The organism is Streptomyces sp. NPDC030840 (assembly GCF_055572015.1).
Genome location: NZ_JBVIEE010000003.1, coordinates 1 through 57,671 on the forward strand (window position 1 = coordinate 1; position 57,671 = coordinate 57,671).

Consider the following 57,671-nt stretch of genomic DNA (forward strand, 5'->3'; position numbering starts at 1 on the left):
TGTGTTAAGCACGCCGCCAGCGTTCGTCCTGAGCCAGGATCAAACTCTCCGTGAATGTTTACCGGTAATCCGGTGACACATCACGAGAGCGGAACAGTCGGAGGAATAATCCGACCGTTCACAGCGTCCTCGCTGTGTTTTTCAAAGGAACCTCGCCCTCCCAGTTGGGAGAGACGGGGTATCAACATATCTGGCGTTGATTTTTGGCACGCTGTTGAGTTCTCAAGGAACGGACGCTTCCTTCGTACTCACCCGAGAGACTCTCTCGCGGCTTTCCTCCGGGCGCTTCCCTTCGGTGTTTCCGACTCTATCAGATCCTTTCGGGCCCGATTCCCCGTCGGAGGGGGTTGTCTTCGCGGCTGTTGGGCCGTTCCGACGTCTCAAACCTTAGCGGATCTTCTCGGCGATTCCCAATCGGGCTGCCGAGCTCCTAATCGAATTGAATTCGGGCACGCCGAAATCGACCCGGTAGGGAGATCGTGCTGATGGTTTGAGGTGCCGCTGTTGCGACGGATTTGCTGCCGCAGAACCGTTACGGCTCCGTGGCAACCCGAAGAACCTTACGGATCTGCGGGGGGACTGTCAAGTGTCCCCGCGGAGGCTCTGCTTCAAACCTCACCGGCCCGGTGCGAGGAGACTCAGTCCAGGTCGCTCAGGCGTCCGCCCGCGTCCGGCTGGGCGTGCTCCACCCGCCGAAGGAGACGGGTGAGAACCTCGCCGAGGAGTCCGCGCTCCACCGGCGACAGGTCCTGGAGGAGGTCCTCCTCGAAGACCGACGCGAGGCGCATGGCCTCCAGCCACTTCTCGCGGCCCTCGGGGGTGAGTTCGACGATGACGCGGACGCGGTTGGACTCGTCGCGCTCGCGGGTGACCAGGCCCTCCGCCACCATGCGGTCGATCCGGTGGGTCATGGCGGCAGGGGTGAGGCCGAGTCGCTTGGCGAGGTCACTCGGGCCCATGCGGTACGGGGCACCGGAGAGGACCAGGGCCTTGAGGACCTCCCACTCGGCGTTGCTGATGCCGAGCTCGGCGGTCTGGCGGCCGTAGGCGACGTTCATACGGCGGTTCAGCCGGGACAGCGCCGAGACGATCTTCTCGACCTGCGGGTCGAGGCCCTGGAACTCGCGTTGGTAGGCGGCGATCTGCTCTTCGAGGGTCGGCTCGCCGACGTCGGGGGTGTCGCCCATGGGCGCAGTATGTCACGCCGCCTCTTGGCCTCGAAGCCCTTCGAGGTGTACTCTTTAGTATCTAACTTTAGGTTCTAAGTCTTTGGGGTTAAGCCCCTAAGACCGAAGGCGGGTGAACGTGACCAGGGCAATGGGCGCAGCGATGCGCCGGGTTCATGTGGGCAACGCGCTCAGCGCGTTCGGCCTCGGCTTCACCGTCCCGTACCTGTACGTCTATGTGGCGCAGGTGCGGGATCTCGGTGCCGTGACGGCGGGGCTGGTCCTCGCCGTCTTCGCCGTGGCCGCTCTCGTGGTGCTGCCGTTCGCCGGGCGGGCCATCGTCCGGCGGGGCCCGCTGCCTGTGCTGCTCGCCGCCCTGGTCACCGCCGCCGTCGGTGCGTTGAGCCTAGGGCTGGCGGCGAGTTCGACAGCTGTGCTGCTGTCGGCCGCCGCGCTCGGGGCCGGGCAGGCGGTGATGCAGCCGGCGCTCGCGACGATGATCGCTGACTGCTCGTCGGCGGGAACGCGGTCGCGGGCGTTCGCCATGCAGTTCTTCCTGCAGAACCTCGGCCTTGGGATCGGCGGTCTCATAGGTGGTCATCTCGTCGACACAACGCGCGCGAGCTCCTTCACGCTGTTGTTCGCGATCGAGGCGGCGATGTTCCTGCTGCTCGTCGTGATCATGGGGACGGTACGGATGCCGCCGGCACCGAGGGGCGAGGGTGCTCCTGGTGTGTCGGCCAGGGGCAGCTGGCGGCAGTTGCTGCGGAATCGGGCGATGGTGCAGTTGTGCGTGCTGGGCTTCGTGCTGTTCTTCGCCTGCTACGGGCAGTTCGAGTCCGGGCTCAGTGCCTACGGAGTCGAGGCCGCCGGGATATCCCCGTCCGCGCTCGGGACGGCTCTGGCCGCGAACACCGCGGTGATAGTGGTCGCCCAGTTCGCCGTGCTGAGGTTCGTGGAGCGGCGGAGGCGGTCGCGGGTGATCGCCGCCGTGGGGCTCATATGGGCCGTTGCCTGGGGTGTGGCCGGCTATGCGGGGCTGGGGCACGGGAGTCAGGCCATGGCGACGGCTGCGTTCGTGTCGACGTACGCGCTGTTCGGGCTGGGGGAGGCGATGTTGTCGCCGACTGTGGCGCCGTTGGTGGCTGATCTGGCGCCTGCGGGGATGGCTGGGCAGTACAACTCGGCGTTCGCCCTGGTGAAGCAGCTCGCGCTGGCGGTCGGGCCGGCGGTGGGCGGGCCGATGGGGGCCTCGCTGCATGTGCCGTATGTCGTGACGTTCCTGTTGTTCTCGCTGGGGATATCCGTGCTGGCGATCCGGCTGGGGCGGCGGCTCACGGCCGTGCAGGACCAGCCGTCGCTGGTGGGGAGCCGGGTGGTGGCCCGGGGCGGGGTTTCTGCGGAGTCGTTGGCGGCGTAAGGGTGTGACGGGGGGATTTTGCCGCCCGGGCTCGTTCAGGGCGCGGGGAGCTGCACGGGTTTTTCAGGGGCACGGGAACTGCGCGACCAGCCCCCACCCACCCGCACCCACGAACCCGCCCCAGAAGCCCCGCCGAGCTGGTTCAACCGCCGGACGCGATCGGTAGGGCGAACTCGCACCACACCGCCTTGCCGCCGTCCGGGGCTCGGCGGGATCCCCAGGTGGAGGCGATCGTGGCGACGATGGCGATGCCGCGGCCGGACTCGTCGGCCGGTTCGGCGTGGCGGCGGAGTGGGAGGTGGTCGTCGCCGTCGGTGACCTCAACGATGAGGCGGCGGTCGGTGCGGCGGAGGCGCAGGCGCATCGGTGGGGTGCCGTGTTGAAGGGAGTTGGCGACCAGTTCGCTGGCCGCCAGGACGCCGAGGTCGTGGAGGTCCGGAGGGAAGCGCCAGCTCGTGAGGACGCCGGAGGCGAAGGCGCGGGCTCGGGGGGCCGCTTCCACGCCGCCGAGCAGTTCCAGGGCGGCGTTGCGGAAGAGTTCGCCGTCGGCTCCGGTGCGGGCGGGGTGCTGGAGGACCAGGACGGCCACGTCGTCGTCGTGGTCGGCCGTGACGCCGACCGAGCGGACCAGGCGGTCACAGATCACCTGGGGGGTGCCGGTGGCACCGGCGAGGGCGCGCTCCAGGGCTTCGATGCCTTCGTCCAGGTCCGCGTCGCGGCGCTCGACCAGGCCGTCGGTGTAGAGCACGGCCGTGGAGCCCGGGCCGAGGGGTACGGAGCCCGAGGCGTGCATCCAGCCGCCCGTGCCGAGCGGGGGGCCGGTGGGTTCGTCGGCGCGCAGGACCACGCCGGTCTCGTCGCGGACCAGGATCGGCAGGTGGCCCGCCGACGCGTAGACCAGGCGGCCCTCGTTCGGGTCGTGGACGGCGTACACGCAGGTGGCGATCTGGTTGGGGTCGATCTCCGCGGCGAGGCCGTCGAGGAGCTGGAGGACCTCGTGCGGGGGGAGGTCCAGGCGGGCGTAGGCGCGGACCGCGGTGCGGAGTTGGCCCATCACCGCCGCCGCCCGTACGCCCCTGCCCATGACGTCGCCGATGACCAGGGCCGTGCGGCCGCCGCCGAGGGTGATGACGTCGTACCAGTCGCCGCCGACCGCGGCCTCCGTGCCGCCGGGGTGGTAGACGGCGGCAATGCGCAGGTCGTCGGGCTGCTCGAGTTCCTGGGGGAGCAGGGAGCGCTGGAGGGTGACGGCTGTTTCGCGCTGGCGGCGTTCGCTGGCGCGCAGGCGCTCGGCGGCCTCGGCGTGGTCGGTGACGTCGGCGGCGAAGATGAGGACCCCACCGCCGCCCGCCTTGCCGTCGGGGCTGCCAGGAGAGCCGCTTCCTTCTGGAGTGGCCGAGATGTCGACGGGCGTGCACGTGATCGTGTACGAGCGTCCGCCGGGTGCTTTGCGGGACTTGACCGTGCGGGGCCTGGAGCTGCGCAGCACCTGGTCGAGGAGCGGCAGCAGGCCGAGTTCGTCGAGCTCGGGCAGGGCAGCGCGCGCGGGCTCGCCGATCGGCCGGGTGCCGAAGGCGGCCACATAGGCGTCGTTGACGTAGGCGATGCGGTGTTCGGGGCCCTGGACGAGGGCGACGAGGGCCGGAATGCGATCGAGGACCTCACGGGTCGCCAGCTCGTTGACCGCGGGGGCGCACGGCGTGTCGTCGGTCGGTTGCTCGGTGCGCGCCGCAGGGACGGAGCCCGCCGCCCTTCGGTCGGGGGTGTCCGCGAGCTCGGTCCGCACCGGGGGGCGGCGCTGCATTCCGGGGAGCCGGGGGCTCCAGCGGGTGAAGTTCACCGATTCCTTGCCTCGTCTTGTCGTCCGGGGCCGGCCCCGGGTCGGCCGGGGTCCGGGGTGTCCCCGGGAGGTGCAGTACCGAATCGTCGTCTTGTGTTGTGGATGGTGGCCGGCTTCGGATCCGGCCCGCGTCGCAGACGCTATCCAGAACTGTGTCCGCCAGGGACGCGGCGCTGGAGGAACGCCTCCGTGAGGTGCGCGGGGTCTGTCGGCCCGCCCGAGGTCGTCAACCAGATCGTGGACCAGTCTGGCAGCCCGGCCGGCCGGGCCGACGTCCGTCAGACGCCGGCCCGGCCGGTGGAGTTCCTGGATCCGGTCAGGACGACCCCTTCGGGTTCTGAGAAGGCTTTCCACCGGCAGCCAGTTCGAACTCCGCACGGGGATGTTCGAGTGAACCGAGGGAGACGATTTCCCTCTTGAAGAGCCCTGAGAGGGTCCATTCGGCGAGCACGCGGGCCTTGCGGTTGAACGTGGGGACGCGGCTGAGGTGGTAGACGCGGTGCATGAACCAGGCGGGGTAGCCCTTGAGCTTGCGCCCGTAGACGTGGGCGACGCCCTTGTGCAGCCCCAGGGAGGCGACCGAACCGGCGTACTTGTGGGCGTAGGTCTCCAGGGGCTCGCCGCGCAGTGAGTGGACGATGTTGTCGCCGAGGGCCTTGGCCTGGCGCACGGCGTGCTGCGCGTTGGGGGCGCACTCCTTGCCGGGCTCCTTGGCGGTGACGTCGGGGACTGCGGCCGCGTCACCGGCTGACCAGGCGTGCTCGGTGCCCTCGACGGTCAGTTGGGCGGTGCACTTCAGGCGGCCGCGCTCGTTCAGCGGCAGGTCCGTCGCGGCGAGGACGGGGTGCGGTTTCACTCCGGCGGTCCACACGAACGTACGGGTGGGGAACCGCGACCCGTCGCTGAGGACGGCCACCCGGTCGGCGCACGACTCGATGCGGGTCTCCAGGCGTACGTCGATGTTGCGGCGGCGCAGCTCGGTGACGGCGTACTTGCCCATCTCCTCGCCGACCTCGGGCAGGATGCGGCCCGTGGCCTCGACGAGGATCCACTTCATGTCCTCGCGCTTGACGTTGTGGTAGTAGCGCGCGGTGTAGCGGGCCATGTCCTCCAGCTCGGCGAGCGCCTCCACTCCGGCGTAGCCGCCGCCCACGAAGACGAACGTCAGGGCGGCGTCACGGATCGCGGGGTCGCGGGTGGAGGAGGCGATGTCCATCTGTTCGATGACGTGGTTGCGCAGGCCGATGGCCTCCTCGACGGTCTTGAACCCGATGCCGTGTTCGGCGAGTCCGGGGATCGGGAGGGTGCGCGAGACCGAGCCGGGGGCGAGGACGAGCTCGTCGTACGTGATCTGCTCCGCGCCCGCGCCCTCCTCCTCGGTGGCGAGGGTGGTGAGCGTCGCGGTCCGCTTGGCGTGGTCGATCGCCGTGGCCTCGCCGATGACGACCTTGCACAGGCCGAGCACGCGGCGCAGCGGTACCACGACGTGGCGCGGCGAGATGGAGCCCGCGGCGGCCTCGGGAAGGAAGGGCTGATAGGTCATGTAAGGGTCGGGCGAGACGACGACGATCTCGATCGCGCCGCTTTTGAGCTCTTGTTTCAGCCTCCGTTGGAGACGCAGAGCGGTGTACAGACCGACGTAGCCGCCGCCGACGATGAGGATGCGCGCACGTTCCTTCACCATCCCATGACGCACCCGACTCCGGAGTTTGTCCACAGGCCCGGCAATTTGTGTGACCGGAAATCGTCCGTGCGTACGTTTGGCCGAAATGCCGGAGTGCGAAGGAAGACCGCAGGTCAGATGGTGTGAGCCCGGCGATTCCGGGGGGTCTAATAGGGATGTTTCCGGCCGGTGGTCCGATCGGGGGGCGCTCTGTGCGGAACCTGCCCCTTCTGAATTGACCCCGCCTCAACTATGTTCGTGTTCCGACGGGGTGTAGGGGGTGCGCCGCTCGACGCCTCCGCGAGGGCGGGCGCGTCGGGTTCGGGACGGTCAGCGACGGCGGGCCGGCTCGTGGGCCGAGCTCGTTCCTCACGCTCCGGCTTTCAATGGCGGGGAGAGTCTCCGGGGGGAGACGTCATTACCGGGGGAACACATATGCACATTCAGGATTCTCATTGGTCTTCCGCTTCGGTCGTCGCACCGGGCGGCACGATGAGCGCGGCAGGGGGCAACGGCAACGGACGCGCGGACCAGGCGCGTACGACCCCGCTGCGCGTGGACGCACAGCGCAATCTGGAGCACGTACTGCGGGCGGCGCGCGAGGTCTTCGGCGAGCTGGGGTACGGCGCGCCGATGGAGGACGTGGCCCGGCGCGCGCGTGTGGGTGTCGGCACGGTGTACCGGCGTTTCCCGAGCAAGGACGTGCTGGTCCGGCGGATAGCCGAGGAGGAGACCTCCCGGCTGACCGACCAGGCGCGCGCGGCGCTGGGGCAGGAGGACGAGCCCTGGTCGGCGCTCTCGCGCTTCCTGCGGACGTCGGTGGCCTCGGGCGCCGGGCGGCTGCTGCCGCCGCAGGTGCTGCGCGTCGGGGTCGCCGAGGACGGGCCGGACGGGATCGTCGTGGACACCGCGCGGGTGCCGCAGCAGCGGTCCCAGCCGACAACCGAGCTGCGGCTCGTGTCCGGGGCCGGGGCCGAGTCCCACGACGCCTTGGTGGACGACGACGCCGGCGCCTCGGCTCTGCTCGACGTCGTGGGGCAGCTCGTGGAGCGGGCCCGGGAGGCAGGTGAGCTGCGTCCGGACGTGACCGTGTCGGACGTCCTGCTGGTGATCGCCACGGCAGCGCCGTCGCTGCCGGACGCCGCTCAGCAGGCGGCCGCGTCGGCGCGGTTGCTGGACATCCTGCTCGAGGGGTTGCGGTCGCGGCCCGCGTGACCTGCGTTCTGCGCCGGTCCGGGGTGCGCGCCCTCGTGACCTGGCGGTCTCGCCGGCCCGGGACGCATCAGCCCGCCCGCGTCAACTCCCGTACGGGGGACGTCCGCTGGGGCGTCTCGGTGCGGGCGGGCGCCCGGACTGAGGCCGGGGAGGCACTCGGGGCGCCTGGTGGGCCCGTACAGCCCGGTACTGGACAAAGTCTCTATGGCACTCTGACCCGGTGCTGAGACCGGTTCTGCAGGCTGCGAGGGCTTTCCGCGATGAGCGTTGACGGGCTGGACGAGCCACTCGACGAGGGTGGCGACGAGGGCACGGAGCTTGGTGGGCCGGCCTCGCCGCAGGTGCCGAGTCAGGGCGGCCGGACCGAGGACGCCCTGGGCACGTACCGCCCTGGTGGCGTGTCCGGGCGCCCCGGCGTGGCCGGGCCCAGCGTTCCGGCGCAGCGTGAGCGGTCGGGCGGCTCGGTGCCGCCCGGCCGGGAGCGCGACCCAGGTCTGCCGCCGTCCGACTCCGAACTGATCGGACGGATGCGCAGGGGTGACGACGCCGCGTACGAGGAGCTGTACCGGCGCCACGCGCCGGCCGTGCGCCGGTACGCGCGCACCTGCTGCCGGGACGCGCACACCGCCGACGACCTCACCGCCGAGGTCTTCGCCCGCGTGCTCCAGGCGGTGCGCGGCGGCAGCGGCCCCGAGCACGCCGTTCGCGCGTATCTGCTCACCACGGTCCGCCGCGTCGCCGCCGGCTGGACCAGGTCGGCCAGACGGGAGCATCTGGTCGACGACTTCGCGGTGTTCGCCACGGAGGCGGTCCGCGGTGCCGAGACGTCCGACGCCGCCGCGTCGCTGGGCGCCTTCGGGGCCGGCCTGGAACTGGGCGCCGACGTGCGGGCGATGCACGACGCCGAGCAGTCGATGGCCATGCGGGCGTTCCGGTCGCTGCCCGAGCGCTGGCAGGCCGTGCTGTGGCACACCGAGGTCGAGGACGAGTCGCCGAGCGAGGTGGCCACGCTCTTCGGGCTCGACGCCAACGGCACGCGCGTCCTCGCCAGCCGTGCGCGTGAGGGCCTGAAGCAGGCGTACCTCCAGGCACATGTGAGCGCCGCGCTCGCCACCAACTCCGAGGAGTGCGCGCGCTACGCCGACCGGCTCGGCGCGTACGCCCGCGGCGGTCTGCGCACCCGGGCCGAGAGAGGGCTGCGCAAGCACCTGGAGGGGTGCGTCAAGTGCCGGCTGGCCGCCGGTCAGATCCAGGAGGTCGCGAGCGGTATCCCCGCCGTCGTACCGGTCGCGGTCATCGGCTGGTTCGGGGCCGCCGGGTACGCCAAGGCGGCCGCCCTCGTCGCCGGTGGCGCGGGGGTGGCCGGTGCCGCGGGCGCGGCCGCCGTGGCGGGCGGCGGCTCGGGCGGAGCGGGCGCCGGAAGCGGAGCGGCGGCCGCGGAGGGGCTGGCCGTACCCCTGAAGGCCGGTATCGCGGCGGGTGTGGCCGCGGTCGGCGTCGTCACGGCGGTGGTGATCGCGATGGCGGGCGGCGACGAGGGCGGCAAGGGCGAAGGGAAGGACGACAGACCGGTGGCCGGTGCGGCGCCCTCGCACGTCGGTGAGGCCGTGCCCGAACCGGAATCGTCGACGCCCGCCAAGAAGTCGACGCCCTCGGAGAAGGAGTCCGCGCCCGCGCCGCAGATCCCGGCGGCGGCCCCCCGGACGGCACCGGCCCCGACACCCACACCCGCACCCACACCCGCCTCGACACCGTCGGCCACCGCGTCCGGCACGCCCGCTCCGGTGCCCACCAAGGCGTCCCCGAGCCCCACGCCCACCGCCACCACGACCTCCGCGCCCACTCCCCCGCCCGCACCTCCGGCGCCCCCGGTGGTCTTCCCGCTGAACGAGCTGGAGTACGACGTCACGGGCGACGGCACCCGGCCCGAGATGCGGTTCGCCGAGAGCAGCTGGGTGTGGCAGCGGTACGGGGTCTCGATCGCGGACAGGACGTACGCGAACGGCGTGACCGTCCACGGACGGTCCTCCGTCACCGTCGACCTCAACCGCCGGTGCACCGCGTACGACGCGCTGGTCGGCGTCGACGACCTGACGCGCCGCCTGGGCAAGGTGTACTTCTCCGTCTACGCCGACGGGGTCCGGCTGTGGGAGTCGGCGAGGGTCAAGGGCGGTGACCGGGCGGTCCCCGTGCATGTGGACCTGACCGGCCGCAGGACCGTACGGCTGGTCGTCGAGCCGCACAACCACCTGGACGTGGTGGCGTTGGCGGACTGGGCTCAGGCCCGGTTCACCTGCCGGTAGCGGACCCGGTGGCGGACGGCGGGTTCACGGGTGCGGCGTGGTCCTCGACGGCCGCGGCCAGCTCCCGGAGGGCGTCGTGCGCGGTGAAGGACGAACCGGTCGCGCGTTCGGCCTCGAAGCGGGTGCCGCCCAGGGCTGCGCGAGCGGCGTCCTCCACCCGCTCGGCCTCGTCACGCTCCGGGGCCGAACGCGGGTTGTCACCGCGCCAGCGGGTCGCGGCGGCGAGCAGGCGTACCGCGCGCGGATGGTCACCGAGCTCTGACAGGACGCGTCCGGTGGCGTCGGCCAGGGCAGACGTGACCAATTCCGAGCACCGGTCGGCCACCGCCCCGCGCAGGGCGTCGGCCAGCTTCGGCAGTCCGGCCCGCGGACCGGACTCGGCGGCCGTGACGAGGCCGTCCATCATCGCGAGCATCGCGATGAACTGCGGGGGCGGGGTGCCCCGGCGGATCTCCGCGTGGGCCGCGTCGAACAGTTCCCGCGCGTGGGCGGTCTCCCCGTCCTCCAGCGCCATGCTCGCGCGCAGGAGGTGGACGAACGCCCGGGAGTCCGCCACCGCGAAACGGTCGGCCGCCGCGCTCGCCTCCTCCAGCGCGGCCAGCGCCGCGGGCCGGTCCCCGGAGCGGTAGGCGATCTCGGCGAGACGGGCGACGAGGAACGGTGACTCCGTGTGCGCGCCGACCTCGTGGGCGAGGCGCAGGGCCTCCTCGTACTCGCCCTTGGCCTCCGCGAGGCGCCCCCGGGCCATCGCGGTCTCGCCCGCCGCGCTGCACACCTGGGCGCGCATCCAGCGGTCGCCGACGCGGCGGCTGAGCTCGCGCAACTCGGCGAGGTCCTCGTCCACACCGCCGAGGTTGCCCGGTGAGTCGACGGCCATGTGGGTGCGGAACATCAGCACGACGCCGACCTCCCAGTCACCGCCGTACGCCCGGCAGTTGGCGACCGCCACGTCCATCAGTTCGCGGATGTCCACCGCCGCGCCGTCCAGCATGTACGCGGTGAGCGGCCACACCATGCCCGGGAAGCGCGCCGCGTCCGGCCCGGTCCGCTCGAACTCCGCCCGTAGCCGGATGATGTACTCCCGCGCGCGGGCGTCGTTCGGAACGCCGATGATGCCCGCCTCCGCCACCAGGAACAGGTGCAGCAGCCGGAGCAGCATGCGGGTACGGCGGCGGGGGTGGTCCTCGGCCTCGGGGGTGGCGAGGAACACGTCGATCGGGTCGAAGGCGTCCAGGGCGGAGAGGGGCGTGCGGGGCGGGGCTGACGTCGGGGCGGAGGGGCGGGGCTGGTCGTCGCGTGCGTTCGTCCCGGTGGTCGCGTCCAGGAGCGCTCCCAGCCGCAGGACACGGTCCACCCAGTCCGTACCGTCCCGGCGGTAGTTGCGGAGCCACCAGAACCAGCCCATGGCGAGGGCCAGGTGGGTGGCCTGCTCCTCGTCGCCCGAGGTGATCGTGCGATGGAGGGCGGCACGGATGTTGTCGAGCTCGGTCTCCAGGCGCTGGATCCAGAGCAGTTGGTCGGCGGAGCGGAGGCGGGGCTCGGCCTCCTCTGCCAGCGCCCGGGCCCACGCGGTGTGCCGCTGCCCGGCGGCGGCGCGCAGCTCGGGGACCTCGGCGGCGCGCTCGGTGGCGTACTCGTGGATCGTCTCCAGCAGGCGGTACCGCATGCCGCCGGTGCCGCGTTCGCACGGGGTGGCCACGATCAGGGACTTGTCGACGAGCGCTCCCAGGACGTCGGGCACGGGCCCGCTGCACACCGTCTCCGCGGCTCCCAGGTCCCAGCCGCCCGCGAAGACGGAGACCTCGCGCAGGACGGTGCGCTCGGCCTCGTCGAGCAGGTCCCAGGACCAGTCGACCACGGCACTCAGGGTCTGCTGGCGCGGCAGTACCGTCCGGCTGCCGGAGGTGAGGAGCCGGAAGCGGTCGTCGAGGCGGTCCGCGATCTGCCGGGGCGTGAGCAGGCGCAGCCGGGCGGCGGCCAGCTCGATGGCCAGCGGGAGGCCGTCGAGCCGGCGGCAGATCTCGTCCACGGCCTCGGTGTCCTTCAGGACGGCGTCCGCGTCGGGGCGTGCGGCGGCCGCGCGTTCCCTGAAGAGGCGGTGCGCGGGGTCGGGGAGGAGGGGCTCGACCGGGCGCACGGACTCGCCGGGCACGCCCAGGGGTTCGCGGCTGGTGGCGAGGATCGTGAGCCGTGGGCAGTGCGTCAGCAGGGTTTCCGCGAGGTCGGCCGCGGCGCCGATGACGTGCTCGCAGTTGTCGAGGATCAGGAGCCGGCCGTGTGGGGCGCAGTGCTCGATGAGCAGGGCGACCGGGTCGTCCTGCGGGGCCGCCATCTCGGTGGTGATCAGCGCGGTCTCGCGCAGGCCGAGGGCACTGACGACGGCGCCCGGCACCGCCTCCGGCCGGTCGAGCGGGGCGAGCTCGGCCAGCCATGCCTGCGGGTGGCCCGCGGCGGCTTCCTCGGCGAGACGGGTCTTGCCGGATCCGCCCGGGCCGGTGAGCGTGACGAGGCGGGCGCTCCGCAGGTCGGAGCGGATGGCTTCGAGTTCGGGTTCCCGGCCGACGAAGGAGGTCAGGCGGGGGCGGATGTTTCCGGCTCGGCCGGGAGCGGGGGCGGGGGCGACGGGGTGGGGGTCGCGGCGGGGGTTCAGCAACTCCGTGTGCAGTGCCTGGAGTTCCAGGCCCGGGTCCGTGCCCAGGTCGTCCAGGAGGGCGCGGCGGGCCGACTCGTACGCCGCCAGCGCGTCCCCGCCGCGTCCGGTGTCCCTCAGGGCGCGGATGTGCAGGGCGTGCAGCGGTTCGTCGTACGGGTGGGCCTCGGTGAGTTCCTTCAGCTCGGGTACGACGTCGGGGGCGCGGCCCAGGCGCAGGTCCGCTTCGATGCGGGCGCGTGTGGCCTCCTGGCGCAGGGCCTCCGGGCGGGTGGCGGAGGTGCGGTCGGGGAGGTCGGCGAGGGCCGGGCCGCGCCAGAGCGACAGGGCGGTGTGGAGGGTGTGGGCCGCGGAGGCGGTGTCCTGGCGGGCGAGGGCGTCCTTGCCCTCCCTCACCAGCCGCTCGAACTCGAACAGGTCGATGTCCGAACGGGTGGCTGAAAGGCGGTAGCCGCCGTTCTCCGAGATGATCCTGTCCCTGCCGAGGGTGCGGCGGAGGCGGGCGATGAGGGCCTGGAGGGCGGCGGGGGCGTCGGTGGGTGGGGCGTCCGCCCAGACGTCGGCTATCAGGGTGTCCGTGGGGACCGTGTGGCCGGGGTGGAGGGCGAGGGCGGTGAGCAGGGCGCGGAGGCGGGGACCGCCGATGGGTAGGTGGGTGCCCTGGTCGTCCTCTGCTCGGGTCACGCCCAGGATGTTGTACCGCACCGGGTCATTCTCGCGGGAGCGGGGGTGTGGGGCACGGGGTTTGTTCGGCGAGGCGGCGGTTTTTCGCGGGGAGGTTCTCGCCCTCGCGTCCTCACCCGCGGGACGGGCCGCGTGGCGCCGGGAGCGGATGTCGTGGCGTCAGGCGCGGGGAACTGTCGCTCCGGCTCCGAGGGCTCCTCGTTGGGGGGTGATGCCGGCCGGGACCGCGCGTTGGCGGGCGGGGGTGCCTGTCCAGCAGGTGCCTCGGCGGGCCAGGAGGCGGCGGAGCCAGAGTTCCAGGGAGACGAGGTCGGCGAGGCCGTCCAGGGGCAGGGGTTCGCCGTCGGCCGCCGCGCGGAGGGCCTTGCGGACCACGCGGGCCTCGACCAGACCCGCCTGGGCGAGCAGCGGGGTGTCGAAGAGGGCCACGAGGGAGTCGGCCGCCACGCGGAGTCCGGTGCGGGCCGCGGCGGCGGAGGTCGCGTGGGACGGGGCGCCCCAGCCGGGCGGGAGGTCGGCGACGCCGGCGCCCTCCAGGACCGTACGGAGGATGGCCGCGCGGGCGCCCGGCTGGACCCGCAGTGCCTCCGGCAGGACGCGGCAGGCCCGTACGACCTGGTTGTCCAGGAAGGGCGCGTGCAGGCGCTGGAAGCGGATCTCGGCGGCCTGTTCCAGGACGCGGAGGTCGGCCGCGTGGCGGGCGAGGGCCGCACGCGCGCGGAAGTCACCCGGGCGCTGGCCGGGGCTGACGATCGGGCGGCCCGTGGCGGCCTGGAGGCGAATCGATACTTCTGCCAGTGCCTCACCCGTCAGCCAGCGGGCGGCGGGGCCGGGTCTCGCCCAGGTGAGCGCGGCGAGGGAGGCACCGACCGCACCGCCCGGCTCCTCGAAGCGCTTGTGGAGGAGGCGGTCGGCGAGGGCGTCCACGCCCGCGCGGTACTGCGTGCGGGCCAGCTTGCGTGCCGCCGCGTACACGCGCGCGGGGACCATGACGGAGCCGTCCGCCCTCGCCAGCGCCGCGACCGGGCGGACCAGGTGGCGCCGCTTGCGGTCCATCAGGAGGTCCGCCAGGCGGGCGGGGTGGGCGTCCAGCACCTGGCGCGCGCCGTAGCCCGTGAAGTGGTCCGCGCTGCCGGAGGCCAGCCGTGCGCGGTGCCGGGCAGCCGTGATCAGGGACGGGCCCGGTTCGTCGGTGAGAGGGCCGTCCAGGTCCGCGTAGGGGAGGACCTCCTCGCCGCCCGTCACCACCACGTGGTGCAGACGGGGGTTGGACGCCAGGGTGCCCGCTCGTTCCAGCTCGGCCTCACGGCCCGGTACGGCGAGGTCGTTGAAGGTGACGGCCAGGAGGCGTTCGCCGGCGCCCGTGCCGTGGCCCAGGACCGTTCCGGGAGCGCCCGGGAGGCCCGCCGCGAGCAGGGCGAGGGTTCCGGAGGCCGGGCCGCCGGAGAGGTCGGCTCCGATGCCCGGTACCGGCATCCCGCGGGCCGCGCGCCGCTCCGCCGGGCCCATGCCGGGGACGGGGCCGGGGTCGATGTCCGCTCCGGGTACGTGTCTGGGGGCGGCCAGGCGGGTGCGTACGGCCTCCACGAGGGCGTCCCGGACGGCGTCCACCGCGCTCGCCGGGTCGGCGGACGGCGCGGCCACGGCGAGGGAGGCGACGGGCTCGTATCCGGCGATCTCACGCGCCCCCGCGCGCAGGATGAGCGCGTGCCCCGGCGGAATGCGGCGCACGCCGTCGTACGGGGTCGAGTCGTGCAGGGCGGCGGGGACATCCGGGGCGGCGAGCAGCGCGGCCAGGTGCCCGAAGTCCAGGTTGGCCTCGATGAGGTCGGCCAGCGGGAGCGCGGCGGTCGCGTACGCCGTGCCGCCCGACCAGGGGGTGTAGAACACCGGGCGGGCGCCCGCGAGGTCCCCGCACACGGTCACCCGGCGGCCGACCTGGACGATGGCCGTGTAGCTGCCGGACCAGGCGGTCAGATGGCGAAGTGCCCCTCCGCGCGCGGCGAACAGGCCGACCTTCAGCTCCTCGTCGCTCGCGCCGCACGTGCCGAGGACCGCGATCCGGGTCTGCGCGTCGGCCTGCACGACGCGGACCTCGTCGGGGCGCCAGTCACCGACCGCCCACAGCGGATCGGGGTCGCCCCACAGGAGTTGGGAGCCCACGGGGTGCACGGTCTCGCCGTCGAGTCCGGTGGCGCCCGCGGAGCCGATCAGGGGTGCCGCAGCGGCGGTACTGCTCCATCCCACCAACCACCGCATCGCCGCCTCCACAGGCTGTGGACAACCAGTGCACCGCACGAACCGGTCACCATGCTGCCACGAAGCGAGCGTGCCGAGGGGGCTGTGCGAAGGCTTGCGCATCTCGCGATGCGCCCCGGAGCACTCCCCACGCGAGCCGGGAATGCGCTTCCGCGAAGATGTGCGCGCCTATCCGTCTTTCCTCCATGCCCCGTCCGCGCCCGGTCCATGCCGGGCCGATGCCTGGTCCATGCCTGGTCCGCGGAGAATCAGTGCCGGTTCGGCGCGGTTCGCATCGCGCCGAACGCGCGACCGAAGAAAGGAGATCACTGCCCCTCGGTCCGGAAATCCGGAAACCAGTGCGCACATGTCTGCGACGTGAATGCGCCCCGAAACGCTCCCCAAAAACTACCGACGCGCCCTCAAGAGACGTGGTCGGGGCGGTAATTCCCCGTGTGAGGCACCGTCGATTTTCGGCCAAATCGGGCACGGGTGGCGGAGCGGTCAACACGCTCCGTACAGGCTCTGCGCAACGCACAGTCAACGCGCAGTCCGGGAGACGGCGTTCGCCTCCCGGACCGTCCGCCGCCCGCGGGGATGTAGGCGGCGGTGTCCCCCAGCCCACTGGATCCAGTACAGCGGGCCGACCCACGCACGGCCCATCGAAGCGCTCCCCTCATGGCCGGAGAAGAGCGCACGGACGGGCGCACGGCCACACAGCGGGAGCACGCGGCAACAGTGCGTACTCTCGTACGGACCACAATCCCGCCATCCGGATTTTCGCCCCTTAACGCTTGGGATGCGGCGAACTACGCTGGGTTTACGAATGCCGCGTGCCTATGCCGCCGCGGCAGCCGTCTGTGTCGAGGGGTGGCGCATGTCCAGGGAGCAACGCGGGCCGAACGAAAAACTCGGCGCCGTTCTCGCCCTCGCGGGAATCAGCAATGCGGGACTCGCGCGGCGCGTCAACGATCTTGGCGCCCAGCGGGGACTGACTCTTCGCTACGACAAGACCTCGGTGGCGCGCTGGGTGTCGAAGGGCATGGTGCCGCAGGGTGCCGCGCCGCACCTCATCGCGGCCGCCATCGGCCAGAAGCTCGGCCGCCCGGTGCCGCTCCACGAGATCGGCCTGGCGGACGCGGATCCCGCGCCCGAAGTGGGCCTCGCCTTCCCCAGGGACGTCGGTCAGGCCGTGAAGTCGGCGACGGAGCTGTACCGGCTGGACCTCGCCGGGCGCCGGGCCGGCTCGGGCGGCATCTGGCAGTCACTCGCCGGATCGTTCGCGGTGAGCGCGTACGCCACGCCCGCCTCACGGTGGCTGATAACCCCGGCCGACAGTTCGGTGGCACGCGACGCGGGCCCCTCGGAGGGCTCGGGAGCACCACTGAAAGTCGGCCACAGCGATGTGCAGAAGCTCCGCGAGGCCGCGGAGGACGCCAGGCGCTGGGACTCCAAGTACGGAGGCGGCGACTGGCGTTCGTCCATGGTGCCCGAGTGCCTGCGGGTCGAGGCGGCGCCGCTGCTGCTCGGCTCGTACTCGGACGAGGTCGGCCGGGCCCTGTTCGGGGCCTCCGCGGAGCTCACCCGCCTCGCGGGCTGGATGGCTTTCGACACGGGTCAGCAGGAGGCCGCCCAGCGCTACTACATCCAGGCCTTACGGCTCGCGCGCGCGGCCGCCGACGTGCCCCTCGGGGGCTACGTCCTGGCGTCGATGTCGCTGCAGGCCACCTACCGCGGCTTCGGCGACGAGGGCGTGGACCTCGCCCAGGCCGCCCTGGAGCGCAACCGGGGACTGGCGACCGCCCGCACCATGAGCTTCTTCCGGCTCGTCGAAGCGCGTGCCCACGCGCGCGCTGGTGACGCCCCCGCGGCCGGCGCGGCCCTGAAGGCGGCCGAGGGCTGGCTGGAGCGGGCCCGTGACGGCGACAACGACCCCTCGTGGCTCGGCTTCTACTCCTACGACCGTTTCGCCGCCGACGCGGCGGAGTGCTACCGCGACCTCAAGGCGCCCCGCGAGGTGCGCCGCTTCACCGAGCAGGCGCTGTCGAAGCCGACGGAGGAGTTCGTGCGGTCGCACGGTCTGCGTCTCGTCGTCTCCGCGGTCGCCGAACTGGAGTCGGGGAACCTGGACGCGGCGTGCGAGCAGGGGGTGCGGGCGGTGGAGGTCGCCGGGCGCATCTCGTCGGCGCGGACCACCGAGTACGTGAAGGATCTGCTGCACCGGCTGGAGCCGTACGGGGACGAGCCGCGGGTGGTGGAGTTGCGGGAGAGGGCTCGGCCCCTGCTCATGGCCCCGGCCTGAGCTGGGTTCCTTCGCGTCTGCCGGGCTGCTGTTCGGTTTGGGACTGCGGGGTTGTCGTGGCTGGTCGCGCCCACGCGGCGGAGCCGCATATCGATACAGCCCGCGCCCCTTATGGGGCTTGCGGCCCCACCACGCCGTCCCCGCGTTTAAGCGCATTGTCAGTGGCGCAGTGCACTATCGGAGGCGGGAGGTGGAGTGACGTGGGGCAGCGGGGTGCGTACGGGATCTCGTACGACTGTGACGTGCTGGTGATCGGTGGCGGGATCGTCGGCCTGTCGACGGCGTACGCGATCACGCGGGCCGCGCCGGGTACGCGGGTCACGGTGCTGGAGAAGGAGCAGGGCCCGGCACGGCACCAGACCGGGCGGAACAGCGGGGTCATCCACAGCGGGATCTACTACCGCCCGGGCTCCCTGAAGGCGCGGTACGCGGTGCGGGGTGCCGCCGAGATGGTCAAGTTCTGCGCCGAGTACGGCATCGACCACGCCGTCACCGGCAAGCTGATCGTCGCGACGGACCGGAGCGAGCTGCCCCGGCTGCACGCGCTCGTCCAGAGGGGGCGGGAGAACGGGATCCCGGTCCGTGAGCTGGGCCCCGCCCAGATAGCGGAGTACGAACCGGAGGTGCGGGGTCTCGCCGCCATCCATGTCGGGACCACCGGGATCTGTGACTTCGTCGGTGTGGCGCGGCAGCTCGCCGAGGCGTCGGGGGCGGAGATCCGGTACGGGGCCGAGGTCGTCCGGATCGACCGGCGGGCCGCGCTGGGGGTCGCCGTGAAGCTGGCCGACGGTGAGGTCGTCCGCGCGCGCGTGCTCGTCAACTGTGCCGGGCTGCACTGCGACGAGATCGCCCGGCTCGCCGGGGACGAGCCCGGGATGCGGATCGTGCCGTTCCGGGGTGAGTACTACACGCTGGCGCGCCCCGAGCTGGTGAACGGGCTGGTGTATCCGGTGCCCGATCCGGCCTTCCCGTTCCTCGGTGTGCATCTGACCCGGGGAATCGACGGCGGCGTGCACATCGGGCCGAACGCGGTGCCGGCGCTGGCTCGGGAGGGATACGGGTGGGGTGTCGTGCGGCCCCGGGAGCTGGGGGCCACGCTCGCCTGGCCCGGCTCCTGGCGGATCGCCCGGCGGCACTGGCGGTACGGGGCGGGGGAGCTGCGGCGGTCGGTGTCCAAGGGGGCGTTCACGCTGGCGGTGCGGCGGTTGTTGCCGGGAGTGTCGGAGGACGATCTTGTGCCTGCGGCGGCGGGCGTGCGGGCGCAGGCCGTGCTGCGGGACGGGACGCTGGTGGACGACTTTCTGATACGGGAGGGCGCGCGGACCGTGCATGTGCTGAACGCGCCGTCGCCCGCGGCCACCGCTTCGCTGCCGATCGGGCGGGAGGTCGCGCGGAGGGCGTTGGGCGCGCTGGCTGGGGGCTGAGTTTTTCTCGCCCCCGCCGCCCCTACCCGTCCCATCCCTGGGGGCTGCGCCCCCATGCCCCCGCGGTGGGGGGTGTCTGGGGTGGGTGGTCGGGTGCGGGCGGGTGGGGGGCTGGTCGCGCAGTTCGCCGCGCCCCTGAGAACCGCGCAGTTCTTCGCGCCCTGAAAAACCGGCAGTCCCCGCGCCCCTGAAAACCGGCCCCGGCCGGGCAGAATCAGCCCCTCCGGCGTTTGAGGAGCGGGGGTTCGGGGGCCGGCACCCGAAGGGGGTTGAAGGGGCGGAGCCCCTGGGGATGGGACGGGTAGGGGCGGCGGGGGCGAAACACCCATCGGGCACGGCCGTCGGCTGCCAGTAAAATCGACCCCACTGTGTCTGATTCCACCCCCACCCCCGAAGCCCCGCAGCCCCTGACCCCCAACGTGTCTCTCCGGCATACCCGGGCCAAGGGGGAGCCCAGGTTCCCCGACGGGCCGAAGGCCGATCCCGCCGGGTCGCACTTCGAGCGGCGGATCCGGAGTTTCCAGCCGCGCCGCAGCCGGGTGACGGCGGGGCAGGCGGACGCGCTGCAGCGGCTGTGGCCCAAGTGGGGGCTGGACATCGACGGACAGCGGGTGATCGACCTCGCCGAGCTGTTCGGGAGCTCCGGCCCCGTCGTGCTGGAGATCGGGTTCGGCATGGGCGAGGCCACCGCGCAGATGGCGGCGGCGGACCCCGGGACCAACATCCTCGCCGTGGACGTGCACACACCGGGGCAGGGCAACCTGCTCAATCTCGCCGACCGGAACGGGCTGTCCAACATCCGGGTGGGCAACGGTGACGCCATCATCCTGTTGCGCGAGATGCTCGCCCCGGACTCCCTCGACGGGCTGCGCGTCTACTTCCCCGACCCGTGGCCGAAGAAGCGGCACCACAAGCGGCGGCTGATCCAGCCGGAGTTCCTCACCCTCGCCGCGTCCCGCCTCAAGCCGGGTGCCGTCCTGCACTGCGCGACCGACTGGGAGCCGTACGCCGAGTGGATGCTCGAGGTGCTCACCGCGCACCCCGGCTTCGAGAACACCCAGGCCGACGGCGGTTTCGCGCCACGTCCCAGCTTCCGGCCGCTGACCCGTTTCGAGGGCCAGGGACTGGACAAGGGTCATGGGGTGAACGACCTGCTCTTCCGACGCGTACAGCACTGGGACGTACCGTCCCAGGAGGCCTCCCAGAAGGCCGAGGAGCAGCGCGGAGGACAGCCAGACCACCCAGTCAGTCCCGACCAGCCAGAACCCCCCACCGGCGCCTGACCAGTCCCGCCGAACGCCCGCGAGGCCCCACACAGCACCCTCTGCACCTCACGCGGCACCATCGCGGGGAGCGCCTCTCCCTCGTAAGGTCGATGCCGTGGCCACCTTTCCCCCGTACCCGACGCACCCCGGCGGACCCGCCGGGCCCGGCGGACCCGTCGGCGGGGTGCGGCGCCCCGCGCACTGGTGGCAGCGGAAGTGGGTGCGGTACGGGGCGCTCATCACCCTGCTGGCCCTCTCCGGCCTGGTCATCCTCGCCCTGGTCCGCGAGCAGACCGGTACGGAGGGGTTCCTGGTCGGGCTGGGGCTGGCGGTGCTCCCCGTGCCGTTGCTCATCGCCGTGTTCCGCTGGCTGGACCGGGTCGAGCCCGGCCCCTGGCGCAACCTGGTCTTCTCGTTCGCCTGGGGCGCGTGCGCCGCGGCGCTGATAGCCATCGTCGCGAACAGTTTCGCGACGAAGTGGATAGCGACCGCCACCGCCGATCCGTCCAGCGCGGACACCCTCGGCGCGACCGTCATAGCGCCCGTCGTCGAGGAGACCGCCAAGGCGGCCGCGGTCCTGCTGATCTTCCTGTTCCGCAGACGGGACTTCACCGGGCTCGTGGACGGGGTGGTGATCGCCGGGGTCACCGCGACCGGGTTCGCGTTCACCGAGAACATCCTCTATCTCGGCACGGCCTTCGGGACAGACCAGCTCAGCGGCGACAGCGGACTCGCGTCCGTCACGGCCGCGACGTTCTTCGTCCGCGTGATCATGTCGCCCTTCGCGCATCCGCTGTTCACCGTGCTCACGGGCATCGGCTTCGGGATCGCGGCGCTCACCGCGGACCGGCATCACGTGCGCCGCGTGCTCCTCCCCCTTGCCGGGCTGGTCCTCGCGATGGGCATGCACGCCCTGTGGAACGGCTCGTCGACGTTCGGGGAGTTCGGCTTCTTCGCGGTCTACGCGGTGTTCATGGTGCCCGCGTTCGGGCTGCTGACCTGGCTGGCCATCTGGACGCGCCAGCGGGAACTGCGGACCGTGCGGGACGAGTTGCCCGCGTACGCGGCCGCCGGCTGGCTGACACCGCCCGAGCCGTACGTCCTCGGGAACATGAAGGCGCGGCGGTTGGCGCGCGAGTACGCCGGGCACCGGTTCGGGCGGGAGGCGGCGCGTGCGGTCGCCGAGTACGAGGCGTACGCGACCTCGCTCGCCTTCCTGCGGCACCGGGGGCGCCGGGGCCGGGCGGGCGCCGACTTCGTCGTACGGGAGCGGGAGTTGCTCTTCGAGCTGTGGCACCGCCGGGAGATCGCCCGCCCCTCGCTGGCTTACGCGGCACAGGCGACGGCGCCGATGCCTGTGTACGGGTACGGACACGGGAGCGGGGGCGGGCACGGCCAGGGCCAGGCCTACGGGTACGGATACGCCCCGGCGTACGGGTACGGTCCGGGTCCGGCGGCGCCGTATCCCTCCTACAAGCCGCATCCCTCCTACAACCCCTACCAGACGTAGTCCGGCGTAGTCAGGACCTGGGAAGGACGGCACCGCCGGCCGGCGTCAGCTCCCCTGCGACGCCTCCGTCAGCTTCGTCAGCTCCTCCTCCGTGAGGGTCAGCTCGCCCACCGCCACCAGGGCCGGCAGCTGCTCCGGCGTCCGCGCGGAGGCGATCGGCGCGGCGACGGTCGGCTGGGCCGCGAGCCAGGCGAGGGCCACCGTGGCGGGTTCGGCGCCGTGGGCCCCGGCGATCTCGTCCAGCGCCGCGAGGACCCGTACGCCCTGCTCCTTCTCCAGGTAGGCCCCGGCGCCCTGGGCGCGGGGGCTGTCCACGGTCGTGCCGGGACGGTACTTGCCGGTGAGGAAGCCCATGGCGAGCGAGAAGTACGGGACGGCGGCCAGGCCCTCGCGGGAGGCGACGTTCTGCAGGGCGCCCTCGTAGCTGGAGCGGGAGACCAGGTTGTAGTGCGGCTGGAGCGCCACGTACCGGGCGAAGCCCTCGCGGTCGGAGAAGTCGAGGGATGCCTGGAGGCGCTCGGGGGAGATGTTGGAGGCGGCGATCGCGCGGACCTTGCCCGCCTTCACCAGTTCGTCCAGCGCGGTGATGATCTCCTCGACCGGGACCTCGGGCTTGTCGAAGTGGGTGTAGTAGAGGTCGATGTAGTCGGTGTCCAGGCGGCGCAGGGAGGCGTCGGCGGCGGCCTTGATGTTGGCGGCCGTGAGGCCCTGGTAGTCGGGGTGCTGGCTGACCTTGGTGGCGATCACGACGTCGGAGCGGTTGCCGCGTGCCTTGACCCACTTGCCGATGATGGTCTCGGACTCGCCGCCCTGGTTGCCCTCGGCCCAGGCCGAGTAGGAGTCGGCGGTGTCGATGAAGTTGCCGCCCGCGGCCGTGTAGGCGTCGAGCACGGCGAAGGACTGGGCCTCGTCGGCGGTCCAGCCGAAGACGTTGCCGCCGAGGGACAGCGGGAAGACCTCGAGGCCGGAGGAGCCGAGCTTGCGAAGAGAAGTCATGCTCTCCATCAACGCCCTTGCCGGACGCGCCAATTCCACGCGTCCGGCCAAGGGTTCGTAAATCCGGGAGAAGATCACCTCACCTGCTCCCGGAAGATCTCAGGAGGAGAGCTCTCAGGGGGCCTCAGGAGACCCCGGGGGCCTCAGGGGACCCCGGGGACCGCGGAAGGGCCCCGGGAGGAACCTCAGGGGTTCAGCCCCTTGCTCTGCAGCCACGCCATCGGGTCGATGCCGGAGCTGCTGCCGCCGGGGTGTACCTCCATGTGGAGGTGGGCACCCGTGACGTTGCCGGTGGCGCCGACACGGCCGATGACGTCGCCGGTCGCGACCTTCTGGCCGACGCTGACGCTGATGGAGGACTGGTGGGCGAACCAGACCTCGGTGCCGTCGTTGAGCGTGAGCACCGTCTTGTAGCCGTAGGACCCGTCCCACCCGGCTTCGGTGATCGTGCCGCTGCCCACCGCCTTGATCAGCGTGCCCGTGGGGGCGGCGAAGTCGAGGCCGGTGTGCTGGCCGGAGGACCAGTACGCGCCGGACTGACCGAAGGTGGAGGTGATGGTGTACGAGGACGTCGGCAGCGTGAACTGCTTGGCGAGCTCGGCGAGGCGCTCGGCCTCGGCCTTCTTCCTGGCCTCCTCCTCCGCCGCCTTCTTCTCGGCGGCGGCCTTGGCCTCGGCCTCCTCGCGCTCCTTGGCGGCGACTGCGGCGGCCTTCTTCGCCTCGGCCTCCTCGGCGGCCTCGGCGGCGGCCCTGTCGAACGCCTCCCGCTGCGACTCGGCCTGCTGCATGATGCGGGCGCGCAGCGCCTCTCCGGCGTCGTCGGCGCCCTCCTCGGTGTCGGCGGCGGTCAGGCCCGCGTTGCTGAGGGGGGTGGCGGAGCCCTCGGGCTCGTCCTCGGAGTCGAAGACCGAGCCGACGTTCGGCATGTCGGGCATCGAGATGGACACCGGCGGCTTGCCGGTCTGCGCGGTGGCCATGCCGCCCGCGCCGACGGCGGCTATGACGCCGACGCCCAGGACGGTGGAGCTGCGGGCGAGACCGCCGCGAGCGAGGCCGCTCTTCTTGGCGACCCGGTGCCGGCCGCGAACGGGGCGAATGGATTCCGCAGTGGGATTCCACTCCTGCCAGGGGCCCTCTTCCTGGCTGTTGTAGCCGCCGTACCCGAAGGTGTCGCTGTCGCCGTGTTGGCCCGGCACGGTCGGGGTTTCGGTCGCAGACCGGTTGGACGCCACGTGGGCGTACTCCTTTCCTTCCTTCTCGCCTACCGGGTTAGCTGACGGGTTCGGAGCAGGAAGGTCTCCTACGCGCGTAAACCAGCCGTGCTTCCACGGCGGCTTCCGCGCGATTCACCCCAGGGTGGTGGTTCCCCGGTTCCCTTGCGGGATTCGGCGCGTGCGCACGGAGCCGCCTCTTGTGACGGCTGGGACGACCGCGCTGCGTTATCGAACGTTAATAGACGCACGGGCCGTATTCCAAGCGGTTCCGGGTAATCACTCAGGCTTGTGCGCTGGACTTTCGGGTCAAGGGGGTCGTAAATCGGGCGAGTTACCCCTGTCTCAGGAGTCACAATTGTTCTGACGGTGCGTCAGTTGTTATGCGGAGAGACGTTGTTCGGACACACTCGGTGACGACGGTTATGAGGAAGTCGTGAACGATCACCGCTCACGGACGCCGGACCGCGAGGAGCGCCATGTCGTCCGTGGTGCCTCCGCCGGTGTGCCGCCGCACCTCGTCCGCGAGCACGCCCAGCATGGCGCGCGGGCCGGAGAAGGTCCGCCCGGACAGCCGCTCGGCCGGGTCGTAGAAGGCACCGCGCTCGTCGCGGGCCTCGGACAGCCCGTCCGTGTAGAGCAGCAGCACGGCCCCGCCGGGGAAGGCGGCCTCCTCGGCGCGGTCCGGCCGGCTGTCCAGCTCGCCCATGCCGAGCGGCAGCGCGGGCTGCCCGGCGTCGAGCACCCGCAGGGAGCCGTCCGCGTGCAGGAGCAGCGGCGGGGGGTGGCCGCGGTTGACGATCCGTACGACGCCGTCACCGTGCGGGAGCTCCGCGAGGACGGCTGTGGCGAACCGTTCCTCCGACTCGATCCCCTGCCGCCGTGCCGTCTCCCGGGCGAGCGCCCGCTCCAGCCGCTGTGCCACCGCCTCCAGGGTCGTCTCCTGCTCGGCGGCCTCCCGGAAGGCCCCGATGACGACGGCCACGGCACCCACCGCCTCCAGGCCCTTGCCGCGCACGTCCCCGACCACGAGCCGTATGCCGTGCGGCGAGTCCTGCACGGCGTACAGGTCGCCCCCGATGAAGGCGTCGGCCCGGGCCGCCTCGTACTGGGCGGCGATGTCGAAGCCCCCGATCCGCTCCGCGGGCTCCGGCAGTACGGCCCGCTGCGCCGCCTCGGCGATCTCGCGCGCTGAGGCGAGCCGGGCGCCCGTGCGCCGGACGAGCCGGTTGATGACGACGGCCAGGACGGCGACCGTGGCCACGGTGGCGATCTCGGTGACGGCGTCGACGTCCAGGCCGTACAACCGGACGTGGACCAGGAGCACCGCCAGGAACGCGGCGACCCCCGTGGCGACCGTGCCGCCCAGCGAGGCGAGGGGCGCGGCGACGAGCGGAGCGGCGGTGAAGAAGGGCACCGCGGTGTAGGCCCGGGGCGTGAAGTAGTCGAAGAGCACCCCGGCGACGACGAGCAGCGCTGGCAGCGCGCGGACGAAGGCCCGCGCGTACGAGATCCGGGTGGCCTCCCCGCGGGGCGGCATCGGCCCCGCCGGCCCACCGTGTCCCTGCCCGCGGTCTCCTCGCTGCCCCACCCGTCCATACTTCCCGAGGGCCGGGAGGCAGGCGAGCGGGCGGGCACCGGGCGGGTCGGGCGGTGAGCCCCGGGCCGCGGAGCCGGGCGGTCAGCCCACGGAGAGTTCCGCCAGGTCCGCCAGCGGCAGCGTGTGCTGGGTCTGGAGGACCTTCGCCCGCAGGTAACGGACGTTGTGGGCGGTGGTGAAGACGCCCGTGGGGACGCGGGTGCGGACCTTGACCCCGAGGTCGCGCAGTTGCTGCGCCTTGTCGGGGTTGTTGGAGAGCAGGTCCAGGCTGTCGATGCCGAGGGCCCCGAGCATCTGCGCGGCGGCGGTGTAGTCGCGGGCGTCCTCGGGGAGGCCGAGGGCGGCGTTGGCGGCGTAGGTGTCGAGGCCCTGGTCCTGCAGGGCGTACGCGTCGAGCTTGTTGTAGAGGCCGATGCCCCGCCCCTCCTGGCGGAGGTAGAGGAGGACGCCACCGCGGTCGGCGATCTGCTCCACCGCCTCGCGCAGCTGCGGGCCGCAGTCGCAGCGGGCCGAGCCGAAGACGTCGCCGGTCAGGCACTCGGAGTGCAGACGGACCAGCGGCGTGGTGCCGGGCGCGGGCTCGCCGAGGACGACGGCCACGTGCTCCTGACCGTCGGTCAGGCCGTGGAAGGTGACCAGGTCGGCGTCGACGCCGTAGCCGTCGTGGAAGCGCAGCGGGACCCGGACGCGGGAGCGGGTGGTGGCGGTGGGCTGGTCGGTCATGCGGGGCCTCCGGTCCAGGTGCGGGTGTCAGTGCGGGGTCGGCCGGTGTGCTTCAGTTTTGAAGCACGTCGCTCAGAGGGACTCTAACCCTGCTTCAAAGTTCAATCAAGTCCGGCCAGGGATGTCACATCCCCGGGGAGGGCGGGAGAGGTGGGCCCTCAAGGGACCCGGCGGGCTACCCCGAGGAACAGGACCGGCGGCGCCACGGGAGGTCGTCGGGGGTCACCGCCTCGGCACCGCCGCCCTGCAGCGCCTGCGTGATGCCCGTACAGATGCGCTCCAGCTGCTCGACCTGCTCGGGTCCGAGGTGGTCGAAGACCGCCCTGCGGACCATCTCGACGTGCCCCGGTGCCGTACGCTCCAGCAGAGCCATCCCCTCGTCCGTGAGTACCGCCACACTGCCCCGCTTGTCGAACGCGCAGTCCTCCCGCCGCACCGTCCCGTCCTTCTCCAGCCGCGCCACGGCGTACGTCAGCCGGCTGCGCGTGATCTTCAGGGACTCGGCGAGGTCGGTCATCCGCAGACGGCGCTCCGGCGCCTCGGAGAGAGCGGCCAGCACGGAGTAGTACAGGTGCGGCATGCCGGCCTCCTGCTGGAGCTGCCGGTCGAGCGCGTCCTCAAGGAGCAGCGAGGCGGCGATGTACGCGCGCCAGGCACGCTGTTCCTCGGGGGTGAGCCAGCGGGTCGTCATACGGACAGTGTAGTTATTGTTTAAAAGTTGAACCAGGTCCCGCCAGTCACGACCACGGGAGCGACCCCCATGCCCCAGCCCTACGTCCTGTTGTCCGCCGCCGTCTCCCTCGACGGCTACCTGGACGACACCGGCCCCGAACGGCTGCTGCTGTCCGGCCCGGCCGACTTCGACCGGGTCGACGAGGTACGGGCGGCCAGCGACGCGATCCTGGTCGGCGCCGGCACCCTGCGCACCGACAACCCCCGGTTGCTGGTGAACTCGCCCGAGCGGCGCGCGGCCCGTGTCGCCGCGGGGCTTCCGGAGTACCCGCTGAAGGTCACCGTCACCGCGTCCGGTGACCTCGACCCCACGGCCCGCTTCTGGCACACCGGCGGCGAGAAGGTGACGTACACCACGGACAAGGGCGCCGAACGCCTCGGCCGCGTCGGCCTGCCCGCCGGCGTGGACGTCGTGTCCGTCGGCCCCGAGCTGAGGTGGCGGACCGTGCTCGACCACCTCGGGACCGTACGCGGCGTCCGGCGCCTCATGGTGGAGGGCGGCGGCCAGGTCCACACCCAGCTGCTCCAGGAGGGCCTCGCGGACGAGCTCCAACTCGCCGTCGCACCCCTGTTCGTGGGCCAGTCGGACGCCCCGCGGATGTTCGGCACGGGCGCCTACCCCGGCGGCCCGACCAGCCGTCTGCGCCTGCTGGAGACCCGGCCCGTCGGCGACGTCGTCCTCGTCCGGTACGCCCCCACGGTCCCCGGCACCGGCGGCCGGCCCTCGGCGGCGGACCGCCACTGGCTGGAGCTGGCCTGCGACCTGGCGGCCCAGTGCCCTCCCTCACGGACGGCCTTCAGCGTGGGCGCGGTGATCGTCGCCGCCGACGGTACGGAACTGGCCCGCGCCCACTCCCGCGAGGGCGGCGACCCGGTGGCCCACGCCGAGGAGGCGGCCCTGGCCAAGCTGGACCCCACCGATCCGCGCCTGGCCACCGCCACCGTCTACAGCAGCCTGGAGCCCTGCGCCCGCCGCTCCTCCCGCCCGTCCCCGTGCGCCCGGCTGATCCTCGACGCGGGGGTACGGCGTGTCGTCACCGCGTGGCGGGAGCCGGACACGTTCGTCGTGGGCGCCGACGGCAACGCGCTGCTGACGGCCGAGGGGGCCGACGTCGTCGTACTCCCCGAGTACGAGCCCCGGGCGACCGCGCCGAACAGCCACTTGCTCACTTCCTGAGGCCCTGGGTACTCCGTACGGCCAGTGCTCGCGCGAGAGCCGAGAGAGCCGGAAGGAGGCCCCCTGTGAGCCGCCCCCGCGAGGACATGACGACCCTGGACCGTGCCGAGGACCAAGGGGTGACGCTGGTCTACAGCTGGGAGGTCGATCCCGGCCGGCAGGAGGAGTTCGAGGAGCTGACCCACGAGATCGCCGACCTCGCCGAGGGCTTCTGCGGCCACGAGGGCGTCACCTGGCTGCGCCCCCAGCACGGCCAGCGGGTCTACCACGGCGTCCTGCGCTTCGCCGACCCGGAACGGCTGGACGCCTGGCTGGAGCTGCCGGCGCGCCAGGCCTGGCTGGACCGTGTGCGTGACATCGCTCACCAGGTCACCGAGGCCCAGCAGCAGCCCACCGGCATGGAGACCTGGTTCAGCCTCCCGCAGCGCCGGGTGAAGGCGCCGCCGCGCTGGAAGATGACGCTGGTGACCATGCTCGGCGCCTTCCCGGTCGCCCTCGCCATCAACGCGCTGGTCACCCCGCACGCCACCGCCCTGCCCCTTCCTCTGAAGGCCGCCCTCTTCCCCCTCATCGCGGCCCCGGTGCTCACCTACGTGATCATGCCCGGGCTCAGCCGCCTGTTCCGCCGGTGGCTGTACGAGGAGCGGGTGACCCGGTGACGTGAGGCCCCAGGGGGGCATGGCCACGTCAACGCGTGTGCTTGCCGTCCCGCGCATGACGTACACTGGTTTCACCGACGCGGGGTGGAGCAGCTCGGTAGCTCGCTGGGCTCATAACCCAGAGGTCGCAGGTTCAAATCCTGTCCCCGCTACTGAAGGCCTGGGGCCGGAATCCGAAAGGGTTCCGGCCCCAGGTGTTTTCGGGCACGGGGGGGGTCCGCCCCCGCCGCCTACTCCTCTGCCGCCTCGGGCCCCGGCCCGGGATGCCGTACGGCCCTCTTCACGTCCGCCTCGACCTCGCTGCGCGCCTGCCCCTCCGCGCTCGCGTACTCGGTCACCGCGGCCTGCACGTCCCGGGCGAGGTCGCGCCAGGCCCGCCACGCCGTCTCGTACGTCTCGGTCTGCGTCTCGGTCCACTTATGGGCGGTCGGGGGACCGTACTGCTCACGCAACGCCTCCACTCGCGCGTGGGCCTCGTCCGCCGCGCGCTGCATCCCCACGAGCTCCTCGAAAGTCTGCGCCACGCGCACGAATCCTTGGGGAGACGGCGCCCGGGGCCGAGGCGCCACGCCGCGCCCCGGGCTGCCCGCCGCCGAGCGCCACGGCGATTCACTCGAACGTCACAGCGCCCGAGCCGGCCCGCTCACCGAAGGACGCTTCCCCGGCGCCAGCGGACCGAACGCCCGAAAACGAGTCAGCGCCCGAGCCGACCGAAGCCGACCCGAGCGCTGCGTAGCAGGTCAGAGGGGCTTACCCCCACCTGCAACCGGTAGGCCGTGTGGGACTCGAACCCACAACCAATGGATTAAAAGTCCACTGCTCTGCCAATTGAGCTAACGGCCCAGGCGGTGTTGCGTGATGTTGCCTCCCCGAGCATAGCCGGACGAGGCCCGGAGTCCGATCGGGTATCGGTGACCCGGCCGCGTCGAAGCCCCGCAAAAAGACCCGCCGGAGAACAGAACGGACGGAAGAAGGACGCGGGACGGCCCGGATGGTGCCGGAAACGGCCGCCGAAGGGCGCGTCGGCCCTCCGACGCGCCCCCTCTCCCGCGACCGGGGCCGGCGTACCCCTACGGATCCACCGGCTCCGGCGCGCCCTCCCGTGCCGCCTCGCGGGCGATCGTCCGTTCGTGCTCCGGGTTGAGGAACCAGTGGCGGGCCGAGGCCTGCCACCAGGTCGCGGCGAAACCGAGGACCACCAGCACGGCGACCGGCGCGTAGTTGAACGTCTCCCAGGTGACCGGCGAGACCTGCGGCAGCATGAAGAGGACCGTGATGACCCCCACCCACACCACCGACACCACGCCCACCACACGGGACCAGCGGCCCAGGTGCCACGGTCCCCGCTCGAAGCCGTCCCCCTTGCGCAGCCGGAGCAGGGTCGGGATGACGTACGCGATGTAGAGACCGATGACGGCGATGGACGTCACCGCCGCGTACGCCGTGACGTTGATCAGGTACGGCAGGCCCAGCACCAGCGCACCCCCGGCCGCCAGCCACACCGCCGCCACGGGCGTGCGCGTGCGCGGGCTGACCGTGTGCCACACGTGCGAGAAGGGCAGCGCGCCGTCGCGCGAGAAGGCGTAGATCATCCGGCTGTTGGCCGTCACCGACGCCATCCCGCAGAACAGCTGCGCCCCGATCACGACCAGGAGCAGCAGCTTGCCCGCCGTCGCCCCGAGCGCGTCGAGCAGGATCTGCGCGGGCGGCGCACCCGTCGGCGACTCCAGCGCCCCCTGGTACGACTGGATCGCGAAGGTGAAGCCCAGCAGCAGCACGAAGCCCGCGATCCACGACGTCCAGATCGACTGCACGATCCCCTTCGGGCCCGCCGTGGACGCGTCGTGGGTCTCCTCCGTCATATGGGCCGAGGCGTCGTACCCGGTGAAGGTGTACTGGGCCATCAGCAGCCCCAGGAGCACCACGTACACCCCGCTGCCCCAGCCCGTGTTGTTCACGAACTCGCCGAACACGAAGGACGCGGACTGGTGCTTGTCCGGTACGAAGGTGAGCGCGCCCACGATCACCGCCACGCCCAGCACGTGCCACCACACGCTCACGCTGTTGAGCAGGGCCACGATCCGGACGCCGAAGGTGTTCAGCAGGCCGTGCAGGAGCAGGATCGCGGCGAACAGCAGGATCGTGCGGCCCGGCGTCACCTCGAAGCCGAACTGCAGGTTCAGGTACGCGCCCAGGAAGGACGCGGCCCCGAAGTCGATGCCGGCCGTCACGGCCACCTGGCCCAGGACGTTGAACCAGCCCGTGAACCACGCCCAGGCCGCGGCGGTTCTCCGCGGTGCCAGCCGGTGCGCCCAGAAGTACAGGCCCGCCGACGTCGGGTACGCCGAACAGATCTCGGCCATCGACAGTCCCACGAAGAGCGTCATCAGGCCGACCGCGACCCAGCCCCAGGTGATGACCGCCGGGCCGCCCGTGTTCATGCCGAAGAGGTAGAGGGTGAGGCAGCCCGACAGGACCGAGATGATCGTGAACGAGACCGCGTAGTTGGAGAACGCCGACATGCGGCGGGCGAGAACCTGCGTGTAACCGAGCTGGGCCAGCCGCTCTTCGTCAGACAGCCCACTCGCTCTGGCGTCATCTGTCATGCCCCCAGCGATTCCCTCGCCGGGGGCATGACATGCATCACAACTTGGCTAGAAAACGCCCTTGTATCCCTGCCAGCCGCTCGCGATCTTCACCCGTGCCCCGAACGACCCCCCGCCGGTGCCGTTGTTGCGGTACAGGTTGCCCGCGGTGTCCCGGGCGACCAGGTCGTTCCTGCCGTCCCCGGTGATGTCGCCGACGCCGACGATCGCGTTGTACGACCCGCCCCAGTCGGAGAAGACCTTCACCCGGTCCTTCAGCAGCCCCGTCCCCGTACCGTCGAAGCGCCACAGCGTCCCGGCCCGGTCCCGCGCCAGCACGTCACCGAAACCGTCGCCGGTCAGGTCGCCGGCGCCCACGACCTTCGTGTAACCCGCCCAGCCCGCACGGATCGTGACGCCGGCCTTCAGCTTGCCCGCGCCGTCGTTCGCGAACAGGAAGAGGTCACCGGTCGACGCCTTGCGCGCCAGCAGATCGGCCCGCCCGTCACCGGTCAGATCGCCGGGCGAGGTCAGCACGTCGTACGCCTTCCAGCCCGTGCCGAGCGAGGTGTGGCTGCTCGACGGGGTGTACGAGGCACCGCACTTGCCCGCGTACCGGCGCAGCTCGCCGTTCGGCATGCGCACCAGCATCTCGGCGCACCGGTCGCTACCCATGTCGCCGAAGGGGACCGCGACGGTGCCCGCCGGCCAGCCGGAGGCCGACCGCTTGAAGGCGAAGGTGCCGGCGCCCTCGGTGTAGTGCAGCGTCAGGCCGCCCGAGGAGTTGAGCGTGACCAGCTCGCCGTAGCCCCGGCCGCCCTGGTCGTGGTGGGCCGGGAGGCCGCCGGTGAGCTCGATGTCGCCGCCGGCGGTGTACGTACCGCCGCCCTCGGTCGACCTGGCCGTCAGGGTCCAGGTGTAGTTCCCGTTGCGGGCGTACGTCCCCGCGTTCGTCTTCCCGTTCCACATCACCTCGACCGCGGTGCCGCTGCCGGTGACGGTGTACGCGGCACGACCGAGAGCGTCCTTCGCCGTGAAGGTCCAGGTGGCCGGCTTGTTCAGCTGCCAGCTGCTGCCCCAGGCCGAGGTCTTGGCGTCCAGGAAGGCGGTGTCCACCTCCGACTCGATCTTCGCCAGCGGCTGCGAGGGCACCCCGCTCTGCACGATGTGCACAGCCTTGTCCGCGTCGACGTACGCGATGTCCCCGCCGAACTTGTCCACGGTCCAGGTCTGCCGCCGCTGGTCCGCGGTGTTCCCGGCCGGGAGGTCGGCGATCTCGCGCGCGGCCGCGGCCGTCCCGGTGTGGAAGTCGGTGAGCAGCAGCTTTCCGGCCGTCCGGTCGTGCCGGACCAGGTAGCCGTCGCCGACGAGCGCGCGCCCGGACGGCACGGTGATCTTCTTCTTGGTTGTACGGTCGTACACGCCCGCCGCGCCGGTCGCGCCGCAGTTCCAGTAGACCCAGCGGCCCACCACCTGAAGCTCCTTGACCGTGCAGGGCGCGCCCGTGGCGAGCGTCTCCACGGTCTGGTCCTGCTCCAGGTCGTAGGCGGTGACGGTACCGGCGCCGGATCCCGGCGTGTACAGCCGCGCGCCCCACACGGAGGCGGCGGTGACGGCCCGGGTCATGCGCACGTCGTGCGTCCGCATCTCCTGGACGGCGTCGACGTGCTGCTTGCCGGTCGAGGCCGCGTTGTAGACGTAGTACCGGCCGGTGACGTCCACGAACCGGCCGCCGGTCACGGCGGGTTCGCCCGTCGAGTGGTAGCTGTCGCTGCTCAGCCGGATCTGTGCGCGCTCCTTGCCGTCGTCGACGAAGAAGTAGCCGACGTCGCCGTTCCCGGCGCCCCGCAGCGGCACGCAGGCACCGGCGTCGCACGGCGCCCGCTGCACGTGGTCGCCGTCGGCGAACGTGCCGGCGTACCCGCGGGTGTCCTTCCCGCCCGCCGTGGAACCGTCCGCGGAGACCTGGCGGTTGGTGACGAACTGGGCGCCGCTCGGGGCGGTCTCCACCGTGGTGAGGACACCGCCCGCGTAGTCGACGCCCCACACGCCGTCGGTCCGTACGGGCGTCGGGCCGGTGTCCGCGGCCGCCGGGACCGCGGTGGTCAGGGAGCCGGCGCCGAAGGCGGCCAGGCCCATCAGAGTGAATGCGACACGGCCACACCGGGCCGTGGAAGAGCGTGTGCGTACACGCCGGGTCAAGGGTCCCTCCCCAGGGATACGAGAAAGGCATGGCGGCGGCCGCGTCGAATTCCCCCCGGGCCACGCACGCCATGCGAGCCAGGGGATGTTAACAACCGTCACAGGTCCAGGTAGTGGATTGAGCGCCCTGGGAGAGTCTTCTCCACTTCGGGAGGCGCCTTCGACAGACCCCCGCGCGCGCCCCGCGGCAACGCCGAGAGGGGCCCGTACGACCGGAGTCGTACGGGCCCCTCAGGGACGATCTGTGTCAGCCGGCGTCAGCCGTTGCGCTTCCAGCGCGGCTTGTCCTCGCGGCGGTTGAAGGAACCGGAGCCACGGTGGTCGTCACGGCGGCCGTGCGGCCGGTCGTGGCCCCCGGAGCGGTAGCCACCGGAGGGGCGGTCGCCCTGGCGGTCACGGTTGAACGGCCGGTCGCTGCCGCGGTGGCCGCCTCGGTCGTCACGCCGGTCGAAGGAACGCCCACCACGGTCGAACCCACGGTCACCGTCCCGGCGGAACCCGCCCCGCTCGCCGTCCCGGCGCTCGAAGCCACGCCCACCGCGCTCGTCGCGACGGTCGTCCCGGCGGAAGCCACCACGGTCGTTGTCCCGGCGGAAACCGCCGCGGTCGTCGCGGCGCTCGAAGGAACGCCCGCCACGGTCGCGGTCCCGGTCACGGTTGAACCCGCCCCGGTCGTCACGACGGTCGTCCCGGCGGAACCCGCCCCGCTCGCCGTCCCGGCGCTCGAAGCCACGCCCACCGCGCTCGAAGCCACGGTCCCGGTCACGGTCGCGATCCCGGTTGTCCCTGCTGAAACCGCCGCGCTCGCCGCGCTCACCCCGGTCGTCCCGGCGCTCACGCCGCTCGTACGAGGGACGCTCGTACGAGGAACGCTCGGACACGGGCCGCTCCGGCGAAGCAGAGTCCCGCTCGATCCGCTCCACGTCCTGGGCCGCGAGCTGCGCCGGCACGATGACCTCACGGTTCTGCGTGCCCTCGGCGGTCTCGGCCACAGCAGGGGCCTCGGCCACCGTCTCGCCCCGCGCCTCCGCGAGCGCCTGGGACGGGTCCTCGCCCCGCTCGCGGGCGACCCGGACGACCAGCCGGTCGGCCTCCTCGCGCAGTTCGGCGGCGCGACGCGTGGCGCGCTCCAACTGCTTGGTGAGGTGAGCGACTTCACGCTCGGCCTGCTGGGCGGCGTTCCCGGCGGACTCCGCCTGGACCTCGGTCATCGACCGGGCGCCAGTGATCTCGGCGACCTCCGCGTCGAAGGCCGCACCGCCCTGGATGAGGTGGCGCGAGGCGTCGACGCCCGCGTCCTCCATCAGCCGGAAGATCTGACGGCGCTGGTGCGGGAGGGAGAGGGACACCACGGTGCCCGTACGCCCGGCGCGCGCCGTACGCCCGGCCCGGTGCAGGTAGTCCTTGTGGTCACCCGCGGGGTCGACGTTCAGGACCAGGTCGATGCCGTCCACGTGGATACCGCGCGCCGCGACATCGGTCGCGACCAGCACGTTCACGTACCCGTCCTTGAAGTCGGCCAGCGTCCGCGTCCGCGCGCCCTGGGTCATGCCGCCGTGCAGGGCGTCGGCCTTCACCCCGGCGTCCCGCAGCTGCTCGGCGACACGGTCGGCGCCCAGCTGGGTCCGCACGAAGATGATCGTCCGCCCCTTGCGGGAGGCGATGGCCGCCGTGACGGGCGCCTTGTCCTTGGGCTTCACGATCAGGATGTGGTGCGACATGGTCGTCACCGCGCCCTGGGCCGCGTCCACCTCGTGGCTGACCGGGTCGTTGAGGTAGCGCTGGACGAGCGTGGCGATCTCGTTCTCCATGGTCGCGGAGAAGAGCATGCGCTGGCCGCCGGCCGGCACCTGGTCGAGCAGCTCGGTGACCTCGGGCAGGAAGCCCAGGTCGGACATCTGGTCGGCCTCGTCGAGGACGGCGATCTGCGTGTTCTCGAGGGAGCAGGCACCGCGGTTGATGATGTCGCGCAGGCGGCCGGGGGTGGCGACGAGGATGTCGACCCCGCGCTCCAGGGCGTAGATCTGGTTCCCCATCGACGTACCGCCGCAGACGACCTTCATCTTCAGCCCGAGGACGTCCCCGTACGGCTGCAGCGCGTCCGCGACCTGCATGGCGAGCTCACGGGTGGGGGTGAGGATGACCGCCCGCGGCTTCTTCCTCTCGGTGTGGCCGCCGGCCAGCGTGGCCAGGGTCGGCAGACCGAAGGAGAGCGTCTTGCCGGAGCCGGTGCGCCCGCGGCCGAGGATGTCCTTGCCCGCCAGCGCGTCCGGGATGGTCGCGGCCTGGATCGGGAACGGAACGGTCACCCCGTTCTGCGCGAGCTTGCGGACGACGGCCTCGGGCAGCCCCAGGTCGGCGAAGGTGACCTCGGGAGCGGCGGTCTCGTCCCCGCCCTCGGGCAGGACGACGTGATCAGTACTGGTGACGGACATGCGAAAGCAAACCTTCCGGAGTTCTCGGCACGCGCCCAAACTCCGTGAAAGTCGCAATCAACCGCCTCAATGCGGTCCGGCCACGGCAAGGGAGAGTACGCGCCACACGCGGCGCGTCATGGTGGCGCCGGGCAAATGGGATCAAACGATCTACCACCATACGCACCCTCCACCCCCGTAGGCAAACTGGCCCCGTCGCTGCAGGTCAGGACACAGGGTTGCCTCTGATGGAGAGCCTGTTCACCCGTTGGCGTACGGGTGGGCGTATGTCGAAGGCCCCATCCACTCGGACGGGGCCTTCGGGCGGTGTGGCTGGGGCCGGGGTCGAACCGGCGACCTTCCGCTTTTCAGGCGGACGCTCGTACCAACTGAGCTACCCAGCCACGGAGTCCCTCGCGGAACTCCAGCGGTCCTGACGGGATTTGAACCCGCGGCCTCCACCTTGACAGGGTGGCGAGCACTCCAAACTGCTCCACAGGACCTTGCTGTTGTGTGCGAACCAACCAGCTCAGTGTCGCACACCGTGTTACGTGCCCCCAACGGGATTCGAACCCGTGCTACCGCCTTGAAAGGGCGGCGTCCTAGGCCGCTAGACGATGAGGGCTATCGGCCCGCCTGGGCGCTTCTCAGCGCGTCGGGGACGTGAGAAGCATATGGGATGCGGCGAGGGTTCGCCAAAACGGTTTACGGCCCGGTCCGCGACGGGCTGCCGGACGGGCCCGGAGACGCGGGCGACGACGGCGCCGGGGACGAGGGCGGGGAGGCGGTCGAGGAAGGCGAAGCAGAAGGTGAGGACCGGGTCGGGGACGGCGTCGCCCCGGGCTTGTTCTCCTTCGGCAGATGGCGGCTGACCTCGGCCGTGGTCAGGCCCAGGCCGCCCAGCTTGATCTCGTCCCAGGCCTGGAGGCGGCGGGTGTCCCGGTCCAGGTAGAGCACCGAGGCCTCGATCGGATCGGGGTACTGCTGCTCCAGCGCCCGCAGCCCGCTGCCGCCCGTCGAGCCCTCGATGCGCAGCCGTGTGCCGTACTTCATGACCTCCATCTCCGGGTGGTGGAGGTGCCCGGCCAGGACCAGCGGGACCTCGCCGTCCGTCTGGCGGGCCGCGTCCGGGTTGTGGGCGATGGCCACGTCCACCGGCGTGCCCGCCGCCTCCTGGTCCCGCAACGCGGACGCCAGCCGGGCGCCGGCCAGCTCCTCCGACGGAAGCTGCCCGGGGTTCTTCGAGCGGTCCGGCGTGAACTGCGGGTCGCCCATGCCGGCGAAGCGCAGCCCGGCCACCGAGACCGCCCGGCCCTGGTCCAGGACGTGCACGTTCTTCATGTCCTCCAGGTACTGCTGGGTGATCATCGAGTCGTGGTTGCCGCGCACCCACACGTACGGCGCACCGAGGTTCGCGATCGGGTCCAGGAAGCCGTTCTCGGCCGCGGTCCCGTGGTCCATGGTGTCGCCGGAGTCGACGATGACGTCGATGTCGTACTGCTCGACCAGCGAGGCGATGATCTTCCAGCTCGCCGGGTTGAGGTGGATGTCGGACACGTGCAGGACCCGGATCGTGCTCGGGTCGGGCGCGTACGCGGGGAGGGTGGACGTGGCGTCGTAGAGCTTGGTGACGTTCGTCACCAGGCGCGCCAACTCCTTCTGGTAGACGTCGAACTCCGTGACGATGCTGCGCGCGTTGCCGACGACGGAGGGCGCGGAGGACAGCAGCCCGGAGAACTTGGGCTCCAGGACGGAGTTCGGGTTCCAGGTGGCGAAGGCCGTGCCGCCGGACGCGGCGAGCAGACCCAGGGCGAGGCCGCCGGCGGCGAGGGCGCGGCGCGGGCGGCGGTAGACGGCGAGGCCGAGTGCGGTGGCCCCCGAGACCACGGCCACGCAGGAGCGCAGGGCCAGGTCGAGCGTGCCGTGCTGGACGTCGCTCGCGATCTCGTCCTGGAGGCCGGAGATCCGCTCGGGGTGGTCGACCAGGGCCTGGGCGCGGACCGGGTCGAGCTGGTCCACGTTCACGTCGAGGCGGACGGGCGCGACATGGCTGCGCAGCTCCAGGGCGCCGAGCGGAGAGACGTTGATCTTCGTGCCGCCGTCGAGGGAGGGGCGCAGGGTCATCGTGGTGTTCATGGGCCCGACCGGCGCGCGGACGTTCCCCACGATCAGCAGGCCCAGCCAGGCGCCGAGCAGCACGACGGCGACGAGGCCGAGGACGCGGGTCCAGGGGTGGGGCTGGGGGACGAGTTCGACGGCCGGGTGCGACCGGCGCGCTCGGTACCGGCGGGCCAGGGCGCCGGGCGACTGTCGTACGCGGCGCAGGGCGGCGGCAGCGGTGGCGGGGACGCGAGCCATTGGTCCCGTATGCCCAGGTGCCGGGGCGGATATGCGGTGCGGCGTGTGACCTCGTACGTCCGTCGCACGTCCGTCGTACGCCCGTCGCACGTCCGTTTTCAGCCCGGTCGTGTCGCCTTCTGATCGTCGTACGACGGTTTGCACGAGGTTTCCGGCTCTCGTACGGGAGTGCCGTACCTGACAATGGCCGTGTGCTGGAGATGACGCGCGAGGAGTTCGAGGAGCTGGTCGCCGAGGCGCTGGACCGGATTCCACCGGAGCTGACGCGGCTGATGGACAACGTGGCGGTGTTCGTCGAGGACGAGCCGCCCGCGGACGACCCCGAGCTGCTCGGGCTGTACGAGGGGACTCCGCTGACAGACCGCGGCGAGTGGTACGCGGGGGTGCTGCCGGACCGGATCACCGTCTACCGGGGGCCGACGCTGCGGATGTGCGAGACGCGCGAGGACGTGGTCGCGGAGACCGAGGTGACCGTCGTGCACGAGATCGCACATCACTTCGGGATCGACGACGAGCGGCTGCACGCGCTCGGTTACGGCTGAGCCACGCTCGCCCGGTGCGCGTGTCCTCTTGTGGGCGGCGGGAGTTGGGCAGGTTGACTTCTCCCGTCCGCCCTCGGAGGTGGCTGCCCGTGCGCGCCTTGTACGTACCCGTCCGTCTGGCCGCCACGGTCATGGCCGTCGCCGCTGCCGCCGGCTGTGTGAGCGTGGGCGACGACGGGGCCGGGCCGGGGCCCTCGCACTCGGCCCGGCAGCGGGGCGGCGAGGAGCCGGACGGCGGACCGGGCTGGCCCGGCGGTGCCGGTGCCGGGTACCAGGGCGGACGTGAGAAGAGGGACACGGCCGCCGAACCCCACAAGTCGAAGTCCGCCTCCGCGGACCCCTCGGCCTCCGCTTCCGGGACCGAGAAGCCGTCCCCGGGAGCGACCGCGAAGGACGGCAAGGGCGGAAAGGGCGGAAAGGGCGGCGGAAAGAACGGCGGGCCGCAGCGGCCCGAGCCGCCGAAGGAGGAGCCGACCCCCACGCGCACGGAGGAGCAGCCCCCACCCACGAAGGAGCCGGAGTCCCCGGCCCCGCAGCCCTCCACGGCGGAACCGTCGTCCTCGGCCCACGAGCAGAACACCCAACTGGTGGACCGCGAACCGGCGCCCCGGGCGGGGGAAGCGGCGTAGGGCGCACCGGGACGTACCCATGGGCTCGCGTGAACCCCGCGCAGACCATGGGTGACTTCACAGATGAACGCCGGGCAGCCACCGCCTGCCCTGTGACGTTCCCCGGTCTCCCCGCGCTTGATCAACGGAGCCGGAATCGCCGGCCCGGGATCGACGAACTCGAGAACTCGAGGAGGGGACGCAGGTGCGTCTTTCGCGCGTTGCGTTGAGTGTGGGGCTGGCCGTGGCGATGGGGCTGCCGCTGGCCGGAGGTGCTCAGGCGGAGTCCGGGGCGGGCCGGATCACCGCCACCGACTGGGGCGCCACGCCCAGCACCGTGTTCACGATGGACCCGGTGAGCGGGCAGCCCACCGGGACCCTCGCCCAGGGCGAGGACGGCGTCCTCACACCGGACGGCTCACGCGTGGCGTACATCCGCGTCGACGACACGTGCATCCCGCAGACCGAGGGGTGCATGTACGCGCGCGACCTGGTGGTCTCCAGACCCGACGGCAGCGGACAGCGCCTCCTGGCCGAGGGCGTGCAGCCCGAAACGAACCACGCCCCCTACGTGGCCCACCCCGACTGGTCCCCGAACGGCAAGCGGATCGTCTACGACAGCCCGCGCGGCCTGGAATGGATCAAGGAGGACGGCAGCGGCCAGGAGATCCTCACTCCCTTCGGCAGCCGGGGCACGTTCTCGCCCGACGGCCGGAGCATCGCCTTCCACCGCACCACCCAGTGGGAGAGCGAGGAGGGCTGGGAGTCCGGCAGCGACCTCTACGTGCTGGACCTGGCCACCCGCGCGGTCCGCCAGGTGACGACGGACCACCAGCTCTGGGAGGACCCGGCCGACTGGTCGCCGGACGGGCAGCGCCTCGTGTACACCACCCCGGACAACGTCCGGATCGTCGACGTCACCACCGGCGCCGTCACCTTCGTCCCCACCACGGGCCTCTCCTACCCCCGGACCGCGGTGTACTCCCCGGACGGCACCCGGATCGCCTTCACCGCCGTCGACGTCGCCACCGACACGGTCCACACCTACGTGTACGACGGTACGGACGTCCGTGTCCTCTCCGACGGCCCGGTGACCCTGACGGACTGGATCCGCGGCTGACCCAGCCAGGCGCTCCGTGGGGCGTGCGGCCCCACGGAGCGCAAAAGCGTTCGCCAGCAATTTCGGCGAGGTGAGATCCTGGACCGCGTATGTCTACGCATCCTGCCCCCGCCCTCGGCGCCCTCGCCCCCCGCCTGGCCGAGCTGTCCCTGCGCGACGCGCACCGGCTCGGGCGCAGGCTCGAGGGCGCGCGCAAGATCCGTAAGCCGGAGGCCCGCGCCGCCGTCCTCGCCGAGATCGAGGCGGAGGTGGCGAAGGCCGAGGACCGGATGGCCGAACGGCGTGCCCGCGTGCCCGCCGTCACGTACCCCGAGCAACTCCCCGTCAGCCAGAAGAAGGACGAGATCGCCGAGGCCATCCGCGACCACCAGGTCGTGATCGTCGCCGGTGAGACGGGCTCCGGCAAGACCACGCAGATCCCGAAGATCTGTATGGAGCTGGGCCGGGGCGTCCGCGGCATGATCGGGCACACCCAGCCCCGCCGTATCGCCGCGCGGACCGTCGCCGAGCGCGTGGCGGAGGAGCTGGACACACCCCTGGGTGAGTCCGTCGGCTGGAAGGTGCGCTTCACCGATCAGGTGAACCCGGACGCCACCTTCGTCAAGCTGATGACGGACGGCATCCTGCTCGCCGAGATCCAGACGGACCGCGAGCTGCGCGCCTACGACACGATCATCATCGACGAGGCCCACGAGCGGTCCCTCAACATCGACTTCCTGCTGGGGTACCTGTCCCAGCTGCTGCCGAAGCGGCCGGACCTGAAGGTCGTCATCACGTCCGCGACCATCGACCCCGAGCGCTTCTCCCGCCACTTCGGCGACGCGCCGATCGTCGAGGTCAGCGGCCGGACGTACCCCGTGGAGGTGCGCTACCGCCCCCTCCTCGAAGAGGACTCCGACGACGCCGACCGCGACCAGATCACCGCGATCACGGACGCGGTCGAGGAGCTGATGGCCGAGGGCAAGGGCGACATCCTCGTCTTCCTCTCCGGCGAGCGCGAGATCCGCGACACGGCCGACGCGCTGACGAAGAAGCAGTACAGATTCACGGAGATCCTGCCGCTGTACGCCCGGCTGTCCCACGCCGAGCAGCACCGCGTCTTCCAGCCGCACACCGGCCGCCGGATCGTCCTCGCCACGAACGTCGCCGAGACCTCCCTGACCGTCCCGGGCATCAAGTACGTCATCGACCCCGGCTTCGCCCGCATCTCGCGCTACAGCCACCGCACGAAGGTCCAGCGCCTGCCCATCGAGCCGATCTCGCAGGCCAGCGCCAACCAGCGCAAGGGCCGCTGCGGCCGTACGAGCGACGGCATCTGCGTCCGGCTGTACAGCGAGGACGACTTCCTGGCCCGCCCGGAGTTCACGGACGCCGAGATCCTCCGTACGAACCTGGCGTCCGTCATCCTCCAGATGACCGCGGCCGGCCTCGGCGACATCGAGAAGTTCCCGTTCATCGACCCGCCGGACCACCGCAACATCCGCGACGGCGTCCAACTCCTCCAGGAGCTGGGAGCCCTCGATCCGGCCCAGAAGGACCCCCGCAAGCGGCTCACCGACACCGGCCGCAAGCTCGCCCAGCTGCCCGTGGACCCGCGGCTGGCCCGCATGGTCCTGGAGGCCGACAAGAACGGCTGCGTGCGCGAGGTCATGGTGATCGCCGCCGCGCTGTCCATCCAGGACCCGCGCGAGCGCCCCGCCGACAAACAGGCCCAGGCCGACCAGCAGCACGCCCGCTTCAAGGACGAGACCAGCGACTTCCTCGCGTACCTGAACCTCTGGCGGTACATCCGCGAGCAGCAGAAGGAGCGCGGGTCCTCGTCCTTCCGCCGTATGTGCAAGCAGGAGTACCTGAACTTCCTGCGGATCCGCGAGTGGCAGGACATCTACTCGCAGTTGAGGACCGTCGCCAAGCAGATGGGCATCCACCTCGGGGAGCCCTCGGCTGGAACTGACGCCCCAGCCGACCGCATCCACGTCTCGCTCCTCGCCGGCCTGCTCTCGCACATCGGCATGAAGGACGTGAAGGACTCCAAGGACTCGGGCCCGGGCGCGCGCAAGGACGGCGGCCGGAACGAGTACCTGGGCGCCCGCAACGCCAAGTTCGCCATCTTCCCGGGCTCCGCCCTCTTCAAGAAACCCCCGCGCTTCGTGATGTCGGCGGAGCTGGTGGAGACCTCCCGCCTCTGGGCCCGTGTCAACGCGCGCATCGAGCCCGAGTGGGTCGAGCCCCTCGCCGAGCACCTGCTGAAGCGCACGTACAGCGAGCCGCACTGGGAGAAGGACCAGGCCGCGGTCATGGCGTACGAGAAGGTCACCCTGTACGGCGTCCCGATCGTCGCCCAGCGCAAGGTGAACTACGGCCGGATCGACCCGGAGGCGAGCCGCGAACTTTTCATTCGCAACGCCCTGGTCGAGGGTGACTGGCGCACGCACCACAAGTTCTTCGCCGACAACCGCAGGCTCCTCAGCGAGGTCGAGGAACTGGAGCACCGGGCGCGGCGCCGGGACATCGTGGTCGACGACGAGACCCTGTTCGACTTCTACGACCAGCGCGTGCCCGAACACGTGGTCTCCGGCGCCCACTTCGACTCCTGGTGGAAGCGCAAGCGGCACGAGCAGCCCGACTACCTCGACTTCGAGCGGGAGATGCTCATCCGCGAGTCGGCGGAGGCGGTCACCAAGGCGGACTATCCGGACTCGTGGCGGCAGGGGCAGCTGAAGTTCCGTGTCACGTACCAGTTCGAGCCGGGCGCGGACGCCGACGGCGTGACCGTCCACGTCCCGCTCCAGGTGCTGAACCAGGTCACCGACGAGGGCTTCGACTGGCAGATCCCGGGCCTGCGGGAAGAACTCGTCACGGAGCTCATCCGCTCCCTCCCGAAGCCGATCCGCCGCAACTACGTGCCGGCGCCGAACTTCGCGAAGCGGTTCCTCGACACGGCGGTGCCCTCGCAGGAGCCGCTCACGGCCACCATGGCGCGCGAGCTGAAGCGCATGGTCGGTGTCCCCTTCGAGGCCGAGGACTTCGACTGGGCGAAGGTGCCGGACCACCTGCGCGTCACGTTCCGGATCGTGGACGAGCGCCGCCGCAAGCTGGCCGAGGACAAGGATCTGGAGGCCCTCAAGCTCCGGCTGAGGCCGAAGGCGAGGAAGGCCATCTCGCAGGCGGCCGCGGCCACGGCGGAGCGCCAGGGCGGGGAGTCCCTGGAGCGCACCGGCCTGACCGACTGGACGATCGGCTCCCTCACCCGCGTCTTCGAGACCCGTCGCGCCGGTCAGCCGGTCAAGGCGTACCCGGCGCTGGTGGACGACGGCGACACGGTCTCGGTCCGCCTCTTCGACACGGAGGAGGAACAGGCCGAGGCCATGTGGAAGGGCACGCGACGGCTGATCCTGCGCAACATCCCGGTCAACCCGGCGAAGTTCGCCTCGGAGAAGCTGACGAACCCCCAGAAGCTCGCCCTGTCCGCGAACCCCCACGGCTCCATCCAGGCCCTCTTCGACGACTGCGCGATGGCCGCGGCCGACAAGCTGATGGGGGACCTCGGCGGACCGGCCTGGGACGAGTCGTCGTACCGGAAGCTGTACGACAAGGTGCGCGCCGAGATCGTCGACACCACGGTCCGTACGGTCGGCCAGGTGCAGCAGGTGCTCGCCGCCTGGCAGGCCTGTGAGCGCCGTCTGAAGGCCGTACGCAGCCCCGCGCTGCTGCCGAACCTCCAGGACGTGCGGAAGCAGCTGGACGCCCTCGTGAGGCCCGGCTTCGTGACGGAGGCGGGGCTGCGGCGCCTGCCGGACCTGATGCGCTATCTGGTGGCCGCGGACCGGCGGCTGCAGCAGATGCCGACGAACGTCCAGCGGGACACCACGCGTATGGAGAAGGTCCACGAGATGCAGGACGAGTACGCCTGGCTGCTGGAGCAGATGCCGCGGGGCCGTCCGGTGCCGTCCTCCGTCCTGGACATCCGCTGGATGATCGAGGAGCTGCGCGTGAGCTACTTCGCCCATGCGCTGGGCACGGCGTACCCCGTCTCCGACAAGCGGATCGTGAAGGCCATCGACGCCGCCGTGCCGTGACCGTGCGGGTACGGTGGGTGAGTTCGACCGGGGGGCTCACCCTCCTGTACAGTCTCTTCTCGCAGCGCAACGCACGAATGGCGCCGCGAAACTCCCCCAGTGCCTTAAGGGCCTGGGAGGGGCTCCAGGTCCTGTGGAGCAGTTTGGAGTGCTCGCCACCCTGTCAAGGTGGAGGCCGCGGGTTCAAATCCCGTCAGGACCGCATTGATCGAAGGGCCCGCACCTGTCAAGGGTGCGGGCCCTTCGCCGTTCCGGCGGCTCCCGCCCGGGTCACCGGGTCGCGTCTCGCCTCCGCGCCCCTCAGGGGCGCGGGGAACCGCGCGAACAGCCCTCACCCGTCGGCACGCACCCCACCCGCCGACACGCACTCCACCCGCCCCAGCCACCACCCGTACCTGAGGGGCGGAGCCCCGCGGCATGGGCCCCGCGCGTCTTGACGGCGTCACATTCCATGGGTACTCCAGACAACAAGGGCTTTCCGACCCGGAGGTGGCGTATGGCGGCGTCCGCTCGGCACGAGACTCGCGCGTTGCTCCGTGCCCACCTGTCGGCCGCCTCCTCGTACCGCCATGTGACGCGGCACTGCCCGATCTGCCACCGGCTGCTGCGGCTGGCCATGGAGCCGGGGGAGCGGCGGCAACCGGGGCAACCGGGGGAGGACGAACCGCAGACGGCCGACGAGGACGACGCGCCCTCGTCCTCCCGCTCCTCCCGCTCCCCCGGCCCGCCCCTGCCCCGCCAGGCCCCCACCCCGCGCACCCCACAGCGCCTTTCCAAGGCGTGACGGACACCGATCCGGGATACCCAGCCCGCGGGGGCCCGAGGAACCCGCGGCGCCCCCCTGCGTTCCGAAGGCTCAACTGCCGCCCCCAATAGCGCAGATGCGCCACCAACAACAAGCATCCCGACATGTGACGGGTGTCACCCGCTGAGTTCCCAAAATGGCGGAACTTACCAGCCTCCTACAACAGGTCAATTTAATATGTGCAATTGCACCACTGACCGAGGCGTCCCGGCGGAGATCCGACACCCCTCCCCAGAGTCCGACAGGCTCGCGCACAGAGCGGCAGTCGAAGCCCCCACAAGCCCCGCACACGGCCCACCCGCGACCGTCACGCGCGAACACGACCCGCGTCCGCGCACAAAAAAGATCGCGCTGGACCCGGCGGAGTCCAGCGCGATCGACGACGCACCCTTGTCACATGCCTGCAGATGTGGTCCGCCAGGGAGTCCCGGGCGGTTCCGAAGAGCTTGGGCGTGGGCCCTGTTGGGGCAGGATCCCGCGTCGCTTGGAGCTGTGGATTGGGCGGCTCGACATATTGGGGGAACAGCCGATGCGCCCGGTTATGCGATGGTTCAGGCCTCGCTGCGCTGCTGCGGAATGCCCGCGAGCAGTGCGCGGACCTCAGCCTCGCGGTAACGGCGGTGCCCGCCGAGCGTACGGATGGACGTGAGCTTGCCGGCCTTCGCCCACCGCGTGACCGTCTTCGGGTCCACACGGAACATGGTGGCGACCTCAGCCGGGGTCAGCAGCGGCTCGGCATCAGGGGTGCGAGCGGTCATGAGCGGCCTCCTCGGGAGAACCGAACCTTCTCGGTTCTTTCCTCTAAATTCTGCACCTTGACCCGCGTTGCCCGAAATGGCGGACGCGAGTCGAGTCGGTTATAGGACGAACGGCTTGTCCTCGGCACTACAACTACACCATCTGTCCAGCCGCGTCGGCCAAACCGATGGAATTGCCCCTCCAGGTGTTCATCAGCGACGGAAGCCGATGGACTATGCCATAGCGGACAGTCACGCCACTGTGACGATCAGTCACAGTGGCGATCAGGAGTCACCAGACCCCCCATAGCGTGCAATGCTGAGATTCCGCCCATAGATGGGCAGAAGAAGTCTCCCCCGGACTCCTTGTCCTATTTTGGCATGAGGAGGGGCGTAAGAGGCAAGACCCTTGTAAGTGCAGTCCGTCACGCTTCACGACTGCTTGCTACAAAAGACCGGATCAGGACCTCTACGTCCCCCGTCGCCCCCCAACGCGCGCTTCGGTGCGTCAAGCCTGGGCCAAGGGTCGATAGTTCACCATGACATCACAGTTCGCGGAAAGCTCTTTCCATCACAGATCGCCAACTCTGTGGCTCGGGCCGCCGCGCGCCTCGCGTCTGAGGGGTCAGTTCGCCGAACGCCGGTCCCGTACGGCCCGCCAGCGCTCCACCAGACGCCCGTACGCCTCCCCGGCGGCCCCCTCGTCCCCGGTGCGCAGTGCCTCGATGCCCTCGGCCACGTCCGCGGCCGAGTGATCCCCGTCGAGCTGGTCGGCGGGCAGCACGTGCACCAGGCCGCCGTAGTCCAGCTCGACCAGCGAGCGCGGGTGGAACTCCTCCAGCCAGCGCCCCACGTCCACCAGGCCGTCGATCAGCGGCCCCTCGTCGATCATGTCCCGCATCGCCTTGAGCCCCCGGGCCACCCGCCGCCGCGCCTGCACCATCGGCGTCCGGTACCGCAGCGCCGGCGGAACCGCGTCCGACCCCTTGTCGTAGCGCCGCTCCTCGTCCCCCACCAGCACGAACCAGTTCAGCGGCACATGCCAGGTCGAGGTCCGGATCCACGGACGGGCATCGGGGTTGCGCTCCCTCCAGCGCTCGTAGTCCTGGGCGGCCTGGCGGCGCACGACCGGCGGCAGCACCGCGTCCAGGACTGGCGCGGGCAGCTCGTCGGCCAGGTCGCCGAGCGCCTGCCAGCCGCGCAGGCGGGTGCGCCACGGGCACACGTAGACCGCGTCCTCGACCTCCAGCACGAACGCGTCGCCGCTCTCGTGCACCGGCACGGGGACCGGCGGGGTGGGCAGCAGGTCCTCCAGTGAGCGGCGCAGTTCGTCCTGGTAGGAAGGGCGGTCCGGACGCCTCGCGTAGCGCGCCCAGTGGCTGCGTTCGGGCTCGGGGAAGGCGGCCAGCGGTTCGTACACACGCAGGTACGACGTGTACGGAACGATCACCGAGGACACCTTGGGCACGCCTGCTCCCTCCCCACGGGACCCGACACGAAACCCGGCCGCGTCCCTCGCGCGGGCGGGCGGGGAAACACTGCAAATCGTCCCACGCGCATGTGCGAACGTACTCCCCGGGAGGGTGATCCTGAACACTGCTGAGCACGGCGCGGATCGTGAGCGGACACAAGCCCTACGCTCATGCCACGGGCCCCGCCACCCGTACGGGAGCCCGCCCCCAACCGCCGCTACTTACCACGGGAGTCACCACCGTGACCGATGTAACCGGCGCGGCTGCTGATGTGCTGCGCACCCTGTTCCACTCGGACCAGGGGGGTCATGAGCAAGTCGTGCTCTGCCAGGACCGCGCGAGCGGCCTCAAGGCCGTCATCGCCATCCACTCCACCGCCCTGGGCCCCGCGCTCGGCGGCACGCGCTTCTATCCGTACGCCAACGAGGCCGAGGCCGTCGCCGACGCCCTGAACCTCGCACGCGGGATGTCCTACAAGAACGCCATGGCCGGTCTCGACCACGGCGGCGGCAAGGCCGTGATCATCGGAGACCCCGAGAAGATCAAGACCGAAGAGCTGCTGCTGGCGTACGGGCGTTTCGTGGCCTCGCTCGGCGGGCGGTACGTGACGGCCTGCGACGTCGGCACGTACGTGGCCGACATGGACGTCGTGGCCCGTGAGTGCCGCTGGACGACCGGCCGCTCCCCCGAGAAGGGCGGCGCCGGCGACTCGTCCGTGCTGACCGCCTTCGGCGTCTACCAGGGCATGCGGGCCTCGGCCGACCACCTGTGGGGCGACCCCTCACTGCGCGGTCGAACGGTCGGCATCGCGGGCGTGGGCAAGGTCGGGCACCACCTGGTGGAGCACCTGCTGAACGAGGGCGCCGAGGTCGTGATCACGGACGTGCGCGAGGAGGCCGTCCGGCGGATCACCGAGCGCCACCCGTCCGTCCGGGCCGTCGCCGACACGGACGCGCTGATCCGCGTGGAGGGCCTCGACATCTACGCCCCCTGCGCGCTGGGCGGCGCCCTGAACGACGACAGCGTGCCCGTGCTCACCGCCAGGGTGGTCTGCGGCGCGGCGAACAACCAGCTCGCGCACCCGGGCGTCGAGAAGGACCTCGCCGACCGGGGGATCCTCTACGCGCCGGACTACGTGGTGAACGCCGGCGGGGTCATCCAGGTGGCCGACGAGCTGCACGGGTTCGACTTCGAGCGGTGCAGGGCGAAGGCCGCGAAGATCTACGACACCACGCTCGAAATCTTCGCACGTGCGAATCAAGACGGCATCCCACCGGCCGCCGCAGCCGACCGGATCGCCGAGCAGCGGATGCACGAGGCGCCCTCGGCACGCGGACGCTGAGATTCCGTGGGGGCGCCCGCGAGGGTGCCCCCACGGGTTTGGCCGGTACCTGCCGGGGGGCACTTAGAGAGAACTCTCACGTCCGTCGGCGGGTCGTCCGCCAAGAAGTGGTTAAAATCGCCACTGACCAGCGAGGACAGGGCGCCTCGAAGGCCCTGGGCACACGGCTCTCCTGCGGGCGACGTACCGTATGGGCGCGGGCTCAGGTACCGTGGAAGCCCTACGGACGGTCTCTCCACGGAGAGCCCGTTCCAGATCATGAACGCGTCAAGACTCTGGGGCCGTCGAGCCCCGTCGTTGAGGGGGTCGAGCCATGGGGCGCGGCCGGGCCAAGGCCAAGCAGACGAAGGTCGCCCGCCAGCTGAAGTACAACAGCGGTGGGACTGACCTCTCACGCCTGGCCGAGGAGCTGGGCGCATCGACGTCGAACCAGTCGCCGAACGGCGACCGTTTCGAGGACGATGAGCATGACGACGACGACCTGTACTCCCGGTACGCCGACCTCTACGAGGACGACGACGAGGACGAGGGCGACAATTCCGCGCAGCAGCGCCGCGGCGCTTGACCCTGCACTGAGTCTCCACCCGGTCCGTGGCCCAGCCACGGACCGGGTTCTGTGCTGTCGGTCATCCGTCCGGCCTTGCGTCAGCCGGAGTAGTCCCCGACCAGGGCCGCGCCCGTCGCGTGCTCGTCGCGGTCGGTGATCTCACCCGCGATCCACGCGTCGACCCCGCGGTCGGCGAGGGTCGCCAGGGCGACGTCCACCGATCCCTCGGGCACGAGCGCGATCATGCCGACGCCCATGTTCAGGGTCTTCTCCAGCTCCAGCCGCTCGACGTCGCCGGTGCGGCCGACGAGGTCGAACACCGGTGCCGGGGTCCAGGTGGAGCGGTCCACGACCGCGTGCAGGCCGTCGGGGATGACGCGGGCGAGGTTCGCCGCGAGTCCGCCGCCAGTGACGTGGCTGAAGGCGTGCACCTCGGTGGCGCGGATCAGTGCCAGGCAGTCCAGCGAGTAGATCTTCGTGGGCTCCAGCAGTTCCTCGCCGAGCGTGCGGCCGAGCTCGTCGATCCGCGCGTCCAGGGACAGGCCCGCCTGGTTCAGCAGGACGTGCCGGACCAGCGAGTACCCGTTCGAGTGAAGCCCGGAGGACGCCATCGCGACGACCGCGTCACCCTTACGGATACGATCCGGGCCCAGCAGCCGGTCGGCCTCCACGACGCCCGTACCGGCCCCGGCGACGTCGAAGTCGTCCGGACCCAGCAGGCCGGGGTGCTCGGCCGTCTCGCCGCCCACCAGGGCGCAGCCGGCCAGCACACAGCCCTCGGCGATGCCCTTGACGATGGCCGCCACCCGCTCGGGGTGGACCTTGCCGACGCAGATGTAGTCAGTCATGAACAGCGGCTCGGCCCCGCACACCACGATGTCGTCCATGACCATCGCGACCAGGTCGTGGCCGATCGTGTCGTACACGCCGAGCTGCCGGGCGATGTCCACCTTCGTGCCCACGCCGTCCGTGGCGGAGGCGAGCAGCGGGCGCTCGTAGTTCTTGAGGGCGGAGGCGTCGAAGAGTCCGGCGAAGCCGCCGAGGCCGCCCAAAACCTCGGGGCGGCGGGTCTTCTTCACCCACTCCTTCATCAGCTCGACGGCGCGGTCGCCCGCCTCGATGTCGACGCCCGCGGCTGCGTAGCTGGCACCGGTCTCAGACATGGCAAAGGGCACTTTCGTGTCGTACGGCAGGGAACACGGGCTCTTACGGGCGGCGGATCGCGTCGACGGCGGCCGTCGCGGCGGGCCCGGCGGCCAGCTCGGTCTCCAGAAGCTGCTTTCCGAGCAGCTCGGGGTCCGGGAGATCCATCGGGTACTCGCCGTCGAAGCAGGCGCGGCACAGGTTCGGCTTGGCGATGGTGGTCGCCTCGATCATGCCGTCGATGGAGATGTACGCCAGCGAGTCGGCGCCCAGCGAGGTGCCGATCTCGTCGATCGTCATGCCGTTGGCGATGAGCTCGGCGCGAGTGGCGAAGTCGATGCCGAAGAAGCAGGGCCACTTCACGGGCGGCGAGGAGATCCGGATGTGGACCTCGGCGGCGCCGGCCTCGCGGAGCATGCGCACCAGGGCGCGCTGGGTGTTGCCGCGCACGATCGAGTCGTCGACCACGACCAGGCGCTTGCCCTTGATGACTTCCTTCAGCGGGTTCAGCTTCAGCCGGATGCCGAGCTGGCGGATCGTCTGCGAAGGCTGGATGAACGTACGACCCACGTAGGCGTTCTTGACCAGGCCCGCGCCGAAGGGGATGCCGGAGGCCTCCGCGTAACCGATCGCGGCGGGGGTGCCGGACTCCGGGGTCGCTATCACCAGGTCGGCCTCGGCGGGGGCCTCCTTGGCGAGCTTGCGGCCCATCTCGACGCGGCTCAGGTAGACGTTCCGGCCGGCGATGTCGGTGTCCGGACGGGCCAGGTACACGTACTCGAAGACACAGCCCTTGGGCTTCGCTTCCGCGAATCGGGAGGTGCGCAGACCGTTCTCGTCGATGGCGACGAACTCGCCCGGCTCTATCTCGCGTACGAAGCTGGCGCCGCAGATGTCGAGGGCGGCGGACTCGGAGGCGACCACCCAGCCGCGCTCGAGCCGGCCGAGGACCAGCGGGCGGATGCCTTGCGGGTCGCGGGCCGCGTACAGGGTGTGCTCGTCCATGAAGACGAGCGAGAAGGCGCCCTTGACCTGAGGGAGGACCACCGGGGCGGCCTCCTCGACGGTCAGCGGCTTGCCGTCGTCGTCGACCTGGGCCGCGAGGAGGGCGGTGAGGAGGTCGGTGTCGTTGGTGGCCGCCACCCGGGTGTTGCGGCCCTCCTGCTTGGGCAGGTCCGCGACCCTGTCGGCGAGCTGCGCCGTGTTGACCAGGTTGCCGTTGTGGCCGAGCGCGATGGAACCGTGCGCGGTGGCCCGGAACGTCGGCTGGGCGTTCTCCCACACGGAGGCGCCAGTGGTCGAGTAGCGGGCGTGACCGACCGCGATATGACCCTGGAGCGCGCCGAGGGAGGTCTCGTCGAAGACCTGCGAGACGAGGCCCATGTCCTTGAAGACGAGGATCTGGCGGCCGTTGCTGACCGCGATTCCCGCGGATTCCTGGCCTCGATGCTGGAGGGCGTAGAGCCCGAAGTACGTGAGCTTTGCGACCTCTTCGCCCGGAGCCCAGACACCGAAGACGCCACACGCGTCCTGGGGGCCCTTCTCACCGGGGAGCAGATCGTGATTGAGTCGACCGTCACCACGTGGCACGCCACCGAGTGTAGGCGAGATCGCGCACTGGTCCGAATCCGGTGATCTCGGATCATGCCGGTAAGGCACCCCTGACCCGCGTACGTCACTTACTGGCGACCGCGCTGATGCCCTCGCCGTTTTCGCTGGTCAACGTGATGGTTCGAGCGTCGATCTTGTAACTGACCGTGCTCTCGAAGAGTTTCAGAAGCGACTTCTCGGTGTCCATGAGTGAGCCGTCGCACATCCTGCGGGTGGTGCCCGGGGTGCCGAGGGTGAGCGAGCCGTCGCGTACGGTCGCGTCCGCCGACACCCGGTTGCAGCCGAGGCTTCCGGCGAGCGTGCCCTTCTTCTGATCGAGGGTGAACCAGGCCTTGCCCTGCGCGTCGGACGCCAGCGACACGGCGGTGCCGTCCTTGACGAGCGAGGTGACCTTCCACGTCGTGCCGTACAGCTCGGCCGGCTTCTCCTCGCTGAGGACGACCTTGGCGCCGGAACCGGACGTGAGCGTCAGCTTGCCGTCGCTCGTCTCGGCCTTCAGCTGCCCGTCGGAGAGGGCGCGCCGGAAGGCCTCCTCGAACTTCATCGAGACACCCGTGCAGGCCATCTCGGTGGAGCGGGCGGTGCCGAACCTGATCCTGTCGCCCTCGACGGTCGCGGTCGTGCCGAAGCCGTTGCAGCCGTAGTTGCCGTTGACCTTGCCGTCCTCGGCGATCTTCACGTAGGCGCCGCCGGGGGCCTTCTCGCTCTTCCCGTCGACGGTGAGGCTGTCGACGCTCCAGTGGACGCCCTTGACGGACGCCGACGAGGCCGAGCCGGAGCCGGAGCCGACGGAGCTGCTGCCCGACTCGCTGCCGCACGCCACCACGAGCGGGACCAGGGTCAGGGCGGTGAGGGTCAGTCGCTGCTTGTTCATGCCGCGCTTGTTCATGCCGCTGGGACGGGTGGGGCCGGTGAGCGGTTCCCGGTCTCTTTTCGGACAGTCGCCGTGCCCAGGGGCGGACGGGGCTCAGCCGAGGAGCGGCAGCAAACCGCCGAGATCGGCGCGCTCGCCGCTCGCGCTGACGCGCGCCTCCCGCACGGCGGTCGCCCACTCCGCGCGTCCCGTGGCGAGCCGGATCCAGGTCAGCGGGTCGGTCTCGACCACGTTCGGCGGGGTGCCGCGGGTGTGCCGCGGACCCTCGACGCACTGCACGACGGCGTACGGCGGCACCCGCACCTCCGTCGAACCGCCGGGTGCCTTCACGGCGAGAGCGTCGGCGAGCAGCCGGGTGCAGGCGGCGAGGGCCTGACGGTCGTACGGGACGTCCAGGCCCGGCACCGCCGCGTTCAGGTCGTCGGTGTGGACGACGAGCTCGACGGTCCGGGTCACCAGGTAGTCCGCGAGGCTGATGGTGCCGGTGCGGGTGGCGAGGAGGCGGGTGCCGGGTGCGCTCGCGAGGGCCGCCGTGAGCCGCTGCCCGGTGGTGGCGTAGAGGGCGTCGAGGTCGGGGTTGGCCCGCGCCAGCTCCTTCGTGCGCTCGTCGATGTCGGCCGCGCGTGCGGCGGTGGCGAAGGGCCAGGCCAGCAGGGCGAGGTCCGCCTTGGGCGGCTCAGGACGCTCCAGGTTCCTGCTGACCGTCTCGACCGCCATCGTGATGTGCGCGGCCAGGTCCCGCACGGTCCAGTCGCCGAGCCGGGTCGGAGCGGCGAGCCGGTCGGGGGTGAGGGTGCGTACGGCGTCCCGTACGTTCTCGAACTGGGCGAGCACCGCCGTGCGGATCTTGGCGGGGTCGTAGGTGCGGGGGCGTTTCCTGGCCGGTGGCATGGACGTCAGCCTATGTGGGCTGCGATGCCGTCGCGGGTGCCTCGAAGATCTCGCCGTTGCCGGGGACTCCGAGGCCGCGCCAGGTGAAGGGGATGCCGCGGGCGGTGTCCGGGTCGGGGCCGTCCATCAGCTGGAAGTGGAGGTGGGGCTCGGTGGAGTTGCCCGAGTTCCCGCAGCGGGCGATCTGCTGTCCGGCCCGTACCCGGTCGCCCTCACGGACGGCGAGCGAGCCCCGCTGGACGTGCGCGTACATCGCGTGGGTCCCGTCGCCGAGGTCGAGGACGACGTGGTTGCCGACGATCCGGTGGGCGCCTGCCAGATCGCGCACGGACGCCTCCAGGACCATCAGGTAGAGCAGTGCGGGCAGCGACGTGCGGCTGAGGTGGTCGCGCTGATCGTCGGCGGCCCGTACGACGGTGGCGTCGGCCACCGCGAGCAGCGGGGCGCCGAAGGCGGGGAACGCGCTGGTGCGGCGGGCGAGCGGCCACAGCCACCTGAAGGACGGGCGGGCGCCCGGCGTGGGCTCGGCGACGACGTCGATGGCGTACGTCTGGCCGTAGGAGTGCGTGCCGTGGCTCGGCGTGCGGTCGGCCGGGCTGTTCAGCGCGGACCAGCGGCCGGTGACGGGCGGGTCGACCTCGACGGGTTCGCGGGCCAGGCGCGGGCTGTCCGGGGTACCGCCCCACCGGTTGGCCACGATGACGAGGGCGTAGGCGAGGACGATCGGTCCGAAGTTCCACCACCACGGATACCCGAGGTCCAGTAACAGGTGGGCGATCACCAGGCCGAAGAAGACGAGCTGCAGAACTCGGTAGGCGACGCTGATCAGCTTGCGTGCGGTCATGGTTCCCCCTCTTGGTGTGGGCGCCGGCCTGGTCAGGACCGGGCCGCGGACAGTGCGACGAGCAGCGGCACCACCCGCCCCGCAGGCACCTCGTAGCGGCCGCGTGTGGTCGTGTGCAGCCAGCCGGCGGCGGAGAGCTGGCGCAGGTGGTGGTAGATCTGGCCGGTCGTGCCCACCTCGTCCAGCTCGGCGAGCTCGGCCGCGGTGCGCAGGCCGCCGAGGATCTCGCGGAGCAACCGCAGCCGGACCGGATGGCCGAGAGCGGCGAGCGGCTCGGCGAGCCGGGCCCAGTCCTCGTCCATGAGGTCGCCGGTCACCGCGCCGTGCTGCCAGTCGTAGCGCTCCCCGGTCGGCAGCCGTACGGCCCCGGTGAACAGCACACCTCCGTCGGCTGCGCCCAGCCCGGTCAGCTCCTCCTTCAGGCCGTTCAGGGCCCAGAAGTCGTCGCTCGCGTCCAGCTGGGGCGCGGGGCGCCGCGCGTTCTCCAGTGCCGCCAGTCGACGTTCGAGGTCGGCGACGCGTTGTTCGAGATCCACACCTTGGATCTTACGGAACTACGTAACTACGTGCAAACGTGAGAGAGGGACGCCACGGGCACGACGACGAAGCCCCCGCCCGGTGACCCCGGGCGGGGGCTTCAAGAAGACGGAACTGTGCGGGGCCTCAGGCCAGCAGCGCCGGAATCGTCCGCTCGTGGGCCGTACGCAGCTCGTCCAGCGTGAGCGAGAACTCGCCCTGGACATCGACCGAGTCACCGTCGACGACACCGATGCGGGTGACGGGCAGGCCGCGGGCGCCGCACATGTCGTTGAAGCGGACCTCCTCCGAGCGCGGTACGGCGACGACCGCGCGTCCCGCCGACTCGGAGAAGAGGAAGGTGAACGCGTCGAGCCCGTCCGGTACGACCAGGCGGGCGCCCTTGCCGCCGAGCAGCGCCGACTCGACCACGGCCTGGATCAGACCGCCGTCGGACAGGTCGTGCGCCGAGTCGATCATGCCGTCGCGGGAGGCGGAGATCAGGATCTCGGCGAGGAGCCGCTCGCGCTCCAGGTCCACCTGCGGGGGCAGGCCGCCCAGGTGGTCGTGGATCACCTGGGACCAGGCCGAGCCGCCGAACTCCTCACGGGTGTCGCCGAGGAGGTAGAGCAGCTGCCCCTCCTCCTGGAAGGCGACCGGCGTGCGGCGGGCCACGTCGTCGATGACGCCGAGGACGGCCACGACCGGGGTCGGGTGGATGGCCACCTCGCCCGTCTGGTTGTAGAGCGAGACGTTGCCGCCGGTCACCGGGGTGCCCAGCTGCTGGCAGGCGTCGGCGAGGCCGCGGATGGCCTCCGCGAACTGCCACATCACCGCCGGGTCCTCGGGCGAGCCGAAGTTCAGGCAGTCGGAGACGGCGAGGGGCTTGGCACCGGTGGTCGCCACGTTCCGGTACGCCTCCGCCAGCGCGAGCTGGGCGCCCGCGTACGGGTCGAGCTTCGCGTACCGGCCGTTGCCGTCGGTCGCGATGGCGACGCCGAGGCCGGTCTCCTCGTCGACGCGGATCATCCCGGAGTCCTCGGGCTGGGCGAGGACCGTGTTGCCCTGCACGAAGTGGTCGTACTGGGAGGTGATCCAGGACTTGGAGGCCTGGTTGGGGGACGACACCAGCTTCAGGACCTGGTCCTTGAGCTCCTCGGAGCTCTGGGGACGCGGGAGCTTGTTCGCGTCGTCGGCCTGGAGCTCGTCCTGCCAGGACGGGCGGGCGTACGGGCGCTCGTAGACCGGGCCGTCGTGTGCGACCGTGCGCGGGTCGACGTCGACGATCTTGCCGCCGTGCCAGTAGATCTCCAGACGGTCGCCGTCCGTCACCTCACCGATGACGGTGGCGATGACGTCCCACTTGTCGCAGATCTCCAGGAAGCGGTCGACCTTCTCCGGCTCGACGACCGCGCACATGCGTTCCTGCGACTCGCTCATGAGGATCTCCTCGGGCGAGAGCGTGGAGTCGCGGAGCGGGACGTCGTCGAGGGTGACGCGCATGCCCCCCGAGCCGTTCGACGCCAGCTCGGACGTGGCGCAGGACAGGCCGGCCGCGCCCAGGTCCTGGATGCCGACGACCAGCTTCTCCTTGAAGGCCTCCAGGGTGCACTCGATGAGGAGCTTCTCCTGGAAGGGGTCGCCGACCTGGACGGCGGGGCGCTTCGACGGCTTGGCGTCGTCGAAGGTCTCGGAGGCGAGGATGGACGCGCCGCCGATGCCGTCACCACCCGTGCGGGCGCCGTACAGGATGACCTTGTTGCCCGCGCCGGAGGCCTTCGCGAGGTGGATGTCCTCGTGCCGCATGACGCCGATGGCGCCGGCGTTGACCAGCGGGTTTCCCTGGTAACAGGCGTCGAAGACGACCTCGCCGCCGATGTTGGGCAGGCCCAGGCAGTTGCCGTAGCCGCCGATGCCCGCGACGACGCCCGGGAGGACGCGCTTGGTGTCCGGGTGGTCCGCGGCGCCGAAGCGCAGGGGGTCGACGACCGCGACCGGGCGGGCGCCCATCGCGATGATGTCGCGCACGATGCCGCCGACGCCCGTGGCCGCGCCCTGGTAGGGCTCGACGTACGAGGGGTGGTTGTGCGACTCGACCTTGAAGGTGACCGCGTAGCCGTGGCCGACGTCCACGACACCGGCGTTCTCACCGATGCCGACGAGCAGGGCGTCGGACTCGGGGGCCTTCTCGCCGAACTGGCGG

Annotated in this window: 40 protein-coding genes, 6 tRNA genes and 1 riboswitch (1 of these 47 running past the window's edge); of the genes, 18 read left to right on the forward strand and 28 right to left on the reverse strand. The window is 71.4% G+C overall.

The genetic code is table 11. From position 1 onward, the window contains the following. Nucleotides 1–638: 638 nt before the first annotated feature. Nucleotides 639–1,187 (reverse strand): MarR family winged helix-turn-helix transcriptional regulator, encoded by a 549-nt coding sequence (locus ACZ49J_RS07305; RefSeq protein ID WP_467446517.1) that lies wholly within the window; start codon nt 1,185–1,187, stop codon nt 639–641. Nucleotides 1,188–1,317: 130 nt separating this feature from the next. On the opposite strand from ACZ49J_RS07305, the gene ACZ49J_RS07310 reads away from it, so the two are divergent. Further along, on the forward strand, nt 1,318–2,586 hold the full coding sequence (locus ACZ49J_RS07310) for an MFS transporter (RefSeq protein ID WP_467447177.1): 1,269 nt from the start codon (nt 1,318–1,320) through the stop codon (nt 2,584–2,586). A 142-nt stretch (nt 2,587–2,728) separates the two neighbouring features. Here ACZ49J_RS07310 and ACZ49J_RS07315 read toward each other — a convergent pair whose 3' ends face one another. Further along, nucleotides 2,729–4,426 (reverse strand): ATP-binding SpoIIE family protein phosphatase, encoded by a 1,698-nt coding sequence (locus tag ACZ49J_RS07315; RefSeq protein ID WP_467446518.1) that lies wholly within the window; start codon nt 4,424–4,426, stop codon nt 2,729–2,731. A gap of 316 nt (nt 4,427–4,742) precedes the next feature. Beyond that, the gene (locus ACZ49J_RS07320; RefSeq protein ID WP_467446519.1) at nt 4,743–6,110 is read right to left on the reverse strand and encodes an NAD(P)/FAD-dependent oxidoreductase; all 1,368 of its coding nucleotides are present in this window, start codon (nt 6,108–6,110) and stop codon (nt 4,743–4,745) included. 414 nt (nt 6,111–6,524) lie between these two features. Here ACZ49J_RS07320 and ACZ49J_RS07325 point away from each other — a divergent pair, with 414 nt between their 5' ends. Both ACZ49J_RS07325 and ACZ49J_RS07330 read left to right on the forward strand, forming a co-directional pair. Continuing rightward, entirely contained in the window at nt 6,525–7,304 is a 780-nt protein-coding gene (locus tag ACZ49J_RS07325) for a TetR/AcrR family transcriptional regulator (RefSeq protein WP_467446520.1), read from the forward strand. A 260-nt stretch (nt 7,305–7,564) separates the two neighbouring features. Then, complete coding sequence (locus ACZ49J_RS07330; RefSeq protein ID WP_467446521.1) at nt 7,565–9,607, forward strand: sigma-70 family RNA polymerase sigma factor; 2,043 nt, start codon at nt 7,565–7,567, stop codon at nt 9,605–9,607. On the opposite strand, the gene ACZ49J_RS07335 is transcribed toward ACZ49J_RS07330, so the two are convergent. Continuing rightward, nucleotides 9,594–12,962 (reverse strand): BTAD domain-containing putative transcriptional regulator, encoded by a 3,369-nt coding sequence (locus ACZ49J_RS07335; protein WP_467446522.1) that lies wholly within the window; start codon nt 12,960–12,962, stop codon nt 9,594–9,596. The two genes, ACZ49J_RS07330 and ACZ49J_RS07335, sit on opposite strands and share 14 nt — an antisense overlap. Nucleotides 12,963–13,100: 138 nt before the next feature. Continuing rightward, the gene (locus tag ACZ49J_RS07340) at nt 13,101–15,200 is read right to left on the reverse strand and encodes an asparagine synthase-related protein (protein ID WP_467446523.1); all 2,100 of its coding nucleotides are present in this window, start codon (nt 15,198–15,200) and stop codon (nt 13,101–13,103) included. A gap of 856 nt (nt 15,201–16,056) precedes the next feature. Between ACZ49J_RS07340 and ACZ49J_RS07345 the strand changes: the two genes are divergently transcribed. From ACZ49J_RS07345 to ACZ49J_RS07360, 4 genes are all read left to right on the forward strand, one after another. Further along, entirely contained in the window at nt 16,057–17,481 is a 1,425-nt protein-coding gene (locus ACZ49J_RS07345) for an MFS transporter (protein WP_467446524.1), read from the forward strand. A 200-nt stretch (nt 17,482–17,681) separates the two neighbouring features. Continuing rightward, on the forward strand, nt 17,682–18,905 hold the full coding sequence (gene lhgO / locus ACZ49J_RS07350; RefSeq protein WP_467446525.1) for an L-2-hydroxyglutarate oxidase: 1,224 nt from the start codon (nt 17,682–17,684) through the stop codon (nt 18,903–18,905). 368 nt (nt 18,906–19,273) lie between these two features. Further along, a complete protein-coding gene (gene trmB / locus ACZ49J_RS07355) occupies nt 19,274–20,188 on the forward strand; it encodes a tRNA (guanosine(46)-N7)-methyltransferase TrmB (RefSeq protein ID WP_467446526.1) in 915 nt (304 codons plus the stop codon). A gap of 97 nt (nt 20,189–20,285) precedes the next feature. Then, nucleotides 20,286–21,680, forward strand: coding sequence for a PrsW family intramembrane metalloprotease (locus tag ACZ49J_RS07360; RefSeq protein WP_467446527.1), 1,395 nt, complete (start codon nt 20,286–20,288; stop codon nt 21,678–21,680). Between the two features lie 45 nt (nt 21,681–21,725). Here ACZ49J_RS07360 and ACZ49J_RS07365 read toward each other — a convergent pair whose 3' ends face one another. From ACZ49J_RS07365 to ACZ49J_RS07385, 5 genes are all read right to left on the reverse strand, one after another. Beyond that, the gene (locus ACZ49J_RS07365) at nt 21,726–22,676 is read right to left on the reverse strand and encodes an aldo/keto reductase (RefSeq protein WP_467446528.1); all 951 of its coding nucleotides are present in this window, start codon (nt 22,674–22,676) and stop codon (nt 21,726–21,728) included. A gap of 185 nt (nt 22,677–22,861) precedes the next feature. Further along, the gene (locus ACZ49J_RS07370; protein ID WP_467446529.1) at nt 22,862–23,908 is read right to left on the reverse strand and encodes a M23 family metallopeptidase; all 1,047 of its coding nucleotides are present in this window, start codon (nt 23,906–23,908) and stop codon (nt 22,862–22,864) included. 12 nt (nt 23,909–23,920) lie between these two features. Next, nucleotides 23,921–24,077: riboswitch (cyclic di-AMP (ydaO/yuaA leader) on the reverse strand. A 261-nt stretch (nt 24,078–24,338) separates the two neighbouring features. Beyond that, nucleotides 24,339–25,427, reverse strand: coding sequence for a PP2C family protein-serine/threonine phosphatase (locus tag ACZ49J_RS07375; protein WP_467446530.1), 1,089 nt, complete (start codon nt 25,425–25,427; stop codon nt 24,339–24,341). Between the two features lie 141 nt (nt 25,428–25,568). Next, entirely contained in the window at nt 25,569–26,210 is a 642-nt protein-coding gene (locus tag ACZ49J_RS07380) for a GTP cyclohydrolase II (RefSeq protein WP_467446532.1), read from the reverse strand. 175 nt (nt 26,211–26,385) lie between these two features. After that, nucleotides 26,386–26,901, reverse strand: a complete 516-nt coding sequence (locus ACZ49J_RS07385; protein ID WP_467446533.1) for a MarR family winged helix-turn-helix transcriptional regulator — start codon at nt 26,899–26,901, stop codon at nt 26,386–26,388. A 69-nt stretch (nt 26,902–26,970) separates the two neighbouring features. On the opposite strand from ACZ49J_RS07385, the gene ACZ49J_RS07390 reads away from it, so the two are divergent. From ACZ49J_RS07390 to ACZ49J_RS07400, 3 genes are all read left to right on the forward strand, one after another. Further along, nucleotides 26,971–28,119: a dihydrofolate reductase family protein gene (locus tag ACZ49J_RS07390; protein WP_467446534.1), complete on the forward strand. Its 1,149-nt coding sequence runs from the start codon at nt 26,971–26,973 to the stop codon at nt 28,117–28,119. 65 nt (nt 28,120–28,184) lie between these two features. After that, nucleotides 28,185–28,778 (forward strand): antibiotic biosynthesis monooxygenase, encoded by a 594-nt coding sequence (locus tag ACZ49J_RS07395; protein ID WP_467446535.1) that lies wholly within the window; start codon nt 28,185–28,187, stop codon nt 28,776–28,778. 78 nt (nt 28,779–28,856) lie between these two features. After that, nucleotides 28,857–28,930: transfer RNA gene (locus ACZ49J_RS07400), tRNA-Met, on the forward strand. Between the two features lie 78 nt (nt 28,931–29,008). Here ACZ49J_RS07400 and ACZ49J_RS07405 read toward each other — a convergent pair. The 9 genes from ACZ49J_RS07405 to ACZ49J_RS07445 all read right to left on the reverse strand — a co-directional run bounded on the left by ACZ49J_RS07405 (nt 29,009) and on the right by ACZ49J_RS07445 (nt 38,337). Continuing rightward, nucleotides 29,009–29,302, reverse strand: coding sequence for a hypothetical protein (locus ACZ49J_RS07405; protein WP_467446536.1), 294 nt, complete (start codon nt 29,300–29,302; stop codon nt 29,009–29,011). Between the two features lie 246 nt (nt 29,303–29,548). Next, nucleotides 29,549–29,621 (reverse strand) — tRNA-Lys (locus ACZ49J_RS07410). Nucleotides 29,622–29,848: 227 nt separating this feature from the next. Continuing rightward, the gene (locus ACZ49J_RS07415) at nt 29,849–31,384 is read right to left on the reverse strand and encodes an amino acid permease (RefSeq protein ID WP_467446537.1); all 1,536 of its coding nucleotides are present in this window, start codon (nt 31,382–31,384) and stop codon (nt 29,849–29,851) included. 48 nt (nt 31,385–31,432) lie between these two features. Next, complete coding sequence (locus ACZ49J_RS07420) at nt 31,433–33,502, reverse strand: FG-GAP repeat domain-containing protein (protein WP_467446538.1); 2,070 nt, start codon at nt 33,500–33,502, stop codon at nt 31,433–31,435. 320 nt (nt 33,503–33,822) lie between these two features. Then, a complete protein-coding gene (locus ACZ49J_RS07425; protein ID WP_467446539.1) occupies nt 33,823–36,000 on the reverse strand; it encodes a DEAD/DEAH box helicase in 2,178 nt (725 codons plus the stop codon). 309 nt (nt 36,001–36,309) lie between these two features. Next, nucleotides 36,310–36,383: transfer RNA gene (locus tag ACZ49J_RS07430), tRNA-Phe, on the reverse strand. Between the two features lie 24 nt (nt 36,384–36,407). Next, nucleotides 36,408–36,482: transfer RNA gene (locus tag ACZ49J_RS07435), tRNA-Asp, on the reverse strand. A gap of 49 nt (nt 36,483–36,531) precedes the next feature. Then, nucleotides 36,532–36,604: transfer RNA gene (locus ACZ49J_RS07440), tRNA-Glu, on the reverse strand. Nucleotides 36,605–36,684: 80 nt separating this feature from the next. Beyond that, nucleotides 36,685–38,337 (reverse strand): metallophosphoesterase family protein, encoded by a 1,653-nt coding sequence (locus tag ACZ49J_RS07445; protein ID WP_467446540.1) that lies wholly within the window; start codon nt 38,335–38,337, stop codon nt 36,685–36,687. 191 nt (nt 38,338–38,528) lie between these two features. Here ACZ49J_RS07445 and ACZ49J_RS07450 point away from each other — a divergent pair, with 191 nt between their 5' ends. The 6 genes from ACZ49J_RS07450 (at nt 38,529) to ACZ49J_RS07475 (ending at nt 45,470) form a co-directional block, all read left to right on the forward strand. After that, a complete protein-coding gene (locus tag ACZ49J_RS07450; protein WP_190194089.1) occupies nt 38,529–38,879 on the forward strand; it encodes a metallopeptidase family protein in 351 nt (116 codons plus the stop codon). A gap of 89 nt (nt 38,880–38,968) precedes the next feature. Beyond that, nucleotides 38,969–39,508 (forward strand): hypothetical protein, encoded by a 540-nt coding sequence (locus ACZ49J_RS07455; RefSeq protein WP_467446542.1) that lies wholly within the window; start codon nt 38,969–38,971, stop codon nt 39,506–39,508. 184 nt (nt 39,509–39,692) lie between these two features. Next, complete coding sequence (locus ACZ49J_RS07460) at nt 39,693–40,607, forward strand: TolB family protein (RefSeq protein WP_467446543.1); 915 nt, start codon at nt 39,693–39,695, stop codon at nt 40,605–40,607. Between the two features lie 89 nt (nt 40,608–40,696). Continuing rightward, complete coding sequence (gene hrpA, locus ACZ49J_RS07465; protein WP_467446545.1) at nt 40,697–44,686, forward strand: ATP-dependent RNA helicase HrpA; 3,990 nt, start codon at nt 40,697–40,699, stop codon at nt 44,684–44,686. A 127-nt stretch (nt 44,687–44,813) separates the two neighbouring features. Then, nucleotides 44,814–44,888: transfer RNA gene (locus ACZ49J_RS07470), tRNA-Asp, on the forward strand. 294 nt (nt 44,889–45,182) lie between these two features. Further along, nucleotides 45,183–45,470, forward strand: a complete 288-nt coding sequence (locus tag ACZ49J_RS07475) for a DUF6274 family protein (RefSeq protein ID WP_467446546.1) — start codon at nt 45,183–45,185, stop codon at nt 45,468–45,470. Between the two features lie 572 nt (nt 45,471–46,042). Here the strand turns inward: ACZ49J_RS07475 and bldC are convergent. Then, nucleotides 46,043–46,249: a developmental transcriptional regulator BldC gene (gene bldC / locus ACZ49J_RS07480; RefSeq protein WP_003949541.1), complete on the reverse strand. Its 207-nt coding sequence runs from the start codon at nt 46,247–46,249 to the stop codon at nt 46,043–46,045. A 604-nt stretch (nt 46,250–46,853) separates the two neighbouring features. Beyond that, on the reverse strand, nt 46,854–47,696 hold the full coding sequence (locus ACZ49J_RS07485; RefSeq protein ID WP_467446548.1) for a DUF8083 family protein: 843 nt from the start codon (nt 47,694–47,696) through the stop codon (nt 46,854–46,856). Between the two features lie 245 nt (nt 47,697–47,941). On the opposite strand from ACZ49J_RS07485, the gene ACZ49J_RS07490 reads away from it, so the two are divergent. Both ACZ49J_RS07490 and ACZ49J_RS07495 read left to right on the forward strand, forming a co-directional pair. Then, nucleotides 47,942–49,042: a Leu/Phe/Val dehydrogenase gene (locus tag ACZ49J_RS07490; protein ID WP_467446549.1), complete on the forward strand. Its 1,101-nt coding sequence runs from the start codon at nt 47,942–47,944 to the stop codon at nt 49,040–49,042. 313 nt (nt 49,043–49,355) lie between these two features. Then, nucleotides 49,356–49,607, forward strand: coding sequence for a DUF3073 domain-containing protein (locus tag ACZ49J_RS07495; protein ID WP_467446550.1), 252 nt, complete (start codon nt 49,356–49,358; stop codon nt 49,605–49,607). Nucleotides 49,608–49,687: 80 nt separating this feature from the next. Here ACZ49J_RS07495 and purM read toward each other — a convergent pair whose 3' ends face one another. From purM to purL, 7 genes are all read right to left on the reverse strand, one after another. Further along, entirely contained in the window at nt 49,688–50,752 is a 1,065-nt protein-coding gene (purM, locus tag ACZ49J_RS07500; RefSeq protein WP_467446552.1) for a phosphoribosylformylglycinamidine cyclo-ligase, read from the reverse strand. Nucleotides 50,753–50,795: 43 nt separating this feature from the next. Beyond that, nucleotides 50,796–52,322, reverse strand: a complete 1,527-nt coding sequence (purF, locus tag ACZ49J_RS07505) for an amidophosphoribosyltransferase (RefSeq protein WP_467446554.1) — start codon at nt 52,320–52,322, stop codon at nt 50,796–50,798. 85 nt (nt 52,323–52,407) lie between these two features. Further along, a complete protein-coding gene (locus ACZ49J_RS07510) occupies nt 52,408–53,217 on the reverse strand; it encodes an META domain-containing protein (protein WP_467446556.1) in 810 nt (269 codons plus the stop codon). Between the two features lie 93 nt (nt 53,218–53,310). Further along, on the reverse strand, nt 53,311–54,108 hold the full coding sequence (locus ACZ49J_RS07515; RefSeq protein ID WP_467446557.1) for a maleylpyruvate isomerase family mycothiol-dependent enzyme: 798 nt from the start codon (nt 54,106–54,108) through the stop codon (nt 53,311–53,313). 10 nt (nt 54,109–54,118) lie between these two features. Further along, entirely contained in the window at nt 54,119–54,952 is an 834-nt protein-coding gene (locus ACZ49J_RS07520; RefSeq protein WP_467446559.1) for a M23 family metallopeptidase, read from the reverse strand. 32 nt (nt 54,953–54,984) lie between these two features. Further along, nucleotides 54,985–55,488 (reverse strand): ArsR/SmtB family transcription factor, encoded by a 504-nt coding sequence (locus ACZ49J_RS07525; protein WP_467446560.1) that lies wholly within the window; start codon nt 55,486–55,488, stop codon nt 54,985–54,987. 127 nt (nt 55,489–55,615) lie between these two features. After that, a protein-coding gene (gene purL / locus ACZ49J_RS07530) for a phosphoribosylformylglycinamidine synthase subunit PurL (RefSeq protein ID WP_467446561.1) crosses the window boundary here: on the reverse strand, nt 55,616–57,671 show its 3' portion. 203 nt of this gene lie beyond the right edge of the window; only the last 2,056 of its 2,259 coding nucleotides appear in the window; the start codon falls outside the window, past its right edge; it ends in the stop codon at nt 55,616–55,618.

Coding starts and splice junctions, on each gene's coding strand:
- ACZ49J_RS07305 (WP_467446517.1), bottom strand. CDS start 1,187: ATGGGCGACACCCCCGACGTCGGCGAGCCGACCCTCGAAGAGCAGATC.
- ACZ49J_RS07310 (WP_467447177.1), top strand. CDS start 1,318: ATGGGCGCAGCGATGCGCCGGGTTCATGTGGGCAACGCGCTCAGCGCG.
- ACZ49J_RS07320 (WP_467446519.1), bottom strand. CDS start 6,110: ATGGTGAAGGAACGTGCGCGCATCCTCATCGTCGGCGGCGGCTACGTC.
- ACZ49J_RS07325 (WP_467446520.1), top strand. CDS start 6,525: ATGCACATTCAGGATTCTCATTGGTCTTCCGCTTCGGTCGTCGCACCG.
- ACZ49J_RS07330 (WP_467446521.1), top strand. CDS start 7,565: ATGAGCGTTGACGGGCTGGACGAGCCACTCGACGAGGGTGGCGACGAG.
- ACZ49J_RS07340 (WP_467446523.1), bottom strand. CDS start 15,200: ATGCGGTGGTTGGTGGGATGGAGCAGTACCGCCGCTGCGGCACCCCTG.
- ACZ49J_RS07345 (WP_467446524.1), top strand. CDS start 16,057: ATGTCCAGGGAGCAACGCGGGCCGAACGAAAAACTCGGCGCCGTTCTC.
- ACZ49J_RS07365 (WP_467446528.1), bottom strand. CDS start 22,676: ATGACTTCTCTTCGCAAGCTCGGCTCCTCCGGCCTCGAGGTCTTCCCG.
- ACZ49J_RS07375 (WP_467446530.1), bottom strand. CDS start 25,427: ATGCCGCCCCGCGGGGAGGCCACCCGGATCTCGTACGCGCGGGCCTTC.
- ACZ49J_RS07380 (WP_467446532.1), bottom strand. CDS start 26,210: ATGACCGACCAGCCCACCGCCACCACCCGCTCCCGCGTCCGGGTCCCG.
- ACZ49J_RS07385 (WP_467446533.1), bottom strand. CDS start 26,901: ATGACGACCCGCTGGCTCACCCCCGAGGAACAGCGTGCCTGGCGCGCG.
- ACZ49J_RS07390 (WP_467446534.1), top strand. CDS start 26,971: ATGCCCCAGCCCTACGTCCTGTTGTCCGCCGCCGTCTCCCTCGACGGC.
- ACZ49J_RS07415 (WP_467446537.1), bottom strand. CDS start 31,384: ATGACAGATGACGCCAGAGCGAGTGGGCTGTCTGACGAAGAGCGGCTG.
- ACZ49J_RS07420 (WP_467446538.1), bottom strand. CDS start 33,502: ATGGGCCTGGCCGCCTTCGGCGCCGGCTCCCTGACCACCGCGGTCCCG.
- ACZ49J_RS07425 (WP_467446539.1), bottom strand. CDS start 36,000: ATGTCCGTCACCAGTACTGATCACGTCGTCCTGCCCGAGGGCGGGGAC.
- ACZ49J_RS07445 (WP_467446540.1), bottom strand. CDS start 38,337: ATGGCTCGCGTCCCCGCCACCGCTGCCGCCGCCCTGCGCCGCGTACGA.
- hrpA (WP_467446545.1), top strand. CDS start 40,697: ATGTCTACGCATCCTGCCCCCGCCCTCGGCGCCCTCGCCCCCCGCCTG.
- ACZ49J_RS07475 (WP_467446546.1), top strand. CDS start 45,183: ATGGCGGCGTCCGCTCGGCACGAGACTCGCGCGTTGCTCCGTGCCCAC.
- bldC (WP_003949541.1), bottom strand. CDS start 46,249: ATGACCGCTCGCACCCCTGATGCCGAGCCGCTGCTGACCCCGGCTGAG.
- ACZ49J_RS07495 (WP_467446550.1), top strand. CDS start 49,356: ATGGGGCGCGGCCGGGCCAAGGCCAAGCAGACGAAGGTCGCCCGCCAG.
- purM (WP_467446552.1), bottom strand. CDS start 50,752: ATGTCTGAGACCGGTGCCAGCTACGCAGCCGCGGGCGTCGACATCGAG.
- ACZ49J_RS07510 (WP_467446556.1), bottom strand. CDS start 53,217: ATGAACAAGCAGCGACTGACCCTCACCGCCCTGACCCTGGTCCCGCTC.
- ACZ49J_RS07515 (WP_467446557.1), bottom strand. CDS start 54,108: ATGCCACCGGCCAGGAAACGCCCCCGCACCTACGACCCCGCCAAGATC.
- ACZ49J_RS07520 (WP_467446559.1), bottom strand. CDS start 54,952: ATGACCGCACGCAAGCTGATCAGCGTCGCCTACCGAGTTCTGCAGCTC.